This is a genomic window from Pantoea sp. Morm (assembly GCF_016643525.1).
GTDB lineage: Bacteria > Pseudomonadota > Gammaproteobacteria > Enterobacterales > Enterobacteriaceae > Pantoea > Pantoea dispersa.
The window spans coordinates 57,672-114,093 of the sequence record NZ_VOQX01000006.1 but is presented as its reverse complement, the minus strand read 5'-3'; the positions used below and the strand labels follow the sequence as shown (position 1 = coordinate 114,093).

The following is a 56,422-nucleotide window of genomic DNA, read 5'->3' as shown; positions in this document are numbered from 1 at the left end:
AGCGGCGTTGCCACATAGCCGGCAAACACGGTGCAGCGCTGGATGCTGGGACGCTGCGGATAGTCGCGCGCCATCCAGTGAATGACGCGGCCCATTACCGCCACACCGCCTAAGATGATCAGGTAAAACAGAATGCCGAGACCAATACCGGTCAGCATGTTGAGTTGCACGAACTGCCCTTCGCCCAGGTTCCAGCCCAATTGCGTGGTGCCGATAAAGGCGCAGATCACCGGGATCGCCGCCATCAGCAGAACGTGATGGGTGTAGTGGTGCGAAACGCTCTCGTTTTCCTGCTTGATATCACGCATCTCCTGATTGGGATGCGCCAGAAGACCCCAGACATGATTCATACAATCACTCCTCTGATGCGACGGGCTGCCCCAGCGATCAGGCTGTCCAATGCAGGCAGCTTCAGTTCAAGTATAATCGGCGCGGCTGTTTTTGCGGCCAGCGGCACAAAAAAAGCCGCAGCCAGCTAGACTGTTAGCTGTATCGCTTACCCAGGGAGGAGCAATTGCATATCGATATCAATGGATTAATCACCCAGTACGGTTACCTGGCGCTGCTGATTGGCTGCATTGCCGAAGGGGAAACCTTTACCCTGCTGGGCGGCGTCGCGGCGCACGAGGGCCTGCTGCATTTCAGCGGCGTGGTGCTGGCGGCGATGGGCGGCGGCATTATTGGCGATCAGCTGCTGTTCTGGCTTGGCCGCCGCTATGGCACGCGCATTCTGCGGCGCTTCCGCAAACATCAGGACACCATTAAAAAAGCTAACCGGCTGATTCAGAAGCACCCCAGCCTGTTTGTGATTGGCGTGCGCTTCATGTACGGCTTTCGCCTGATTGGACCGATTATTATTGGCACCAGCCGTCTTAAGCCGCTGCGCTTTTTCGTGCTTAACGTCATTGGCGCCGCGCTGTGGGCGCTGATTTTTGTCACCCTCGGCTACTTCGCCGGTGAAATTATTACGCCGTGGCTGCACAAGCTTGATCAGCACCTCAAGCACTTCATCTGGCTGGCGGCGGCAATTGTGTTCGGCATCGTGCTGCGCTTTGTGATTCGCCGCTGGAACCGCCGCCGCGCCGGTTAACTGTGATAACCCTTGAACTGCGGGTTGGCCAGCATGAAGCCGCCGTCGACCACGAATGACTGCCCGGTGGTGTAAGTGGCCCATTCCGAGCACAGCCACGCCACCAGACTGGCGATTTCGCGCGTATCGCCAGGGCGGCCAATCGGGATTTCCGGCATGCGCCGGCTGTGCGCCTCGCTGTTGCTCATGTCATTCATCGGCGTGGCGATGGCGCCCGGCGCCACGGCATTCACCAGAATGTGATGCGGCAGCAGGCTCAGCGCCATCGATTTGGTCAGCCCGCCAAGCGCATGTTTGGCTGCGGTATAGGCAGCGGCGTCCGGCAGCGGCGTATGCTCATGCACCGAAGTGATGTTGATGATGCGCCCGCCGTCGCCCTGATCCACCATATGACGCGCGGCAATCTGCCCGCAGACAAAGGCGCCGTCTACGTCAACGGTAAAGACTTTGCGCCAGTCCTCAAAGGTCACATCGAGAAAATCGGCTTTGGTCATCACGCCGGCATTGTTCACCAGCACATCGATGCGGCCCAGCGAGTTGATCAGCTGCGCCAGCTGCTGCCCGCCAGCCTGCGGATCGGACAGATCGAGCTGCCGCACCTGGGCCAGCTGGCCTTTGCTCTCCACCAGCCGCGCGGTCTCCTGCGCGCCCTCTTCATCCGAGCGCCAGGTAATGCCGACGGTGTAGCCGGCCTCAGCCAGCATCACGGCGCAGCTGCGTCCAATCCCCGAATCTGAAGCGGTCACTACGGCGACTTTCTGTTTGCCCAGTGTCATAACGTTCTCCTGCCTGATGGGTGTCTTCACAGTATAGAAGTTATCGTTCTGTGCCACGTCGCAGCCGATTCTGCCGTTTCGTCTATAGTTAACAATCGGATAGCGTTCAGGAGGCAGGATGAGCAAGATTAAACGCAGAATTGACGATCACGGCGTCATCGGTGATTTACGCACCTGTGCCCTGATCGCGAACGACGGCACCATTGATTATCTTTGCTGGCCCGAACTCGACAGCCCCTCCGTGTTTGCCGCCCTGCTCGACAGCGACGAAGCCGGCCTGTTTTCGCTGGCACCGCAGTGGCAAAACGCGCGCCAGCAGCAGCTCTACCTGCCCGATACCAACATTCTGCAAACCCGCTGGCTTGATGAGGCCGGCGTGGCGGAAATTACCGATTACATGCCGATCTGCGATGAGCGCAGCAAAGTGCCGCGCCTGGTGCGGCGGGTAAAAATGATCCGCGGCACCGCCACCTTTGATCTGCGCTGCGCGCCGCGCCACGACTATGCCCGTGCCGAAACGCGCACGGAGACGCGCCCCGGCGGTATCGCCTTTGTCGCCGAAGGCCAGCCGTCGCTGCGCCTGAGCGCCACGGTGGTGATGACGCGCGAACCGGACAGCGCGGTGGCGCAGTTTACCCTGCAGGCCGGTGAGCACGCCGAATTTGTGTTTGGCAACGATGACGATCCGCAGGTGCAGCATATCGCGACCGAGCGCTGCTTTCGCGATACCGTGGATTACTGGCGGCGCTGGAGCAGCCACAGCTCTTATCGCGGTCGCTGGCGCGAGATGGTGACGCGCTCGGCGCTGGCGCTCAAGCTGCTCACCTCGCACCAGCACGGCTCGATTGCGGCTGCCGCCACCTTTGGCCTGCCGGAAGAGCTGGGCGGCGAGCGTAACTGGGATTACCGCGCCTCGTGGATCCGCGATGCCTCGTTCAGCATGTACGCGCTGATGCGGCTCGGCTATGTGGAAGAAGCGCGTGACTTCACCCATTGGGTCGGCCGCTGCGTTGAGCACAGCCACGACGATACGCCGCATTTGCAGGTGATGTACCGCCTCGACAGCGGCACCGAGCTGCACGAGACCGAACTGCTCAACCTCTCCGGTTACGCCAACTCGCGCCCGGTGCGCATCGGCAATGATGCCTGGCGCCAGACGCAGCTGGATATTTATGGCGAGCTGATGGATGCGGTCTACCTTGCGAACAAATACGGCGAAGCTATCTCGCAGCGCGGCTGGCGCCATGTGTCCAGCATGATTGACTACGTCTGCGTTAACTGGAACCAGCCGGACGCCGGTATCTGGGAGATGCGCGGCGAGCCGGAGCACTTTCTGCATTCGCGCCTGATGTGCTGGGTGGCGCTGGACCGCGCACTGCGGCTGGGTATGAAGCGTTCGCTGCCGATGCCGTACGATCGCTGGGATCGGGTGCGCAGTGAGATCCGCGACGACATCTGGCAGAACTTCTGGAACGATGAACTCGGCCACTTCACCGCCACGCGCGGCGGTAAATACCTGGATGCGTCGATGCTGCTGATGCCGCTGGTGCGCTTTGTCAGCTCGACCGATCCGGAGTGGATCGCCACGCTGGATGCCATTAAAACCCATCTGGTGAGCGACGGTTTAGTGCGGCGTTATAACATCAGTGAGACGCCCGCCGATGCGCTGACCGGTGGCGAGGGCGCGTTTGCCGCCTGTTCGTTCTGGTATGTGGAGTGTCTGGCGCGCGCCGGGCGGGTGCATGAGGCGCACTTCGAGTTTGAAAAGCTGCTGAGCTACGCCAATCCGCTGGGATTGTACGCCGAGGAGTTTACCTCGCACGGCAACGCGCTGGGCAACATGCCGCAGGCGCTGACCCATCTGGCGTTGATCAGTGCCGCGTTTTTCCTCAACCGTAAACTGAGCGGCGAAGTGACGCTGTGGCAACCGTAAGAAAATTCACATTTTGGGCGGCGTGGCAAAGAGAATAGTCTGTGAAACGCCGCGTTTTGCGTAAAGTATCTTCAACCAGCGAAAATCCTGATTCCCATCATTGCGCCTATGCACATATAATGCGCAGCGGGTTATTCTGACCCTGATGGGTTCGACACACTGACAAGCCATGAAAATGGCCATAACGACTTGTAAAAACATGAAAAAAAGCATTCGCGCGTTCGCTTCACTCGCCCTCGTACTGGCGGCGTTCAGCCAGTCGGCCTTTGCAGTCGTCTATCCGCTGCCTCCAGCGAATAGCCGCCTGATTGGCGAAAATATTGAAATCACCGTGCCAGACGACAGCAAACTGCCGCTGGAAGCGTTTGCGGCGCAGTACCAGATGGGCCTCAGCAACATGCTGGAAGCCAATCCGGGCGTGGACGTTTACCTGCCGAAAGCAGGCACTAAAATGGTGATCCCGCAGCAGCTGATTCTGCCTGACGCACCGCGTGAAGGCATCGTGATCAACAGCGCCGAGATGCGTCTGTATTACTACCCGAAAGGCACCAAAACTGTCGTGGTGCTGCCGATCGGTATCGGCGAGCTGGGTAAAGATACGCCGGTTAACTGGACCACCGCGGTTGAGCGCAAGAAGAATGGTCCAACCTGGACGCCAACCAAAGCGATGCACGCAGAGTACGCGGCGCGCGGCGAGAGCATCCCGGCTGTGTTCCCGGCAGGTCCGGATAACCCGATGGGCCTGTACGCGCTGTACATTGGCCGTCTGTATGCGATTCACGGCACCAACGCCAACTTTGGTATCGGCCTGCGCGTGAGCCACGGCTGCGTGCGTCTGCGTGCGGACGACATCAAATGGCTGTTCGACAACGTGCCGGTCGGTACGCGCGTGCAGTTCATTGACCAGCCGGTAAAAGCCACCGTTGAGCCAGACGGTTCGCGCTACATCGAGGTTCACAACCCGCTGTCGACCACCGAAGAGCAGTTCAACTCACGTGAACTGGTGCCAATCAGCCTGACGTCCGCTGTGACCAAAGTGGTGGCCGATGCCAGCACCAATCAGGATGCCGTGAACAATGCTATCCAGGCACGTACCGGTATGCCGACCAAAATCAACGGTCAGCCGGGCGAAGCCCAGCCTGCGCCGGTGATGGTACAGGAGTCTTCTGACGCGATGCCGAAAGAAGAGCCGATGACGCCGCAGGGTGCCACCGCCGTCGCGCCGCAGGCCGATGTGCAGCAGCCCGCTGAAGCCGCTCCGGTTGAGCAGGCCGCGCCGGCACAGCCTGCCAGCAACGGCAACAGCCTGTAAGGGTTCGCTGTCGATGATCAAGCCAGCCGCAGGGCTGGCTTTTTTATTGCCCGATCGCCGGGATCATTACCATTGTGCGATTGTGTCGCGGCGCAGTTGCGCACTCAATCGTGCGGTCGGCGTAACGCCAGCCAGCCCGCCACCAGAGTAAACACCAGCACCACCAGCACCAACAGCAGAAAGCCGTGCGGATTGTTCGCCAGCGGAATGCCGCCCACGTTCATGCCAAAAAAACCGGCTACGATATTGATGGGCAGCGCCAGCACGGTGATTGAGGTGAGCAAAAACAGCGTTCGGTTGCTCTGCTCCATCAGGCGGGCAGCGATCTCCTCCTGCAGCAGGCGAATGCGCTCCATCAGGCTGGCGAGATCGTTAAGCGCTACGCTGAACTCCTCGGTGAAAATCCGCAGCTCACTGAGCGGCTCCCGGTTGAGCCAGTTTGGCGGCCGGTTAAGCAGGCGAAACAGCGCGGCCGGCTCCGGCGCCAGCAGCCGCTGGACGCGCAGCAGCATGCGGCGCAGATGGCCCAGCTCGCTGCGGTTGGCTTTGATCGCCGCGCTCAGCAGCCGCTCTTCTATCGCATCCACCGCCTGGCTGGAGCGCCGCACCACCTGCTCCAGCTGCGCTTCCTGTTCGCCGAGCAGCCACAGCAGCATCGCATCCGGCGCGCTGAAGCACAGCCGATCAATCTGCTGATGCATACGTTCAATCATGCCAACCGGGCGATAGCGCGCGCTGACCATCACCTGCGGCCGGCACCAGATCCACAACGTCGCATTTTGTGTGTTGCGCTCCTCTTTACTAAAGGTGACGTCATTCAGCACCGCCAGCAGCGCATCGTTTTGCTGCGCCAGCCGGGTGCGCGGCGAGGCCGAATGAATCTCATCGAAAAAATCGTCATCTACGCTGAAGTGGTCCTGAACCCAGCGCTCGGCGCGGGCATGATTCAGGTTAATGTGCAGCCAGAGAAAGCAGCCGTCGTGTAAGGTGTGCCGCGCCAGCTGCGCGGCCTCGCGGGCGTTGAGCCGCTGTGGCGGCGCATCCGGGTTGAACAGGTAACCGTGAATCAGTCCGGCGACTTCGTTATTGAAGTCGGGCAGCGAGGCAAGCGGCAGGACAGGCTGGAGCATAGCGGCGTGAAGATCCCAGAGCGGTCAGATCCACAGCCTGCGACAGGCCTGTTACAGCATGATGACAGCCCGCGCTGGCATCATCATTCTGTCATACAAAACCCGTATCACACTGCAGTTAACGGGTGCCATTCGTGCATCGTTAATTCACCCCGGGGGGTGTGTTATGGCTGAAAACAGTTTCCCTGCATCATCGTCCGACCGCGGACGGCCCAATCTGCACCCGCGCAGCGGTCGCGCGTCGCGCGTGCTCTTTCTGCTGCTGCTGGTGGCCGGGCTGCTCTTTACCGGCATCAACCTGTTTAACGACGTAGAAGAGACCGGCGCGGTCGTCACCAGTTATACGCCGTTCCTGCTGCTCGGCGTGGCGCTGCTGATTGCGCTCGGCTTCGAGTTTGTTAACGGCTTCCACGATACCGCCAACGCCGTCGCCACGGTGATCTACACTCACTCACTGTCGCCGGGCGTGGCGGTGGTGTGGTCCGGCTTGTGTAATTTCCTTGGCGTACTGCTCTCCAGCGGCGTGGTGGCGTTTGGCATTATTTCGCTGCTGCCGGTGGAGCTGATTCTGCAGGCGGGCAGCGGTCACGGTTTCGCCATGGTGTATGCGCTGCTGTGCTCGGCGATTGTCTGGAACCTTGGCACCTGGTATTTCGGCCTGCCCTCTTCCTCTTCGCACACGCTGATCGGCTCGATTATTGGCGTGGGCGTGGCGAATGCGCTGCTGCACGGCCGCAGCGGCACCAGCGGCGTCGACTGGGATCAGGCGGTTAAAGTCGGTTACGCCCTGCTGCTGTCGCCGGTGATAGGCTTCATCTGCGCCGCCGTGCTGCTGCTGGCCATGAAGGCATTGGTGCGCAATCGCCAGCTGTATCAGGCGCCGGAAGGCAATCAGCCGCCGCCAGCGTGGATTCGTGGCCTGCTGATCCTCACCTGTACCGGCGTTTCGTTTGCCCACGGCTCGAACGACGGTCAGAAAGGCATGGGGCTGATTATGCTGATCCTGGTTGGCACCATGCCGATCGCCTATGCGCTCAACCGCTCGCTGCCGCCGGAGCAAATTCCGCGCGTGGCGGCGTTAACCCAGGTGACCGAACAGCAGTTGCTGACGCTGCAGCCACCGCCCGCCGCAATGCCGGCAGCGCGTGAGGTGCTGACGGAATATGTACGCACCAGCCAGAACCGGCCGCAGGTGCTGCCGGCGCTCGGTATGATGCTCGGCGATATCGGCGAACAGATTCGCCAGTACGGTTCGGTAGAAAATATTCCGGCGCAGGCGGTCACCAATACGCGAAACGATATGTATCTCGCCTCGGAGACCATCAAGCATCTGCAATCGGCCAACGTCGCGCTGCCGGAAGAGACGGCGCGCAACCTGACGGCGGTGAAGCACGAGCTGGACGCGGCCACGCGCTTTATCCCGATGTGGGTCAAAGTGGTGGTGGCGATTGCGCTGGGTCTCGGCACCATGGTCGGCTGGCGCCGGATTGTGGTTACGGTGGGTGAGCGCATCGGCAAAACCCATCTCACCTATGCGCAGGGTGCCAGTGCGGAGCTGGTGGCGATGGCTACTATCGGTGCGGCCGATGCCTTTGGTTTACCGGTGTCGACCACCCATGTGCTGTCGTCCGGCGTGGCCGGTACCATGGTGGCCAACCGATCCGGCCTGCAGCTCGCCACCCTGCGTAATCTGGCGCTGGCGTGGGTGCTGACGCTGCCGGTATCGGTGCTGCTGTCAGGGCTGCTGTATGCGCTGTTTATTCATCTGGCCTGATAGGCTCTGAAGACTGCTGGTGCAGGCGCAGCGTAATCAGGAACGCGCCCAGCACCATCAGTGCTGCCGCCAGATACACCGACTGCATCCCCCAGTGGCCGATTAACAGCCCCGCCACGGGTCCGGTCAACCCCAGCCCCAAATCGAGAAACGCCGAATAGGTACCGAGCGCCGATCCCTGATCCTGCTGCTGTACCCGCTTCACCGCTTCCACGCCCAGCGCCGGGAACACCAGCGAGAAACCGCCGCCGGTGAGGAAGGCGCCAATATCCACCAGCCAGCTGCTGTCCGCCTGCCAGATCAGCAGCAGACCGGCGCCCTCCAGCACGAACGAGATCAGCGAGACCTGCAGCCCGCCGAAGCGCGTGATATAGCGCCCGCACGCCAGCCGCACCAGCACGAAGCCGAGGCTGAACAGCGTCAGCGCGAACGCCGCGCCGCTCCAGTCGCGACTGGCGAAATAAAGGGTAATGAAGGTGGAGATCACGCCAAAGCCGATGGTGCCAAATCCCAGCGCCAGGCCAAACAGCCAGACGCGGCTGACCACGCGATGAAACGGAATGCGCACGCCGGCGCTGACGCTGACTGCCGGTTTGCCCGAGGCCATCCAGAAGCCGATCGCCCCCATCAGCGCGACCAGACCGGCAAAGCCGCTGATGCCAAAAATCTGATTCAGCAGCACGCCCAGCGGCGCACCAATCGCCATGGCAAAGTAAGTCGCCACGCCGTTCCACGAAATGACCCGCGCAGTTTGTCGCGGGCCGACAATATTCATGCCCCACAGCGTCGAGCCGGTACTGCTGAAGCTTTCCCCGACGCCGAGAAACAGCCGCCCCAGCGCCAGCAGCGTCAGGCTCAGCAGCGGCGCACCGCTGCACAGCGCGGCAATGATCGACAGCACGCCGCTCATGCCGCAGCACACCAGCCCCATCATCACCACGCGTTTCGGGCCGTAGCGATCGGCCAGCCGGCCAGAGTGCGGTCGACTGAGCAGCGTAGCGAAATATTGCAGACTGATGATCAGCCCGGCGATAAACGAGCTGAAGCCCAGCTGGTTATGCACAAACCCCGGCAGCACCGCCAGCGGCAACCCGACGGACAGGTAGCAAAAGAAGGTGAAAACGATGACGGAGAGGATGCGTTTATTTAACTGAGCATTACTCAGTACAGCGGCGTCAGACATGGAAGATGGCGTCAGAAACGTGGTGAAAGCGAAGGTTCACTATACCGGTTAGCAGACTAAGGATCGCGGCTTTTTTTGTTATAAAACATGGCGGCAGCGCACGCTTTCACCGGGTGATCGCTGGCTTGCCCGTTAACGCGGCGGACCTGACGGTTCAGGTACCACCGCTCAGGTTCAGATGCAGGACACCTGGGCCATGCGTGCGGCATGGCGTTCGATGGCGCTGGCGATCTCGGCGGAGACACGCAGCGTGCGGATCTCGCTGAACAGGCCGTCGGCCTCATGGTAGGCTTTGCGCAGATAGCCCAGCCATTGCTTGATGCGCGCAACGTGGTAGTTGCCGGTATCACCCTGCTTTTCCAGCTGGGTGTAGCGCAGCAGCAGCTCAACCACCTGCGACCACGGCATCGGGGCTTCGTTGTACTTCACCACGCGCCCCAGGTTAGGCACATTGAGCGCGCCGCGCCCGAGCATGACCGCGTCGCAGCCGGTAATGCGCAGGCAATCCTGCGCATCCTGCCAGTTCCAGATTTCGCCGTTGGCGATCACCGGGATCGTCAGACGCTGGCGAATCTCACCAATCGCCTGCCAGTTGATGCTCTCTGCACGATAGCCGTCCTCTTTGGTCCGGCCATGCACCACCAGCTCGCTGGCACCGGCCTGCTGCACCGCATCGGCGATCTCGAAACGCCGCGCACCCGAATCCCAGCCGAGCCGCACTTTCACCGTGACCGGCAGATGAGCGGGCACCGCCTCGCGCATCGCTCTGGCACCGCGATAGATCAGCTCCGGATCTTTCAGCAGCGTCGCACCGCCGCCGCTGCCGTTCACCAGCTTCGACGGGCAGCCGCAGTTAAGGTCAACGCCCCACGAACCCAGCTCCACCGCGCGTGCGGCGTTTTCTGCCAGCCACTCTGGATACTGGCCCAGCAGCTGCATGCGCACGCGCGTGCCGGAGGGCGTCCGGCTGTGATGGTGCAGCTCCGGACACAAACGGTAGAAGGATTTTACCGGCAGCAGCTGATCGACCACGCGTAAAAACTCAGTGACGCACAGGTCATAGTCATTCACGCCGGAGAGCAGTTCACGTACCAGCGAATCCAGTACGCCTTCCATGGGCGCCAGTAAAACCCGCATACCGTTACGCGTTCCCGTTGCTCTTCGCTGCCGGACGACGTGAGCGCGCCGGTTTACCCGCGTTGCCTGCCGCCGGGCCGTTATTGCCCGGACGACGCGGTGCACGCGCCTCGCCCTGTGGACGCGCGCCGCCGTTACCGGCGCTGGCACGCTGACCATTGCCGCCGCTGCGGCTGCGCGGTGCGTCAGCACCCTGCCCCGGCGCGCGGCCCTGGCCACGTCCACGCGGCTGCTGCTGACGGCCATTCTGAATCGGCTCCGCCTTGATGCTCGGATCCGGCTCAAAGCCCGGCAGCGCAATGCGCGGAATTTCCCGCTTCAGCAGGCGCTCGATATCACGCAGCAGCTTGTGCTCGTCAACGCACACCAGCGACAGCGCAGCACCGGTGGCCGCGGCACGACCGGTACGGCCAATGCGGTGCACGTAATCTTCCGCCACGTTCGGCAGCTCGTAGTTGACCACGTGCGGCAGCTCTTCGATATCCAGACCGCGCGCGGCAATATCCGTCGCCACCAGCACGCGAATGCCGCCGGTTTTGAAGTCGGCCAGCGCACGGGTACGCGCACCCTGGCTCTTGTTGCCGTGGATCGCGGCGGCCGTGATGCCATCTTTATTGAGCTGCTCAGCGAGGTGGTTAGCACCGTGCTTGGTGCGGGTGAACACCAGCACCTGCTGCCAGTTGTCGCGACCAATCATCAGCGACAGCAGTTCCCGTTTGCGCTTCTTATCGACAAAATGCACCTGCTGCGACACCTGCTCGGAAGCGGTGTTGCGGCGTGCCACTTCTACCTGTTCCGGGTTGGTGAGCAGTTTTTCCGCCAGCGCTTTGATCTCGTCCGAGAAGGTGGCAGAGAACAGCAGGTTCTGCCGTTTGGCCGGCAGTTTTGCCAGCACGCGGCGAATGTCGTGGATGAAGCCCATGTCGAGCATGCGATCCGCTTCGTCCAGCACCAGGATTTCCACTTGTGACAGATCGACCGCGTTCTGGTGCGCCAGATCGAGCAGACGCCCCGGCGTGGCGATCAGTACATCGACGCCGCCGCGCAGTTTCATCATCTGCGGATTAATGCTAACGCCGCCGAACACCACCAGCGAACGCATGTTGAGGTACTGGCTGTATTCACGTACGTTTTCACCAACCTGCGCCGCCAGTTCACGGGTTGGCGTGAGGATCAGCGCACGTACCGGACGGCGACCGCGCGCCGCTGCCGGTTTTTCTGACAGACGCTGCAGCAGCGGCAGCGTGAAACCGGCAGTTTTACCCGTGCCGGTCTGGGCGCTCGCCAGCAGGTCACGACCGGCCAGCACCACGGGAATCGCCTGACGCTGGATTGGCGTCGGTTCACGGTAGCCCTGTTCTGCTACCGCACGCAAAATATCGGCATTCAAGCCGAGAGAGTCAAAAGACATGCAGGTGTATTACTCCGAACCGCCCTGATCGCGCTGCGCGATGTAGTTTTCAGGGGGGATATGACGCAGCCTCGAGGCCTGCGTGTGAAAAGGGCACAAACTACCATGCGTAAGAGCGGCAGTGTAGCAGCTTTCCGCAAGAACCGCGACCAGCAAAACGTGAGGGCGATGGGCCGCTGCGCGGTAGCGCATAAAAAAGGAGCCGCAGTGGGCTCCTCTTTTCTTGCTGGCACGTCCGCTTAGCTGCGTTTTTTCTGCACGCGCTGCGGTGGCTCTTTGGCCAGCAGCGACACCAGCGCCGGGCCAACCAGCATTACCACGCCCAGACAACCAATCAGCAGATTGTTGTGGATGAAGCGTGAAATCAGGAACAGCGTCAGCATCGCCGCGCCGAAGTAGTATGTCGTCGTCACTTCTTCCAGAGAGTCACCAAAGCGGCGCAAACGGGCACTACGCTGCAGGGCCAGCATGGTGATGAACACCAGCGCATAAGCTGCCACCAGGGTACTGCTCACTTCGACCAGTGCCTTATGTTTCCAGCCCCACACCAGCGCCGCGATCACCAGCAGGTGGGTCGCAATATGCAGGCAGGTTTGACCGGTAACAATCTGAACACGATTAGACCATTTCATTCTCTTCTCCTGGCAGACCCAACAGGTCGCCCAAGTGTATCTGACCGCAGCCAGACGGATTTCCTCAATGTAAAGCAAATTTCGGATAACACCCTAATTTTCTGTCTCCAGCACCACCCATTTGTGACAAAGACTACACTTTGTTCTGTTGATGATGAAAAGGAGCGCGTCGCAGTATGCCACAAAACACGCAAGGATCTTCATTTAAAGTCCTGACGATCAATACCCATAAGGGGTTCACCAGCTTTAACCGTCGCTTTATCCTGCCGGAACTGCGCGACGCAGTGCGCGCGACCTCGGCGGATATCGTCTTTTTACAGGAGGTGATGGGCACGCACGCCATCCACTCCGCTCACATTGAAAACTGGCCGGAAAATTCGCACTACGAATATCTTGCCGACACCATGTGGCACGATTTCGCTTACGGCCGCAACGCGGTCTATCCCGAGGGCCATCACGGCAATGCGATATTGTCACGCTTTCCGATCACCGAATACCAAAACCGCGATATTTCTGTCGCCGGCAGTGAGAAACGCGGCATGTTGCACTGCCAGATCAGCCTGCCGGATCGGCCGGAACCGATTCACACCTTGTGTGTGCACCTCGGCCTGAAAGAGAAGCACCGTCTGGCGCAGATGCGCATGATGTGTGAACTGATTGAGTCGCTGCCACCGGATGCGCCCCTGGTGGTGGCCGGCGATTTTAATGACTGGCAGGTACGCGCTAATCGATTCTTACAGCGCGGAGCCGGTCTGCAGGAGGTGTTTAGCATGAAAAACGGTCGCCCGGCGCGCACCTTCCCGGCGCGCTTTCCGCTGCTGCGTCTCGATCGCATCTATATCCGAAATGCGTCGGTGAGCCAGCCGTGGGCGCTACCGGTGAAACCCTGGTCACATCTGTCCGATCATGCCCCGCTGGCCGTGGAGATCTTTCTATGAATTTCAGCTGGCGCGAAGGTAACCAGCTGCGGCTGCTGGAAAATGGCGATCAATTCTTTCCGCGCGTCTCCGGTGCGATCCAGCGTGCCCAGCGTACGCTGCTGCTGGAGACGTTTATCCTGTTTGAAGATGAGGTCGGTAAGGCGCTGCACCGCAATCTGCTGGCCGCCGCGCAGCGCGGTGTTAAGGTGGAAGTGATGGTGGATGGCTACGGCTCGCCGGATCTTTCCACCCAGTACATTAACAGCCTGACCGAAGCAGGCGTGCGCTTTATCTATTACGATCCGCGCCCGCTGGTGATGGGCATGCGCACCAACGTGTTCCGCCGTCTGCATCGCAAAATTGTGGTGATTGATGAGGAGATTGCGTTTGTCGGCGGTATCAATTTCTCCGCCGAGCACAACACCGATTACGGGCCGGAAGCCAAGCAGGATTACGCCGTGGAGGTGAAAGGGCCGGTGGTGCTGGACATCGCACGCTATGTACAGCAGGCGATCGGCAGCGAACAGGTGACGCGCCGCTGGTGGGGCGCGCGCTCCCAGCGCCTGGCGGTGAACGCCCTGCCCGGTGATGCGCAGGTGCTGTTTGTCTACCGCGATAACGATGAGCACCGCGATGACATCGAACAGCACTATCTCGATATGCTGCGCAAGGCGAAGCAGGATGTGATTATCGCCAACGCCTACTTCTTCCCCGGCTATCGCCTGTTGCGGGAAATGCGCAGCGCGGCCCAGCGCGGTGTGCGCGTGCGGCTGATTGTGCAGGGTGAACCGGACATGCCGATTGTCAAAGTCGGCGCCGAGCTGCTGTACAACTATCTGGTGGATGCTGGCGTTGAAGTGTACGAATACTGCCGTCGCCCGCTGCATGGCAAAGTGGCGGTGCAGGATCAGCAGTGGTCAACGGTCGGTTCCAGCAACCTCGACCCGCTCAGCCTGTCGCTGAATCTCGAAGCCAACCTGATCATTCACGACCACGCCTTCAACCAGACGCTGCGCGATAACCTTGAGCAGCTGCTGGCTGCGGACTGCGTGCGCGTCGATGAAGACAAGCTGCCGCCGCGCACCTGGTGGCAGCTGACCAAGAGCGTCATCGTGTTCCATTTCCTGCGCCATTTCCCGGCCATCGCCGGCTGGCTGCCTGCCCATACGCCCCATTTGTCTCAGGTCGATCCGCCGGTGCAGCCGGAAATGGAAACCCAGGACCGGGTTGAAGCCGATAACGAAGGAGCGAAACCCTGATGAGCAAAAAGAACCCGCGCTGGCAGTTAGCGAAAAAAATCCTTACCTGGCTGTTCTTCATTGCGGTGATCGTGCTGCTGGTGGTTTACGCACGCAAGGTGAACTGGGAGGACGTGTACAAGGTCATCGTCGGCTATAACCGCTACGTGGTGCTGAGCGCCGCCGCGTTAGTGGTGGTGAGCTACCTCACCTACGGTCTGTACGATTTGATTGGCCGCGCCTACTGCGGGCATAAGCTGGCGAAACGTCAGGTGATGCTGGTGTCATTCATCTGTTACGCCTTTAACCTGACGCTGAGCACCTGGGTGGGCGGTGTGGCGATGCGCTATCGCCTCTATTCGCGCCTCGGCCTGCCCGGCGGCACCATCACGCGCATCTTTTCACTGAGTATTGCCACCAACTGGCTGGGCTACATTTTGCTTGGCGGCGTAGTGTTTGTCGCCGGCATGGTGCCGATTCCGCCCGGCTGGTTCATCGGCGAAGGCACACTACGGGTGATTGGTGCGGTCCTGCTGGCGATGGTGGCGGTTTATCTGTGGGCCTGTGCTTTCGCGAAGAAGCGCCGCTGGACGGTGAAGGGCCAGCATCTGCAACTGCCCTCGCTGCGCATGGCGCTGTTTCAGTTTGCCGTTTCCTGCGCCAACTGGATGGTGATGGGCACCATTATCTGGCTGCTGCTGGCGCGTGAAGTGGATTATCCCATCGTGCTGGGCGTGCTGTTAATCAGCAGTATTGCCGGGGTGATTATTCATATTCCGGCGGGCATTGGCGTGCTGGAAGCGGTGTTCCTCGCGCTGCTCAGCGGCCAGCATGCTTCGCACGGTGAGATTATCGCCGCGCTGCTGGCTTATCGCGTGCTCTATTTTATTCTGCCGCTGCTGCTGGCACTGGTGCTGTATCTGTGGCTGGAGAGCCGCGCGAAGCATTTACGGCAGAAGAATGAGCGCAAGATGGCGGCGCGATAAGGCGTGCCAGGTGGAGGATGAAGAACGCGTAATACATTGCGCCGCTGCGGAGAAGGTGAAACGGGCTGATAAGTACAAACCGTTCACCTGGCCGTAGCGGCGCGATTATTTTCACAGCCTTAATGGCTGGTTACTCTTAGCGACGGTTACCGAAAATCCGCAGCAGCATCAGGAACAGGTTGATGAAATCGAGATACAGCGTCAGCGCGCCCATGATGGAGAAGCGGCGCAGATTCTCTTTATCGTTAACATCAATGCCCTCACCGATGGCTTTCAGCTTCTGCGTGTCATAAGCCGTCAGGCCCACAAACACCACCACGCCGATATAGGTAATCGCCCACATCAGCGCCGGGCTTTTCAGCCAGAAGTTCACCAGCGACGCCAGCAGAATGCCGATCAGCGCCATAAACAGCAGGCTGCCGAAGCGGCTCAGGTCGCGTTTGGTGGTGTAGCCGTAAAAGCTCATGGCACCAAACATGCCCGCGGTAACGAAGAAGGTACTGGCGATCGACGAGTAGGTATAAACAAGGAAAATACTCGCCATTGTCAGCCCGGTCAGCGCGGAATAGAGCATAAACAGCCCGGTCGCCACGGCGCCGCTCATGCGCTGCACCATGCCGGAAAGCACGAACACCAGCGCCAGCTGCGCGATAATCAGGCCGAAGAAGGTGATGCGATTGGCAAACACCAGTTCCATGACGGCAGGCGTGCGCGCGGCAAACCACGACACAAACGCCGTCAGCAGTAAGCCGCAGGTCATCCAGCCATACACCTGCGCCATATAGGTTTGCAGCCCGGTCGACGCCTGCTGCACGATTGAACCATTACGTGGATATCGATCCATGATGCACCTCTTTAAAAGTTACTGATAACGTCAGTGTGAAGTGTACACCACGGATCGTCAACGGCGCGTCATACACTGCTGATATCGCCCGTCAACCCGCTGGGCAAACCACGCGGTGGTGAGATTACGGGTAATTTTCGGGCTCTCCAGCTTAATGCCCGGCAGCACTTCGCGCGGCAGACGTTTTCCCGCCATCTTATCGGCGAGGATAAAGGTCTGTTTCCACAGCGTGCTGTCGCTGAAGCTTTCGCTGTCGCCCTTCTCCAGATCGCGGCGAATCTCACGTGTGCTCATGTCCAGCTGCTTCGCCAGCGTGCGCACCGCCAGTTCGGTGGCGCTCGCCTGTTCGCTGCCGTAGCGGATCAGGTCGCCGTCCAGCGCCAGTTTGATGCCGCTGGCACGCGCCACCGCAGCCTGGAACGCGGCGTTGCGGCTGGCGTACCAGCCGGCGTTGAAGTCAGCAAAGCGATACAGCGGCTGGCTGTACTCCACCGGATAGCCCAGCAGGTGCAGCGTGCCGAAGTAGATACCGCCGCGCCGGCTAAACACTTCGCGCCGGATCGAACCGTCAATCGGGTATGGATAGCCCTGCGCATGCGCTTCGGCAAAGGCAATGCTGACCTGCATCGGCCCGCCGGTGTGGATTGGGTTGAGATTACCGAACAGCTTCTGCCCCATCGGCACCATATCGATAAAGTCATCGAAAATGGCGCTCAGCTCTTTCTCGCTGTGCACCTTATCGAGACGTGCCGCGTAGCTCTCGCCGTTGGAGGATTTGATCAGTAATGCGGTGCGCACCAGAAACGCCGGCACGTGCACGCTGGCGGCGCGGCGGTCAATTTCCGCCCAGGCGATTTTTGGCAGACCCGGCACGGTGGCATCAGCGCTGAAGTTAGATTCCTGATCGGTCACGGCGATCACCGCGCAAATGTTGCTGGCGCTGGCGTCGATGTGCTGCACGCGCAGCGCGGTGTAGATGTCGTCGGCCCAGGCCGATTTTTGCGTCACATGGGCGGGCAGCAATTGCTGAATTTGCGCTTTCACGTCAGCGGGCTGGCGGGCCGGCAGCTGCGGCTCCTTTTTGGTGCTGCATCCGGCCAGCACCAGCGCAGCCAGCAGCGCTGCGCCGCGTAATATCGTGGTGGTGTTCATCCTGCTCCCTGATAAGCCAGCAAAAACCGTACCTTACCGTTTTCGTGGTCTGGCGGCTATCAGCGCGGGCGGATTTTGCGCGCTAGTTCCAGCGTTCAGCGGCCTGGTGGTCGCTGTCGCGGGCATCGACCCAGCGATCGCCCTGCGCGGTGGCTTCGCGCTTCCAGAACGGCGCGCGGGTTTTCAGGTAATCCATGATGAATTCACTGGCGGCAAAGGCGCTGCCGCGATGGGCGCTGCTGACGCCAACGAACACGATCTCATCACCAGGGAACAGTTCGCCTACGCGATGAATCACCGTCACCTGCTGCAGCGCCCAGCGCTGACGCGCATCCGCCACAATCTCCGCCAGCGCTTTTTCCGTCATGCCGGGATAGTGCTCCAGCGTCAGCGCGGCCACGCTGTCGCCGAGATTGTGGTTGCGGACTTTGCCGGTGAAGGTGACGACCGCGCCGTCGCTGTCATGTGCCGCCAGCAGCGCATACTCGTCGCCAACGTTAAACGGCGCGCTGCCGACGCGAATTCGGGTTGTCATGCTCAGCCTCCGGTAACCGGCGGGAAGAACGCCACTTCATCGCCGGCGCGCAGCGGATGGTTCATCGGCACCAGCGTCTGATTCACCGCCGCCAGCAGCTTGCCGGACTCCAGCGCCAGCGCCCAGCGATCGCTTTTCTGCGCCAGCGCAGCGCGCAGCGTGGCGACGTCAGCGTACTCTGCCGCCAGATCCAGCGCGGCGGTGCCGGTCAGTTCCCGCACCTGGGCAAAAAACAGCACCTTAATCATGGCGCACCGCCCGGAAATCACCGGATTTACCACCGCTTTTGCTCAGCAGTCGCAGCTGGTCGATGACGATATCTTTCTGCACCGCTTTGCACATGTCGTAGATGGTCAGCGCCGCGACCGAGGCGGCGGTCAGCGCTTCCATTTCCACGCCGGTTTTGCCGCTCAGGCGACAGCGCGAGGTAATGCGTACGCGGCTGTGCTCCGGCTCAGCCACCAGCGTCACCTCGACTTTGCTCAGCATCAGCGGATGGCACAGCGGAATCAGTTCCCAGGTGCGCTTCGCCGCCTGAATACCGGCAATGCGTGCGGTGGCGAAAACATCGCCTTTGTCATGGCTGCCGTCGAGGATCATTTGCAGCGTGGCCGGCTGCATTAACACCAGGGCTTCCGCCTGCGCTTCTCGCACGGTGTCAGTTTTGCCGGAGACGTCCACCATGTGGGCTTCGCCGGCCGCGTTGATATGGGTTAACGAGGACATGCTTATAACTTCTTCAAATGTGAGACAAAATTACACGGACGCGTACGCGCATCCAGCTGGGCTTCAATGATCCGCTCCCATGCGCTGTGGCAGGCACCGGTTGAGCCCGGCACGGCAAACAGCAGCGTCTGGTTGGCCAGACCGGCCACCGCGCGTGATTGCAGCGTCGCGCTGCCGATCTCCTCGTAGGAGATCATGCGAAACAGTTCGCCAAAGCCGTCAATTTCCCGATCCAGCAGCGGCAGCAGCGCTTCCGGCGTACTGTTTTTACTGTTAAAGCCGGTACCGCCGTTAATCAGCACCACCTGCACATCTTCACTGGCGATCCAGCGCGACACCGTGGCGCGGATGCGATAACGGTTGTCCGGGACGATGGCATGATCGACCACCTGATGCCCGGCTTCGGTCAGCGCCTCACGCAGATAGTCGCCGGAGCTGTCACTGCTGGCGTCGCGGCTGTCAGAGACGGTCATCACCGCCGCATTTAAGGCGACAAAATCGCCGGAAGGTTTACCCATGGCCGTAACTCCTGTGTTTAGCCACCAATGAAGGAGAGGTTCTGCGTGATGCCGGTATTGCCCTGATGCAGGAAATGCGTCTGCTTTTTCTGCCCGAGGCTGTGAGCGATGCGCGCCTGCAGCTCGGCCTGCTGATCGTCGGAGGCCAGCAGATCGCGCAGCGGCACGCCGCCGTCGCCAAACAGGCACAGATGCAGGTTACCGATCGCCGATACGCGCAGGCGATTACAGCTGGCGCAGAAATCTTTTTCATACGGCATGATCAGGCCAACTTCACCCTGATAATCCGGATGGCGGAACACCTGGGCCGGGCCATCGCTGCGGCCGCGCGGCTGGCGCTGCCAGCCCTGCATGATCAGCTGATCGCGAATCAACTCGCCGGACACATGATGACGGCGGAACAGATCGCCGCCCTCGCCGGTTTCCATCAGCTCGATAAAGCGCAGCTGAATCGGCCGGGTGCGGATCCACGCCAGAAAGGTCTCCAGACTGTGGCTGTTGACGTCGCGCATCAGCACGCTGTTGACTTTGACGGTGCTGAAACCGGCATCAAAGGCCGCATCAATCCCCGCCATGACTTCGTGAAATTTGTTCTGCCCGGTAATGGCGTGAAACTGCCGTGCGTCGAGGCTGTCGACGCTGACATTGATATGGGTGAGGCCTGCCGCACGCCAGGCGCCGACATCGCGCGCCATGCGGTAGCCATTGGTGGTCATAGCGATCTGGCGGATCGCCGCGTTGTCGCGCACGGCGGCAATGATATCGGTGAAGTCGCGCCGCATCGAGGGTTCGCCGCCGGTCAGGCGCACTTTTTCGGTGCCCGCCGCCGCAAAGGCACGCGTCACGCGACGAATCTCATCCAGCGAGAGAAAACTTTTGTTGTGCACGCCGTTCGGCCGGTAGCCGTCGGGCAGGCAGTAGGTACAACGGAAGTTACACACATCCGTGACCGACAGGCGCAGATAATAAAAGCTGCGCGCATAGGCATCTGTAAATTGTGGCACCTGAACACCTTTCCAAAGTACGGGAGATGCAGTCATTTCTTTCTGCACCCTGGCAGCTCGCGGCTGCGGCCAGGCATCCATATCACACGACTTAGGAACGCAAGGCTTGGGAGTCTGTTGTCATTGTGGACAACACGGTTAAAGCAAATGGTAGCGCGATTTGACGCTCGCATCCATCGGCATTTATCGCTATATATATTGATACATAACGTTATTTCACCGCATTTTCGCGACAGGATACGGTAAAATGCGCGACAGATATTGATACACATCAGTTGAACGCCGTCTGCACCTCACGTGCGGCGTTTTAAGGAGCAGCATGAATCGTACCCTGGCAGATTTGGATCGCGTGGTGGCACTCGGCGGCGGCCACGGCCTTGGCCGCGTGATGTCGGCGCTGGCGCCGCTGGGCTCACGCCTGACCGGCATCGTCACCACCACCGACAACGGCGGATCCACCGGCCGCATACGCCGTTCAGAAGGCGGCATTGCCTGGGGCGACATGCGCAACTGCATTAATCAGCTGATCACCGAACCCAGCGTGGCCTCTGCCATGTTCGAGTATCGCTTTACCGGCAACGGCGAACTGGCCGGGCATAATCTGGGCAATCTGATCCTGAAAGCGCTCGATCATCTCAGCGTGCGTCCGCTGGAAGCCATCAACATTATCCGCAACCTGCTGAAGGTGGATGCGTTTCTGATTCCGATGTCAGAGCAGCCGGTGGACCTGGTCGCGCAGGATAGCGAAGGCAATATGGTGTACGGTGAAACGGCGATTGACGAAATGAAGCAGGCGCCGGAAGAGCTGATGCTGCACCCCAATGTGGTGCCGACGCGTGAAGCGCTGGACGCCGTCGCCGAGGCCGATTTGATCCTGATTGGTCCCGGCAGCTTTTACACCAGCCTGATGCCGATTCTGCTGATGGAGGAGATGGCACGCGCGCTGCGCCGGACGCCCGCCACCATGGTGTTCATCGGAAATCTCGGTCGCGAACTGAGCCCGGCGGCGGCCAGCCTGACGGTCGCCGACAAGCTGGCGATGATGGAAAAAGCCATTGGCAAACGGGTGATTGACGCTGTAGTGGTCGGCCCGTCAGCAGACACGCGCGGCGTCACTGAGCGGTTAATCGTGCGCGAACCGCTGGAAGCCGCCGATATCCGCTATCGTCACGACCGCCAGCTGCTGCGCCGCGCGCTGGAACATGCCATTCAGGCGGTTTAGCCGGCGCGCAACGCGAGCGTCGGCTTCACATTAAGAGGCGGCGATAAACAGTTCACGCAGCTCGTGCAGCTGGTCGCGCACCCGCGCGGCCTCTTCGAACTCCAGGTTCTGCGCGTGCTGCTGCATCTGACCTTCCAGCTCGTGGATCTTCTTCTGCATGGCCTGTGGCGTGAGCGCCAGATAGCTGGCCTCAGCCTCGGCGGCAGTGCGTGAAGCCGTTTTACCTTTACCGCGCGTTTTCACCACGTTTTTGCCCAGCTCAAGAATATCGGTGATTTTCTTGTTCAGGCCCTGCGGCACAATGCCCCGCTCTTCGTTATAACGCTGCTGCTTCTCGCGGCGGCGCTCGGTCTCTTCCATCGCCCGCGCCATCGACGGCGTGATCTTATCCGCGTAGAGAATCGCTCTGCCGTTGACGTTACGCGCCGCGCGTCCGATGGTCTGAATCAGCGAGCGCTCGGAGCGCAGGAAGCCCTCTTTATCGGCGTCCAGAATCGCCACCAGCGACACTTCCGGCATATCCAGCCCTTCGCGCAGCAGGTTGATCCCCACCAGCACGTCAAATTCCCCGAGACGCAGATCGCGAATGATCTCCATACGTTCAACGGTATCAATGTCGGAGTGCAGATAACGCACCTTCTCACCGTGCTCCTCAAGATACTCGGTGAGGTCTTCGGCCATGCGCTTGGTCAGCGTGGTGACCAGCACGCGCTCGTTGATTTCGACGCGCTTGCGGATCTCCGACAGCAGATCGTCAACCTGGGTCGCCACCGGACGCACCTCAAGAATCGGATCGAGCAGACCGGTAGGCCGCACCACCTGATCGATGACGTCGCCGCCCGATTTCTCCAGCTCGTAGTTACCTGGCGTGGCCGAGACGTAAATGGTCTGCGGTGCCAGCGCTTCAAACTCTTCAAAGCGCAGCGGACGGTTGTCCAGCGCCGACGGCAGGCGGAAACCGTACTCCACCAGCGTCTCCTTACGCGCGCGGTCACCGCGATACATGCCGCCAATCTGCGGAATAGTCACGTGGGATTCATCGACCACCAGCAGGCCATCCGCCGGCAGGTAATCAAACAGCGTCGGCGGCGGCTCACCCGGTCCGCGTCCGGAGAGATAGCGCGAATAGTTTTCAATGCCCGAGCAGTAGCCGAGTTCGTTCATCATTTCGAGGTCAAACTGGGTGCGCTGGGTGATGCGCTGCTCTTCCAGCAGTTTGTTGTTCTCCAGCAGCACTTTGCGCCGCACCGCCAGCTCATCCTTGATCTCTTCCATCGCCTGCAGAATACGCTCGCGCGGCGTCACATAGTGCGTCTTCGGGTAGATGGTGAAACGCGGAATCACCGAGATCACCTGGCCGGTCAGCGGGTCGAACAGCGACAGGCGCTCAACCTCTTCATCAAACAGTTCAACGCGCAGACCAATGTCATCGGATTCCGCCGGGAAGATATCGATTACTTCGCCGCGCACGCGGAAGGTGCCGCGCTGGAAAACCTGGTCGTTGCGGGTGTACTGCAGTTCGGCGAGGCGGCGCAGGATGCTGCGCTGGTCGATGATCATGCCGCGCGTCAGATGCAGCATCATTTTCAGGTAGAGATCGGGATCGCCCAGGCCGTAGATGGCAGAAACCGACGCCACCACAATCACGTCGCGGCGCTCCAGCATCGCTTTAGTGGCAGAGAGACGCATCTGCTCGATGTGCTCGTTTACCGCCGCATCTTTCTCGATGAAGGTATCCGAACTGGGCACGTAGGCTTCCGGCTGATAGTAGTCGTAGTAGGAGACGAAGAACTCGACCGCGTTATCCGGGAAGAACTCTTTCATCTCACCATACAGCTGTGCCGCCAGCGTTTTATTCGGTGCCATTACCATGGTCGGCCGGTTGAGATCGGCAATGACGTTGGCGATGGTAAAAGTTTTTCCTGAACCGGTAACCCCCAGCAGCGTCTGGTGCGCCAGTCCATCCTCCAGCCCTTCTTCAAGGCGACGAATCGCCTCAGGCTGATCGCCTGAAGGTTTGAAAGCGGAGTTGAGTTTAAAGGCTTTACTCATGGTATTACGGTTCCTGCTGAAGAAGTCGGCGGGCAGGCTGGTAATTCTACTCTGCTATGGCGATTTTGCCAGAAAAAAATACTGGATATAATCACAGATATGCTGCACGATGATGGGGAGATGTCGCGATTCGCTTCAGCGTAATTTATGCGGTAATCCGGAAGCGTTTGTTGCGCAAGGTTATCCCCAGACGAGCAACGCTTTTAACAATTGTCAATAGAGCGTCATTAAATTGCAGTCTGATGACAAGCCAGACAATTCTCAGGCTTGCTTTTAAATAACCTGCTGATTTAAAAGAGATTGACTCAAAAGCCCAGTTTCGCAGCATTATGTATGCAACCCGCGTATTTCCTCGCTTGCGCCCGGTTTTCAGTCGCTAATGCACAAGGTTATCCACAGGAATAGTGGATAACTGAATCCAGCCCCACGTCCATCGGCTGTGTATAATTTTCCCCTCGCTTATCCTGCCGTGCGAAAAAATTTTTTTTGCGATTATTTTTCCATCATCCCGTGCGGCTTTAACTATTCTTTTGGCGTACCCCATCGTGCCGTAACGGGAAAAAGCCCAGCGTTAAGGCCACTTATTTCTTCAGCCCCTGCCTTATGACAGCACAGATGCACCAGAAACGTTAAGCAGTCAGCACCGTCAAAGTGCAGGCGAGTTATTACTGCGGGCAATTGTTAAGATTTCCTCATCAATTATGGCGAGTTTCGCTGCCTTTTACCCCGGTTGAGGCTGCTTTGGCGGATCTGGCCTGAGAATTGCAGTGAATTAACGGTGGAGTGACGAGTCCATGCCGGCAGGATGAACAAGCGCCGCCGGCGACAGCAGTGTCCCAATAGCCATTGTGCATGACTGTATGCCAGACGACACAGAGCGGGAGCATTCAGGCGAATAATCTGGAAGGAGAATGTCAGATGCTGAGTTTACGTTCGGTGAATCAATTTTACGGTCAGAACCATATTTTATGGGATGTGGATCTCGATCTGCCGCCAGGCACCTGCACCGGCGTGCTGGGCAGCCCGGGGATGGGCAAAACCACGCTGGTGAACTGTATTATGGGTCGCCTGCCCATTAATAGTGGATCGATGACCTGGCAGGAAGACGGCGCGCCGCCGGAAAACCTGCTGCTGCAGCCTGCTGAGCAACGCGCGCGCATGGGCATCGGCTACGTACCACAGGGACGCCACATCTTTTCCCAGATGAGCGTGGAAGATAACCTGCTGATTGCGCTGATGGCGGCACAGGACGATCGCAGCCGCGCCATTCCCGAGATGGTGTTTGATCTGTTTCCGGCGCTCTACTCGCTGCGTCATCAGCGCAGCGGCGAACTGCCGATGGATCAGCAGCAGCAGCTGGCCCTGGCGCGCGCGCTGGTGCTGCAGCCGAAACTGCTGATCCTGGATGAACCCACCGAAGGCATGTCGCCGTGGCTGGAGGAGGAGATGGGGAATCTGATTCGCCGCCTGAACCGCGACTATGGCCTGACGATTCTGCTGCTCGAACAGCATGTGTCGTTCATTCGCCGCGTGGCGGACTATTTTCTGCTGCTGCATCGTGGCCGCAACGTGGCGCAGGGCAGCGTGGCACAACTGGATGATGTCACGGTGAATAAGTGGTTAACGGCCACCTAGCGTCGGTAGCGTGCGGCGCAGAGTGCTGCGCCGCCGCGCCATTTACTGTGGCAGGGTAAGGTAACGGCCACAGTCGGCCTGCTGCGCCGCGCTGCTCAGCCACGGAATCTCACCGAGGAACGGGGCCGCAATGCGCTGTTGCAGCGTCGCCAGATATTCCGCATGTCGCTTACCCGGCGGCTGGATGTCATTGGCAATCCAGCCGGCGAGGCGCAACCCCCGCGCCTTCACCGCTTCCGCCGTCAGCATGGCGTGGTTGATGCAGCCGAGCTTCACGCCGACCACCAGAATCACCGGCAGCTGCTCGGTGGCGACCCAGTCGGCGTAAGTTTGTGTCGCGGACAGCGGCGTGAACCAGCCGCCCGCGCCTTCCACCAGCACCCATTCAGCCTGCTGTTCCAGCGCGCGTAAGCCAGCGGAGAGCTGCGCAAATTCAATCGGTCTGCCCTCTTCCGCGCTGACGATATGCGGCGACGTCGGTTCGATGAACGCCAGCGGGTTTACCTGCTCATAGCTCAGCGCCAGGCTGCTGTAGCGCTGCAGCGCCAGCGCGTCGCTGTTGCGCACGCCGTCGGGCGTAATCTCGCAGCCGGAGGCCACCGGTTTGTAGCCAGCAGTGCGTAATCCCGCAGCGCTGGCCGCCTGCAACAGAGCGCCGCTGGCGACTGTTTTGCCCACTTCGGTGTCAGTTCCGGTAATAAACCAGCGTGTCATTTTTGTAAAACTCCATACATCAGGTGATAACTGAGACGATAGCCGTGCGCATCCTGCGGCCAGTGCTGCTCCAGCTGCGCCAGCTGCGGGCGCGTCAGCAGAGCCGCGTGTCGCCCATCGTGCAGGTGCGTTGCGCCGATGCCTTTCAGCGAGCGCATGGCGCTGAGCGCACTGGGGAAGTGCAGCGTGACGATCTGCGTCTGGCTGCGCAGCGGCAGGCCCGCGGTCGCCAGGGCAAAGGCATCGCCGCTGAGGAAGCGATTGGCGTGACGCCGACCATCGATCTGCGCCCACGCCTGGTGCACCTCCTGCAGCGAGCCGTCGAGCAGCGTCGAGAACAGCACGCTGCCGCCCGGGCGCGTCACGCGCAGAAACTGCAGCAGCGCGGTGCGCAGATCGCTGCTCCACTGCACCGCCAGGTTGCTCCAGACGCCGTCGACGCTGTTATCCGCCAGCGGTAACTGGTCGATATCGCCCTGTAAATAGTCGTGCGCCGAGTGCTGTTCGCGTGCCGCCTGCAGCATCGCCGGTGACAGATCCAGCGCGCAGACCTGGCGACCGCGATCGCGCCAGTAGCGGCTGAACCAGCCGGTGCCGCAGCCGGCATCCAGCAGCTGCGGGCCAAATCCGGCCGGCGCCAGCGCCAGCAGCGCCTCGCCGCTCTGGCGCTGCAGCTGAGCATGCTGTTCGTAATGCGCGGCCGCCCGGCCAAATGCCTGCGCCACCGCCTGTTTATTCACCTGCAGCGTCATACAGTGCCTCCAGCAACGCGTCGATATCTTCGGGATGATGCGCCGCGGTGAGCGTAATACGCAGCCGCGCGGTACCCGGCGGCACCGTTGGTGGCCGGATCGCGCTCACCCAGCAACCGGCCTGCGCCAGCCGCTGTGACAGCGCCAGCGCGGTACGGTTTTCGCCAACGATCAGCGGCTGAATGGCGCTGTCAGAAGCCATCAGCTGCCACGGCAACTGCGCCGCGCCCGCGCGAAAGCGGGCAATATTTTGCTGCAACCGCGCGCGCAGCGCGTCGCCCTGCTGGATCTGCGCCAGCGCCGCCAGCAGCGCACAGCACTGCGCCGGCGGCATGGCGGTGGAATAGATTAAATGGCGCGAGAATTGCTCGACGTAATCTGCGGTAGCGTCATCACACAGCAGCGCGGCGCCGCTGACGCCAAAGCCTTTACCAAAAGTCACCACCAGCAGTTCCGGTTTCACCTGCTGCTGCCAGCAGCTGCCGCGCCCCTGCTCACCGGTGACGCCAATGCCGTGCGCATCGTCCACCAGCAGCCAGCCGCCCGCGCGCCGGGTTTCGGCGGCAAGTTCAGCCAGCGGCGCACTGTCGCCATCCATGCTGAATACGCCCTCGGTCACCACCAGCGTGCCGCCTTCCGCGCGCGTCGCCAGCAGCTTCGCCAGGCTGGCCGGCTGGTTGTGGGCAAAACGGCGCAGCGTTGCCGGACTGTGGCTGGCGGCATCCAGCAGCGAGGCGTGCGCCAGTTTGTCAGCGATAATGCGATCCGACTTTTGCGCCAGCAGATGGATCACTGCCTGGTTGGCGGCAAAGCCGGAGATAAACAGCAGCGCGCGCGGGTAGCCGAGCCAGGACGCCAGCTGCTGCTCCAGCTGCGCATGGTGACGGCTGTAGCCGGTGACGTGGCCGGAAGCCCCGGCACCGACGCCCGCCTCGCACACACCCTGCTGCCAGGCGGCCATCACCGCCGGATGCTGGCTCAGGCCGAGGTAATCATTGCTGGAGAAGTGGCGATAGCGCTGCCCGTCGAGGGTAATTTCACGCACGCTGTTGTGCTCAATGCGCCGCCGCTGCCGCCAGCCGTCGGCGGCACGCTGCGCCGTCAGCGCCTGCGCAATACGTTCAGACCACATTTACACGGCCGCGTTATAGAACTGCGCGCTGTCGGCGTGCAGCAACTGCTCGCTGAGCTGATGCTGCTGTTCGTTATCGCCTGCAGTCGTGGCGGTGTGCTCCGGATTCAGGCCCAGCTTGCGGAACAGGATCAGATCTTTGTCCTCTTCCGGGTTCGGCGTGGTCAGCAGCTTGCAGCCGTAGAAAATCGAGTTGGCACCCGCCATGAAGCACATCGCCTGGGTCTGTTCGCTCATCTGTTCGCGACCGGCCGACAGGCGCACGTGCGAGGTTGGCATCATGATGCGCGCCACGGCAATGGTGCGGATAAAGTCGAACGGCTCGACGTCATCGTTATCCGCCAGCGGCGTGCCTTTGACTTTCACCAGCATGTTAATCGGCACGCTCTCCGGCGGCGTGGGCAGGTTGGCCAGCTGCACCAGCAAACCGGCGCGGTCGTTGACCGTTTCGCCCAGCCCGACAATGCCGCCTGAGCACACTTTGATGCCGGCGTTGCGCACTTTATCCAGCGTATCAAGACGCTCCTGATAGGTACGGGTGGTGATGATGCTGCCGTAAAACTCCGGCGAGGTGTCGAGGTTATGGTTGTAAAAATCGAGCCCGGCGCTGGCCAGCCGCTGCGCCTGATCGTGGTCGAGCGTGCCCAGCGTCATGCAGGTTTCCATGCCCATGGCTTTCACGCCCTGCACCATCTGCTCAAGGTACGGCATGTCGCGCTCGTGCGGGTTTTTCCACGCTGCGCCCATGCAGAAGCGGCTGGAGCCGGCTGCTTTGGCCTTGCGCGCCGATTCCAGCACCGCTTCCACCTCCATCAGGCGCTCGGTTTCCAGCCCGGTTTTGTAACGCGCGCTCTGCGGACAGTATTTACAGTCTTCCGGACAGGCGCCGGTTTTGATCGACAGCAGCGTGCTGACCTGCACCTGACGCGGGTCGAAGTGCTGGCGGTGCACCTGCTGTGCTTCAAACATCAGCTCGAGAAAAGGTTTATCAAATAGCGCCTGAGCCTGAGCCAGTGTCCAGCGATTAGCCATTGCTTACTCCAAAAAAGGGGGTTCATCCTGACGATTAACGTGGTTATACTTGTAAACTAAATCTTTTCAAAATGGTTTACAAGACAGATGTTCACACAGGACGACCTCCGCTTTGACCGCCAGCATATCTGGCATCCTTACACCTCAATGCGCGATCCGCTGCCGTGCTACCCGGTGGTGGCCGCGCACGGCTGCACGCTGCAGCTGGCCGATGGACGTGAGCTGGTCGACGGCATGTCGTCGTGGTGGGCAGCGATCCACGGCTATAACCATCCGCGCCTCAATCAGGCGTTGCAGCAGCAGATGGCGCAGATGTCACACGTGATGTTCGGCGGCATCACCCATCCGCCAGCCGTGGAGCTGAGCCGCCAGCTGATCGCCATGACGCCCGAGGCGCTGGAGTGCGTGTTCCTCGCCGATTCCGGCTCGATCGCCGTCGAAGTGTCGATGAAAATGGCGCTGCAGTACTGGCTGGGACGCGGAGAGACGCGGCAGAAATTCCTCACGCTGCAGCGCGGTTATCACGGCGATACGTTTGCCGCCATGTCGGTCTGCGATCCGGAAAACTCCATGCACAGCCTGTGGCGCGGCTACCTGCCCGAGCATCTGTTCGCCCGCGCGCCGCAGTGTGGCTTTGACGATGACTGGGATGACAACGATATTGCCGATTTCGCCCGGCTAATCGAGCAGCACCATCGCAGTATCGCCGCGGTGATCCTCGAACCTATCGTGCAGGGTGCCGGCGGCATGCGTTTCTACCATCCACGCTATCTGCAACAGGTGCGGACGCTGTGCGATCGCTACGGTTTATTGCTGATTGCCGATGAGATCGCCACCGGCTTCGGCCGCAGCGGCAAGCTGTTTGCCTGCGAGCACGCCGGCATCACACCGGACATTTTGTGTCTCGGCAAGGCGCTGACCGGCGGCACCCTGACACTTTCCGCCACCCTGACCACGCGCGACGTCGCCGATACCATCAGCCGCAGCGCGGCGGGCTGCTTTATGCACGGGCCGACGTTTATGGGCAATCCGCTGGCCTGTGCGGTGGCGGTCGAAAGCCTGAAGCTGATCAACGAAGGGCACTGGCCGGCGCAGGTGGCGGCGATTGAGCAGCAGCTGCGAACGGAACTGCTGCCGCTGCGCGACCATCCGATGGTGGCGGATGCGCGCGTGCTGGGGGCGATTGGCGTAATTGAGACCCATCAGCCGGTGAACATGGCGGCGCTGCAGCAGTTCTTCGTGGAACGCGGCGTATGGATTCGCCCGTTCGGTAAGCTGATTTACCTGATGCCACCTTATCTGATTTCTGCCGCACAGCTGACGCAGCTGACGGCGGCGCTAAGCGCTGCACTGGCGGTGGACGGCCACTTTCAGCCCTGACACCGCTGGCACTCGCCGCCATTTTCCACCATCATGGAAAGCAGTACACAACAGGAAAGGAGAGATCATGCGCGTAGTGAGCCAGGATTTTAACGATGGCGATAAAATGCCCGAGCGCCACGTGTTTAACGGCATGGGTTACCAGGGCGATAATCTGTCGCCGCACCTGGCATGGGATGAAGTGCCGGCCGGCACCAAAAGCTTTGTGGTGACCTGCTACGATCCGGATGCCCCGACCGGCTCCGGCTGGTGGCACTGGGTGGTCGCCAATATTCCGGCTGAGGTGACCGTGCTGTCACAGGGCGCCGGTTCCGGCGTGGCGGAACTGCCGGAGGGTGCCATTCAGACGCGCACCGATTTCGGCCAGAACGGTTACGGTGGTGCAGCGCCGCCGCAGGGCGAATCGCATCGCTACATCTTTACGGTGCATGCGCTGGACGTGGAGAAAATTGAGGTGGACGAAGGTGCCAGCGGCGCGATGGTCGGCTTCAACGTGCACTTCCATGCGCTGGCCAGCGCGTCGATCACGGTGAAATACGCCTGATTGCATAAGGTGCGCATCGCTGCGCACCCTGGCAGAGGTCGCCGTAGATGGCGACCCTGCATGACCGAAGCGCGTTCCTCAGTCCAGCGCGTGAATCACTACCCACATCGGCCCCTGACCCACGGCGTAACGCGCCAGCGGTTGCAGCAGGCCACGATCGCCGATGCGATAGACTTCAATGTGATGCGATTTCTGCCCCGCCGCCACCAGATACTGACCGCTGCCATCAATGTTAAAGCCACGCGGCTGAGTTTCGGTCGGCTGATAACCTTCAATCGTCAGCACCGAGCCGTCCTCACTGATACTGAACACGGTCAGCGTGCTGCTGGTGCGGTCACAGGCATACAGGAAGCGACCGTCCGGGGTGATATGGATATCCGCTGCCCAGCGCGTATCGCTGAAGCCCGGTGGCATGATATCAAGACTCTGCACGCGCTCGACCTGGCCGTTAACATTGTTCAGCGCCCAGACGTCGACGGTGCTGTCCAGTTCGTTAACCACATAGCCATAGGCGCCGTTCGGGTGGAACGCCATATGACGCGGGCCGGCGCCTTCTACCGTGGTCACCTGCGGCTGCGCGCGCGGCGCCAGCGTGCCGTCCGCCTGCAGCTGATACAGGCAGATGCGATCCTGTTTCAGCGCCGGCACAAACAGGGTCTGGTTGCTGAGGTCGATATTCGCCGAATGGCAGCCATCCAGCCCGTTAATCACCTGCAGCGGCGCCTGCGGCAGGCCGTCGCTGCCAATCGGGCTGATGCTGACGCAGGCATCGTTATAGGAGCCGCAGAACAGATAGTTGCCCTGGCGGTCGGTAGAAATGTGAGTCGGGCTGCCCGGCAGCGGCGCTTCACCGGCCAGGCTCAACGTACCGTCGGCCGCAATGCGGTACGCCAGTACGCGAAAATTCGGACGCACGCCGACATAGAGAAAATCTTTCTTCGGGCTCACCACCATCGGCTGCACCTGGCCGGCCACATCCGTGACCTGCAATAACGTCAGTGCGCCATCTTCCTGCATCTGCCAGGCGTGGATCTGCTGGCTCTCGGGACTGGCGGTATACACGACTTGTTTCATGCGTTTTCCTTATTCGCTGCCTGATGAAAAACAGTAACTGTAGCGCGTTTCACCGCCGCGCGCTGGGCTGATTTGTGCCCTGCTTTTTGTCTCAGGGCCGCTGGCGGGTGTAGACTTAATGCTTTGCTAACTCCGGACGGAAAGTGTAATGAGCTACCGCGTAATCGCCCTTGACCTTGACGGCACCCTCCTGACCCCAAACAAAACCATCCTGCCAGAATCCCTTGAAGCCTTAGCCCGCGCGCAACAGGCTGGCGTTCAGGTGCTGATCGTCACCGGTCGCCATCACTGCGCGATTCACCCGTTTTATCAGGCGCTGCAGCTGACAACGCCCGCCATCTGCTGTAACGGCACGTACCTGTACGATTACCAGGCGCAACGGGTGCTGGCTGCCGATCCGCTGGAGAAAAGTCAGGCGGCGCGAGTGATTGAGATGCTCGATCAGGAGAATATTCACGGTCTGCTGTATGTCGATGATGCGATGCTGTACCAGGAAGCGACCGGCCATGTGACGCGCACCCTTAACTGGGCGCAGTCGCTGCCGGAAGCGCAGCGCCCGCTGTTTGTGCAGGTGCCGAGTCTGGCGCAGGCGGCGCACGACGCGCAGTCGATCTGGAAATTTGCCCTGTCGCATCCGGATACCCGCGCGCTGCAGCAGTTTGCCGAACGCACCGAACGCGAGCTGGGTCTGGCGTGTGAATGGTCGTGGCACGATCAGGTCGACATCGCCCAGGCCGGCAACAGCAAAGGCAAACGCCTGGCGCAGTGGGTGGCGAGTCAGGGTCTGAGCATGCAGGACGTGCTGGCGTTTGGCGACAATTACAACGATCTCAGCATGCTGGAGCAGGCCGGACTGGGCGTGGCGATGGGTAATGCCGATGACGCCATCAAAGCGCGCGCGCGCAAAGTGATCGGCACCAACCTTGAGCCGGGCATTGCGCAGGTGATCTACCAGGAAGTGCTGTAACGCCAGGCTGGTCGCGGCACAAGGCATCTGTAGGGTTGACCGGAAAAAAGCGCGAAAAAACGCGCTGATCCGCAGACCGGACGTACCGCGCTGTCGTCCGGTTTGTGTTACGCGGTAATCGACACGCTCTTGATCTGCGCATACAGCCACTGATCGGGCCGGATATTCAGCTCGTCGCGCGCCCACGGTGAAATGCGCGCCCACAGCTCGCTGACGCCGATGCGCAGCTTCACTTCGACCTGGTCGTCCAGCTCCAGCAGCTCCACCACCTGCGCCGGTAAAATATTGCGGATCGAGGTATTTTGCGGCGGCTGCAGCGCCAGCGACACGTCCGCCGAGGCGATACGGATGCGCAGTACGCTTTTCACCGGCTGATTCACCCGGCTGACCCAGATGTGCTGATCGCCAAGCGACAGCGCGGTCATCGGGTAATCCGGATGCTGCTCCAGCACCTGCACGCGCAGCACGCTGCTGCGCTCGGCCGCCGGCAGCCAGGGCCGCATCGCGCTGCTGCCCCACACTTTTTCCAGCGTGCCGAAGGCTTTGACGTTACCGTTATCCAGCACCAGCACCTGATTCGCCAGCTGGACAATCTCCTCCAGGCTGTGGCTCACGTACAGCAGCGGAATCTCCACCTGCTTCGCCAGCTTCTGCAAATAGGGCATCAGCTCGCGCTTGCGTGGCAGATCGAGCGACGCCAGCGGTTCGTCCATCAGCAGGATATCCGGCGCGCTCAGCAGCGCCCGGCCCATCGCCACGCGCTGCTTTTCACCCCCCGACAGCGAGGCCGGATAGCGATCCAGCAGCGCATCCAGTCCCAGCAGCGTCACCAGCGCCCCGAACTGCGCCTTCATTTTAGGCGCCATGCCATACTGCAGATTGCCGCGCACGCGATAATGGGGAAACAGGCGCGCATCCTGAAACACGTAGCCGATGCGGCGTTTTTCCGGCGGCAGATTGATGCCGCTGTCGCGGTCAAACAACAGACGATCGTTAAGCGCAATCTGGCCGCTCTGCGGCTGCGTCAGGCCGCTGATGGCATTGATTAATGAGGTTTTTCCTGCACCGGACACGCCAAAGATCGCGGTGATGCCGCTGGCCGGAATCTCCACATCGACGTTGAGCTGATGCTCACCGAGCTGTTGCGCAATGTTGATTTTCAGCATCAGACCGCTCCCAGCCGCTTGCGGCCCCAGCGCGCCAGCAGCTCCGAGGCCACCAGCGACAGCAGCGCCAGCGCAATCGCCACCGCGCACAGCCGCGCCGCAGTGCCTTCCGCGCCGGGCGTTTCAATCAGGGTAAACATGGCTGACGGGATGGTGCGGGTTTCGCCGGGAATATTGGAGACAAAAGTAATGGTGGCCCCAAACTCACCGAGCGAGCGGGCAAACGCCAGTACGGTGCCCACGATGATACCCGGAAAAGTCAGCGGCAGCGTGATGGTGAAAAACACCCGCCAGCGGCCCGCGCCTAAGGTCCGCGCCGCCTGCTCCAGCCGGCTGTCTACCGCTTCCAGTGCCAGACGAATGGCGCGCACCATCAGCGGAAACGCCATCACCGCGGAGGCCAGCACCGCACCGCGCCAGCTGAAGGCGAAGGTGATACCGAACCAGTCGTACAGCCAGCTGCCAATCAGGCCGCGCCGGCCCAGCGTCAGCAGCAACAAATAGCCCACCACCACCGGCGGCAGCACCAGCGGCAGGTGAATCAGGCTATCGAGCAGGGTTTTGCCGGGAAAGCGACAGCGCGCCAGAATCCAGGCCATCAGGATGCCAAACGGCAGGCTGCACAGCACCGCCACGCAGGAAACTTTCAGGCTGAGGAACACGGCCTGCCATTCGGGATCGCTCAGTATCATCTCTTCGGCGTAAATCCATACTGTTTAAACACGGCAGCGGCATCCGGCCCCTGCAGATAGTCATAGAAGGCCTGCACCGCTGCGTTCTGGTGATCGCTGACCACCGCCATCGGGTACTCTACGGGTTTGTGACTCGCTTCGGGGAAGCGTCCGACCACCTGCACCTTATCACTGGCTACCGCGTCGGAACCGTACACGATGCCATACGGCGTTTCGCGTCGCTCCACCAGCGCCAGCGCGGCACGCACGTTGTTAGCCGGTGCGAGCCGTGAAGCCAGCGTGTCCCACGCGCCCAGCTTTTGCAGCGCTTCTTTGGCATAAATGCCTGCCGGCACGTGATCCGGATCGCCCACCGCCAGGCGCTCGCCCTTAAGCAGGTTCTGCCATGGGGTCTGCGCATTGATGGTCACCGGCTGCGCGTTAGCGCTTTTTGCCGCCACCAGCACCAGATCATTGCCCAGCAGCGTGTAGCGCGTACTGCCGATCACGCTGTTTTTCGCCACCGCATCGTCCATCCACTGCTGATCGGCAGAGATAAACAGATCCGCCGGGGCGCCCTGCTCGATTTGCCGCGCAAGCGTCGACGAGGAAGCGAACGAGGATACCACTTCAACGCCGCTTTTTTGCTGATATTGCGTGGCAATCTGCTGCATCGCATTGGTCAGCGAGGCCGCAGCGAACACAGTAATTTTCTCCGCCGCCAGCGCCTGACCCGACAGCGACACGGTGACCACGGCTGCCGCCGCCCAGTGATAAAGCGTATTTTGCATAGAGAACTCCAGGTTACGTTATATAGTTGATAATACAACGCGAGCCTGAAAGCTGTCATGAGCTTTATATCGGCAAAAACGGCGGGAAGTTAAGGGCAAAACGCCCGCAGCGTGCGGGCGTTAAAAATCAGTGGTGTGAGCTATTGGCGGGACGATCGTCGCGGCGGCCAAATTTAGAGATGACGTTAAAGACTTCACCCAGGCCGTAAATCAGACCCAGCATAATCGCCATCACGATGGGCACCATGATGATGGCGACCGCCAGGCTTTTTAACAGTTCCAGCATGGAAACCTCGCGCAAAGAGTAAAAAAGTGATTGTAACGGCTGGAGAAAAAAAGGCACTGCCCTTTTCGTGCTTTTACTTTAGGCCTTACAATTGGCGCATTCACCTAAGGAGCTGACATGCAGGCAGAACTCTCTCTTCACATCCGTCTTCAGCAGAAACTGTTTGCCGATCCGCGCCGTATTGAGCTGCTCAGGCGCGTGCAGGAAACCGGCTCCATCAGCCAGGGCGCCAGACTGGCGGGCATCAGCTATAAAAGCGCCTGGGACGCCATCAATGAGATGAATCAGCTGGCGGATCAGACGCTGGTCGAACGCGCGACCGGCGGCAAAGGCGGCGGTGGTGCGCGGCTGACGCGCTACGGCGAGCGATTAATTCAGCTGTTTCAATTGATGGAGCAGATCCAGCAAAAAGCCTTTGACGTGCTGCAAAACGACAGCCTGCCGCTCGACAGCCTGCTGGCGGCGATCGCCCGCTTTTCCCTGCAAACCAGCGCGCGCAACCAGCTGTTTGGCACGGTGCAGGCGCGCGATCGTCAGCAGGTGCAGCAGCATGTTGAGGTACTGCTGAACGACGGCGTGATGCGCCTGCAGGTGGCCCTGACCGAACGCAGCGCGGAGCGGCTGCAGCTCGACAGCGGTAAAGAGGTGCTGGTGCTGATCAAAGCGCCGTGGATCCGCCTGACGCCTGACGCCGCAGAGGGCGATAATCAGCTGCCGGGCGTTGTCCACACCATCGAACCCGGCGAAACGCAGAGTGAAGTGCTGATTGCACTGGCAGGCGGTGAAATGCTGTGCGCCACCGTCCCCAGCCAGGCGCTTCGCCAGCATAATCTGCAGCCCGGCAGCGCCGTGACCGCCTGTTTTAATGCCGAACACGCCATCATCGCCACACTGCTCTGATCTGGCCGCCATGATTTGACTTCATTTCGCTGGCTCGCTACAACTGAGCGACTTGATGCAGAAAACGGAACAAATCATGGCCTCATTGCAAATTTCGCAAGGCATATTTCACCTGAGCGATAGCCTTACCCTGACCCTGCCGGACTTAACCCTGCACAGCGGCGAAAGCTGGGCCTTTGTCGGTGCCAACGGCAGCGGTAAATCTTCGCTGGCGCGCGCGCTGTCCGGCGAGCTGACGGCGGCCAAGGGCGAGCTGCGCCAGGATTTTCAGCGCCGCACCCGTCTGTCGCTGGAGCAGCTGCAACAGCTGGTGACGCAGGAGTGGGAGCGCAACAACACCGATCTGCTGAGTGAAGGCGAAGATGACACCGGCCGCACCGCGCTGGAGATCATTCAGGATGAAGTAAAGGATGAGGCGCGGGCGCAGGCGCTGGCCCAGCAGTTTGGCATCAGCGCTTTACTGACTCGCCGCTTCAAATACCTTTCTACCGGCGAAACGCGCAAAACGCTGCTGTGTCAGGCGCTGATGGCGCAGCCGGATTTGCTGATCCTCGACGAACCTTTTGATGGTCTGGATGTGGCATCGCGCGCCAGCCTTGCCGATACGCTGCATCAGCTGCATCGCGACGGCTACACCGTGGTACTGGTGCTGAACCGCTTTGACGATATCCCGGATTTTGTCCAGCAGGTCGGCGTGCTGGCGGAGTGCACGCTGACGCACGTGGGCGCGCGCCAGGCGATTCTCGCCGAAGCGCTGGTGGCGCAGCTGGCGCACAGCGAACGCCTGCAGGGCATGGCGCTGCCGGAGCCGGACCAGCCGGATCAGCTGCCGCAGCTGGCGGCAGATGCGCCGCGCGTTACCCTGCGCAACGGCGTGGTGTCGTATAACGATCACGCGGTGATCGACGGCCTGAACTGGCAGGTCAATCCCGGCGAGCACTGGCAGATCATCGGCCCCAACGGCGCGGGTAAATCGACCCTGCTTAGCCTGGTCACCGGCGATCATCCGCAGGGCTACAGCAATGATTTAACGTTGTTTGGTATTCGCCGCGGCAGCGGTGAAACCATCTGGGACATCAAGCAGCATATCGGTTACGTCAGCAGCAGCCTGCATCTGGATTACCGCGTCAGCTGTAACGTGCGTACGGTGATCCTCTCAGGCTTTTTTGATTCGATCGGTCTGTATCAGGCGGTATCGGATCGGCAGAAAGCGCTGGCGCGCCAGTGGCTGGCGCTGCTCGGCATGGACAATGCGCTGGCCGATGCGCCGTTTCATAGCCTGTCGTGGGGCCAGCAGCGGCTGGTGCTGATTGCGCGCGCGCTGGTGAAGCACCCGACGCTGTTAATCCTGGATGAGCCACTGCAGGGGCTCGATCCCATTAACCGCCAGCTGGTGCGCCGCTTTGTTGATGTGCTGATCGGCGAAGGCCGTACTCAGCTGATGTTTGTGTCCCACCACGCCGAAGACGCGCCGCAGTGCATCACCCACCGCCTGAGTTTTGTAAAACAGGGCGCGGGCTATGTCTATCAGCAGGAGGCGTTGCGTTAGTTTTCACTCATGAGCGGGTCGCCATCCATGGCGGCCCGGCGATAACAGTACGCACCTGACAGATTTCTTCCCCTAAAAATGTAACCGCTACCACTAGCCTGCCGCATTATTCAGCAAACGCTGCGCATAAACCCACAAAATGAGAATCGTCACCTTGTGTAAACGATACCATTTATCCAGACTGGATCACGCTTTCAGCGCCACCGTTATGCTACGTTGAAGGCAGTGATTTTCTTCTGTTTGCCGATTACCAGGACTTGTTATGCAAAAATTTAACCCGGTCGATCATCCGCATCGCCGCTATAACCCGTTGATCGATCAATGGGTGCTGGTGTCACCGCATCGCGCCAAACGTCCGTGGCAGGGTGCGCAGGAGACGCCGGCGCTGGAGCAACTGCCCGCACACGATCCGGACTGCTTCCTGTGCGCCGGTAATACCCGCATCACCGGCGACAAAAATCCCGACTACAAAAGCACTTACGTATTCACCAATGACTTCGCCGCGCTGATGACCGATACGCCGGACGCGCCGCAGAGCGATGATGTGCTGATGCGCTGTGAAGGCGCGCGCGGTACCAGCCGGGTGATCTGCTTCTCACCGGATCACAGCAAAACCCTGCCCGAACTGCCGCTGCACAACCTGCAGGATATCGTGCGCACCTGGCAGGAGCAGACCGCCGAACTCGGCCAGCACTATCCGTGGGTGCAGGTATTTGAGAACAAAGGCGCAGCCATGGGCTGCTCGAATCCGCATCCGCACGGTCAGGTGTGGGCCAACAGTTTTCTGCCGAATGAAGCGCAAAAAGAGGATGACAACCAGCGCCGCTACTTTGCTGATAAAGGTACGCCGCTGCTGGTGGATTACGTAGCGCGCGAACTGCAGGACGGCAGCCGTACCGTGGTCGAAACCGAACACTGGCTGGCGGTGGTGCCGTGGTGGGCGGCCTGGCCGTTTGAAACCCTGCTGCTGCCTAAAACGCACGTGAAACGTATTACCGATCTTAACGAGGCGCAGCGCACCGATCTGGCGCTGGCGCTCAAGCAGCTCACCAGCCGTTACGACAATCTGTTCCAGTGCTCGTTCCCCTATTCGATGGGCTGGCACGGCGCGCCGTTTAACGGCGAAGCCAACGATCACTGGCAGCTGCACGCGCACTTCTATCCCCCGCTGCTGCGCTCCGCGACGGTACGAAAATTTATGGTTGGCTACGAGATGCTGGCCGAGACCCAACGTGATTTAACGGCGGAACAGGCAGCAGAACGTCTGCGCTCTGTCAGCGCTATCCATTTCCGCGAGGAACAATAAATGTCTTTAAAATCGATCACTCAACAGGTTTTCGCTGACACCTTCGGCTACGCGCCGAGCCACAGCATTCAGGCACCGGGCCGGGTGAACCTGATCGGCGAGCATACCGATTACAACGACGGCTTCGTGCTGCCCTGCGCCATTGACTATCAGACCGTGATTGCCTGCGCCCGCCGCGACGATCGCCAGGTGCGCGTGGTGGCGGTGGATTACGACAATCAGCAGGATAGCTTCTCGCTGGATGCGCCGATTGAGCCGCTCAGCGAACCGATGTGGGCCAATTACGTGCGCGGCGTGGTGAAACATCTGCAGCAGCGCGACGCCAGCTTTGGCGGCGTGGATATGGTGATCAGCGGCAACGTGCCGCAGGGTGCCGGTCTCAGCTCGTCCGCCTCGCTGGAAGTGGCGGTGGGCACCGTGTTCCAGCAGCTGTATCAGCTGAAGCTCGACGGCGCAGCGATTGCCGTTAACGGGCAGGAAGCGGAAAACCAGTTTGTTGGCTGCAACTGCGGCATCATGGATCAGCTGATTTCAGCGCTCGGCCAGCAGGATCACGCCATGCTGCTGGACTGCCGCACGCTGGGTACGCGCGCCGTATCCATGCCGGAGGATGTCGCGGTGGTGATCATCAACTCGAACTTCCGTCGTAATCTGGTGGGCAGCGAATACAATACCCGCCGCGAGCAATGCGAAACCGGTGCGCGCTTCTTCAACAAAAAGGCGCTGCGCGACGTGACGCTGGAGGAGTTTGCGGCGGCAGAACAGCAGCTCGATCCGCTGGTGGCCAAACGCGTGCGTCACGTGATCACCGAAAATGCCCGGACGCTGGAAGCGGCGGACGCGCTGAGCAGCGGCGATCTGCAACGCATGGGTGAGCTGATGGCCGCCTCGCACGCCTCAATGCGCGACGATTTTGAGATCACCGTGCCGCCCATCGATCAGCTGGTGGAGATTGTTAAAGCGGAAATCGGCCCGCGCGGCGGCGTGCGTATGACCGGCGGCGGCTTCGGCGGCTGTATTGTCGCCCTGATGCCAACCGATCTGGTCGATCAGGTGAAAGCGGCGGTGGCGCAGCAGTACGAAGCGCAGACCGGCATCAAAGAGACCTTTTACGTGTGCAAAGCCTCAGCAGGAGCCGGCCAATGGTAAGCGACGTCAACTCTCATGCGCCGGACGGCCAGCCGTGGCGCATCACCGTGCTGCGCAACCGCAACGGCATGGTCGCCACCTTTATGGACTGGGGCGCCACCTGGCTGTCGGCGCGCGTGCCGATGCAGGACGGCAGCGTGCGCGAAGCGCTGCTCGGCTGCGCCACGCCGTCCGACTATCTGCATCAGGATGCTTATCTCGGTGCCACCATCGGGCGTTACGCGAACCGCATCGCCTTCGCTGAGCTGAAGCCGCTTAACCGGCTGCTGGCGGCCAATCAGGGTCCGCACCAGCTGCATGGCGGGCCGCAGGGTTTCGACAAGCGCCGCTGGCAGATCCTCAGCCAGAGCGACAGCGAAGTGCACTATCGTCTTGATTCGCCGGACGGCGACCAGGGCTACCCCGGCAATCTGATTGCCGATGTGATTTATCAGCTCGATGACGATAACTGCCTGTCGATTCGCTATGAAGCGCAGACCGATCAGGCCTGTCCGGTCAACCTGACCAACCATGCTTACTTCAACCTTGATGCGCATCATGGCGACGCGCGCCAGCATCGCTTACAACTGCAGGCCGATCGTTATCTGCCGGTGGACAGCGCAGGCATTCCCAATGCGCCGCTGAAAGTGGTAGACGGTACCAGCTTTGATTTCCGCCAGCCGAAACGCGTGGCGGACGAGTTCCTGGCCGACGACGATCAGCGCGCGGTGAAAGGTTACGATCACGCGTTTCTGCTCACCACCGCCGGTGACAGCAGCCAGCCTGCTGCGCAGCTGTGGTCAGCGGACGACAAACTTAGCGTGAGCGTGTTCACCGCCGCGCCGGCGCTGCAGTTCTACTCCGGCAACTATCTGGAGGGAACGCGCGCCCGTGAACAGGGCAGCTATACTGCTTTCCAGGGCATCGCTCTGGAGAGTGCGTTTTTACCGGATTCGCCCAACCATAGCGAGTGGCCGCAGCCTGATTGCTGGCTGCAGCCCGGCGACACATGGCACTCCGTGACGCGTTATCGCTTCACCCCGCACTAAGCGCCGGTTGAAAAACGCGCACTGCGGTGCCGACAGGCTTACGCCGTGCGCTGTTTTCCGCTATGGTATGGCGCTATCAGTGTGCCGCTAAAATCAGCGGCCGCAGCCGGTTTCTATCATCATCGAAACATTAAGCATTAAGGAGTAAAGCTATGGCCGTAACTAAGCTGGTTCTGGTGCGCCACGGCGAAAGCCAGTGGAATCAGGAAAACCGCTTCACCGGATGGTACGACGTGGATCTGTCCGACAAGGGTCGCACCGAAGCCAAAGCAGCCGGTCAGCTGCTGAAAAAAGAAGGTTTCGTGTTTGATTTTGCCTACACCTCAGTGCTGAAGCGTGCTATCCACACTCTGTGGAACGTGCTGGATGAGCTGGATCAGGCCTGGCTGCCGGTCGAAAAAACCTGGCGTCTGAACGAGCGTCACTACGGTGCGCTGCAGGGTCTGGACAAAGCGGAAACCGCCGCCAAATACGGCGACGATCAGGTGAAACAGTGGCGCCGCGGCTTCGCCGTTACGCCGCCAGAGCTGGATCGTAACGACGAGCGTTTCCCGGGCCACGACCCGCGCTACAAATCCCTGACCGACGCGCAACTGCCGACCACCGAAAGCCTGGCACTGACCATCGATCGCGTGATCCCATTCTGGAACGAAAGTATTCTGCCGCGCATTAAGAGCGGTGAGAAAGTGATCGTTGCCGCGCACGGTAACTCACTGCGCGCGCTGGTGAAATACCTCGATAACATGAGCGAAGATGAGATCCTCGAACTGAACATCCCAACCGGCGTACCGCTGGTGTATGAGTTCGACGAGAACTTCAAGCCAATCAAACATTACTATCTGGGTGATGCCGACGAGATCGCAGCGAAAGCCGCCGCCGTTGCTAACCAGGGTAAAGCGAAGTAAGTTCACGCTGAAACGCAAAAGGCCAGACGCGAGTCTGGCCTTTTTTTATGCCGTGCGCTGCCGTTAGCCGCGACGGGTTTTGATCGCCTGCGCCAGCTGACGCAGCGCTTTTTCCGTGTCGTCCCAGCCAATACAGGCGTCGGTGACGCTCTGGCCGTACACCAGCGGTTTGCCGCTGTCGAGGCTCTGGTTGCCTTCCACCAGGTGGCTCTCAATCATCACGCCGGTAATCGCCTGCTCGCCGCCGGCGATCTGCTGTGCCACGTCTGCGGCCACCACCATCTGACGCTGGAACTGCTTGCTGCTGTTGGCGTGGCTGAAGTCGATCATCACCTGTGGACGCAGGCCCGCTTTTTCCAGCCCGGTTTTCACCGCCGCAACGTGTTCCGCACTGTAGTTCGGCTCTTTGCCGCCGCGCAGAATGATGTGGCAATCTTCATTACCGCTGGTTTCGACAATCGCCGAATGACCATATTTGGTGACCGACAGGAAACAGTGCGGCGCGCTGGCAGCGCCGATGGCATCGATCGCCACTTTGATGGTGCCGTCAGTGCCGTTTTTGAAGCCGACCGGGCAGGAAAGCCCGGAGGAGAGCTCGCGGTGCACCTGCGACTCGGTGGTGCGCGCACCAATCGCGCCCCAGCTCATCAAATCCGCCATGTATTGCGGCGTGATCATGTCGAGGAACTCACCGGCAGCCGGCAGTCCGGTGTCGTTGATATCCACCAGCAGCTTACGCGCCAGGCGCAGGCCGTCGTTAATCTGGAAGCTACCGTCCATGTAAGGATCGTTGATCAGCCCTTTCCAGCCCACCGTGGTACGCGGTTTTTCAAAGTACACGCGCATCACCACTTCCAGCTCACCCTTCAGCTCCTCGCGCAACGTCAGCAGGCGAGCGGCATACTCTTTGGCTGCCTGCGTATCGTGGATGGAGCATGGCCCAATCACCACCAGCAGGCGGTCATCTTCACCGTGCAGAATGCGGTGAATGGCCTGGCGGGCCTGGGCAACGGTTTGAGCAGCGTTATCGGTGGCGGGGAATTTTTCCAGCAGCGCAACAGGGGGCAGTAACTCTTTGATCTCTCTGATGCGTAAATCGTCGTTCTGGTAATCCATACTTATTCCATTCAAATTTCTGGCCCTGCGTACGCCGGGCGCAACCCGTCCAATGTATCCCTTCAGGCACCAGGTGTAAATTATGTCCTGTGCGCCAATGGCTCGCTCAGATTTGCATTTATTCGTTTATGAACTAAGCTTTTTAAACGTAAGCACTGAGGAATGAGGTGCTTTCGCTATTTATATTCATGCCGAACACTCATGACGGAATTAAATTCCGTCGCGGCACGCTTTTTTCGTCAAACAGCACCAGCGGGTGTCACGCGGCAACTATCCATTTATTACAGGAGCATAATGATGAATAAGTTTGCATTGATTTTTCTGACGGCAGCGATGACTTTGGGCAGCGGCGCAGCACTGGCTGCGGATAACAACAACGGCCAGGCGAATGCGTCAGCAGAAGCCGGCGCAGCCGCGGGCGGCGCGAAAGAGAATCTGCCGCCAAATAATGTCGACAATAGCAACATTAATAATGGCAGCATGAACACCAACGGTGCCGCGACTTCTGGTACCACCTCTGGCAATATGTCGGCCAGCCAGGAACACAAAAATACCATGTGTAAAGATGGTCGCTGCCCGGATATGAACAAGAAAGTTGAAACTAAGGAAGGCGGTGGTCACGTTAAACATAAAACTGACGGCACCACGCAGTAAGCCACGCGGATCGTGATGCAGGGCGAGCTTAGGCTCGCCCTGTTGTTTTTCCCCTGCCCTATTTCCGCTATGCTAACGCTATGAAATTCACAGGAACTGTTTCATGGCCGCGCTGCTGCTTATCGATGATCACCCTTTAGTTGAAGTCGCGCTGGAAGCGGCCTGCCTCAACGCCCCTATTCCATTACAGCTCTACGCCGCCGGTGACGAAGCCCAGGCGCGCCAGCTGCTGCAACAGCATCATATTGACCTGATTGTACTGGATATCGGCCTGCCGGATAGCGATGGTCTGGAGCTGCTGCGCCGTCTGCGTGCGCGCCATCCGCAGTGTCCGGTGCTGATTTACTCGGCCCAGCAGAGCCGCCACACGCTGCTCAGCGCCGCCTCGCTCGGCGCGGCCGGCTATGTGGTGAAGAGTCAAAGCATGGCGCAGTTGCTGAGCGCGATTCTGGCGGTGCTGGGCGGCCAGCAGGCGTTTCCGCCGCTGCCGGAGCGCATTGCGCTACCGCTCACCGAGAAAGAGCAGCAGATTGTGGCGCTGCTGGTACGCGGGCTGTCGAATATCCAGATTGGCGAACAGCTGCACATCAGCAATAAAACCGTCAGCACCCACAAGAAAAATATCCTCGAGAAGACCGGCGTGCAGTCGGTGGTCGAGCTGGCAGAACTGTGGAAAGCGCAGCAGTGAAATGCTGGCTGCTGCTGTTCGCGCTGTTTTTCAGTCTGCTGGCGCGCGCCGGATTGCAGCCCGCCAGCAGCGTGATGCTGCCCGCCATGATGCCCGCGCCGCACGCCGAGCCGTGGCCGGGAGCGGTGCTGCGCGTGGCAGTGCCGGCGCAAAACAGCGCGCCCTGGGCGATGCGCATCGGCGATCGCATCTGGGGCATTGATGCCGACTATCTCAGCGCCCTCAGCCAGCTGAGCGGCAGCACATTCAGCCTGCACGGTTACCCTGACTTTGCCGCCCAGCTGGCGGCGCTGCAGCGTGGCGACGTGGATATGGTGCTGAGCACCCGCCAGCGCGATCTGCCCGCCGACGTACTGACCAGCGAGAGCTGGTTCACCAGTCCGATGCGCATCTACCGCAATCGTGACAATCAGCGCGCGGTGATGTTCAACAGTGATAACGCTCAGTTGACCATCGCCGCCGACACGCTGGCGCAGCTGCCGCAAACCTTTGCACATCGCCACCGCTGGCAGACGCTGCCCGGCAATTTACAGGCGCTGTATGCGCTGCTGAACCAGCAGAGTGACTATCTGGTGGCCGATGAAGCCAGCGCCGGTTTTCTGCTCAGCCAGCTGCAGCAGGGACAGATTTATCAAATCACCGCCGATCCCGGTGCCGGCGAGCTGTCGCTGCGCGCGCTGACGCGCGATCCGGCGCTGATTGCCTGGCTCAACCGCCAGCTGCGTTTGCTGCCAGCGGAGTTCAGCAATCGCGTGCAGCAGCGCTGGAGTCCGCCGCTGCTGCGCTATCAGGATACGCAGACCCTGATGCTGACGGGCGAAGAGAAACAGTGGCTGGCGCAGCAGGATGCCATCCCTTATGCCGCCGAGAGCGATAACGCACCATGGAGCTATCGCGATGCCAGCGGCAACGCGCGCGGCTTCGGTATTGACCTGCTTAACGCGCTGAGCCAGAGCACCGGCCTGCGTTTCACGCCGCGCTGGGTTAATAATCCGCAGCAGGCCGCCAGTCTGTTACAGCAGCAGCAGGTGATGCTCAACCTGTTACAGCCACTGTACGGGGACGATGCTAACCGCACCGCGCTGCCAGTGTGGCGCGCCATCTGGGGCATTTACACGCTGTCCGACAGGCAGCCGATGGGCTGGTCCGCGCTGCACGCTCAGCGCGTCGGCGTGCTGCGGGGCGATCTGGCGCAGCGTCTGCTTCCGGCTGAGATCGCGCCCCAGCTGTTCGACGATCGCGCCCAGCTGTGGCAGGCCCTCAACACTGGCCAGATTGATGCAGTGGTGGATAACGTGCTGTCGGCGCGCTGGCGCATGGCCAGCCATGAGGGCAACCGCGTGCATCTCGCGTTTGTGGCCAGCGATATCGCCTGGCCGCTGGCGCCGCAGGTGAGCGCACAGCAGCCACAGCTGAGCGCCCTGCTCGACCATGCGCTGCAGCAGATTCCGGCAGATACGCTGAACCAGATGCGCGTCAGCTGGTCGCAGCCGCCGCAGCCCGGCACCACCATGACGATGCGCAATGTGCCGCTGCTGATTTTGATTGCGGCCGCCGTAATCATCCTGCTGTTGCTGGTATTGCTGCTGCGCCGCTATCTGCAGCAGCGGCGTGAGCGGTTACAGCGCGAGCAGGCGGAGCGTGCCAACGCCGCTAAAAGCCAGTTTCTCGCCACCGCCAGCCACGAGCTGCGCACGCCGATGCAGGCGATTCTGGGTCTGCTGGAGCTGGAGCAGCAGCAGCATCCGAGCGCGCGGCTCGATCTGATGCACAGCAGCGCCCGGTCGCTGATGACGCTGCTGAACGACCTGCAGGATCATGCGCGCATCGAGAATCACAGCTTCCGCCTGACGCCGCGCCCGCTCGATCTCACGCTATGGCTACAGCAGCAACAGCAGTTTTATCACCCGCTGATGCGCGATGGCGGGCCACAGCTGCACGTGGCGGCGCTGACCCCGCTGCCGGCCAGCGTGATGCTCGACAGCGATCGCCTGCAGCAGGTGGTGAACAATCTGGTGGCCAATGCGCTGAAATTTACCCGCCACGGCGAAATCCGCCTGACGCTGGCGGTCACCGGGGATATCGCGCTGACGGTGAGCGACAGCGGCAGCGGCATTCCGCTCAGCGAGCAGGCGCAGCTGTTTGAACCGTGGTATCAGGCGCCGTCGGGCAAGCGCCATGCGGTGCAGGGCAGCGGCCTCGGGCTGTTTATCTGTCGCGAGATTGTACAGCGCATGGGCGGCACGCTGTCGCTGCACTCCGCACCGCAGCAGGGCACCACGGTGAGCGTGCGCCTGCCGCTGGAACCCTGTGCGGCGTCGGCGGCGGATGACGCCACGCACTGGCCGCACTATCCGCAGCTGCGCGTGGCGATTGTCGACGATCACCCGACCAATCTGCTGGTGATGCAGCAGCAGCTGGCGAGCTTTGGCATTGCTGCGGCGGTATTTGAGGATGGCCGCGAACTGCTGCGGGCCGATGCGCAGCAGCCGTTTGATGTGCTGTTTATCGACCAGATGATGCCACGCCCGGATGGCCTGACGCTGCTGCGCATCCTGCGCCGTCGTCAGCGCCAGCGCGTGCAGCCTGCGCTGCGCATACTGTGCTCCGCCGACGTACAGCTGCTGAAATTGCCGCTGCAGGCGCACGAAGCGCAGCTGGTCAAGCCGGTGACTCTGCGGGATATTGCCCCGCTGCTGGCGCAGGCGGTGCGCGATCCGCTGCAGGTGCTGCCGGACAGCCTGCAGATTCTGGCGCAGCACAATCCGGCTTTCATCCCGCGTATTTGCCACACCCTGCAGCGTACGCTGCAGCAGGATCGTGATGCGCTGCTACAGGCCAGCGCGGCCGCAGACTGGCCCCAGCTGGCGCGCGCGGCGCACCGCCTGAAAGGCAGCTGGCTGATGCTCGGCATTGACGACGTGGCCGCCCGCTGCCAGCAGCTGGCCGACGCGGCAAAACAGCATCAGCCTGACCCTGATAATCTCAATTTACTGATATCATTAACGAACAGGCTACTTAACCAACTGGAACGTTATGGCACACACTCATTCTCACAGTGAGCACGGCGGCAACCGCACGCGTCTCGCCGCCGCGTTTGGCGTCACCGCGCTGTTTATGGTTGCCGAGGTCATCGGCGGGCTGGTGTCCGGTTCGCTGGCGCTGCTGGCCGATGCCGGACATATGCTCACCGACGCCGCCGCGCTGCTGATGGCGCTGCTGGCCGTGCAGTTCGCCCGGCGCAAACCGAATGCGCGTCACACTTTTGGCTTACTGCGTCTGACCACGCTGGCAGCGTTTGTGAACGCCATCGCGCTGCTGGTGATTACCGTCCTGATCGTCTGGGAAGCGCTGCGCCGTTTTTACCAGCCCGAGCCGATTGAAGGCGGGCTGATGCTCGGCATCGCCATTGCCGGCCTGCTGGCGAATCTGCTGTCATTCTGGCTGCTGCACCGCGGCAGCGAAGAGAAGAATCTCAACGTGCGTGCTGCCGCGCTGCACGTGCTGGGCGATCTGCTGGGTTCGGTGGGCGCAATCGTGGCGGCGGTGATCATCATGCTGACCGGCTGGACGCCGATCGATCCGATTCTGTCGCTGCTGGTGGCGTTGCTGGTGGTGCGCAGCGGCTGGGCGCTGCTGCGTGAGAGCCTGCACGAGCTGCTGGAAGGCGCACCGACGCATATCGACGTGGGTAAGCTGGCGCGGGCGCTGACGCGTCACATTGATGAAGTGCGCAATGTGCATCATGTGCATGTGTGGCAGGTGGGCGAAAAGCCGGTGCTGACGCTGCACGTACAGGTGATTCCGCCGTACGATCACGACGGCCTGCTGCGACGCATTCATCAGTATCTGCACCAGCATTATCAGATTGCCCATGCCACGGTGCAGATGGAGTATCAGCCCTGCGTCGGCCCGGACTGCGAGTTATGCGAGGAGAGCGGCTCGCAGCACGAGCACGCAGCGCTGGAAGGCCACGCGCATCATCACCACTAATGGGACAGCGCGCGCGAACCCTGTTCCCGTGCGCTCTGCATCCACAGGCGCGTGCCGTTCAGCGCGATCAGCGTCAGGATGGCGTACTCCAGCGCCATGGCATACACGCCCTGACGCGCAAAGATCATCACGCTGATAACGTTGATCACCACCCACAGCAGCCAGTTCTCGACGTATTTGCGCGTCATCAGGATCATCGCCACAATCGACAGCACCATCATGCAGGAATCCCAGAACGGGAAGGCATCCGGCTGCAGTTGCGGCATCACCACGTTAAGGCCGAGCGACTGCATCAGACCCACCGCGGTGCGCGTGAGGAAAGCGAATACCGGGTCGATATAGCGCGTCATCAGCGCAATGGCGATCACGCAGGCGGCGCCCCAGCCGATGGCTTTCGGCAGCGGCAGCCAGCGGATTTTCAGCGCCGCTTCATGGCTGCTGGTCTGCCGGCTCCACGCGTACCAGCCGTACACATTGGCAACAAAGAAGAACAGCTGCAGCAGCAGGCTGGCATACAGCTGAATCTGAAAGAAAATCACCGCAAACAGCGTGACGTTAATCAGACCAAACAGGTAGTTGATAATTTTTTCCTGGCTGGCGAGCCAGATACACAGCAGGCCGGCCAGCGTACCGATCGCCTCAATCCATGACAGATCGTAGCCGCCGACGCCAATCGGAATATGAACCAGAATATTGTGTGTGCTAAAGAAGTCCATCATCTGCACCTGTATGAAAACCGCCTCAGGCGTTCCCTTTCAGCGTAAGTTTGAGTTGTGCTGCAAAGTCTAGCATGCGGTTGAGCGGCAGCAACGCTGCCTTGCGCAGTGCCGCATCGACGTGAATTTCATGCTGAGCGCCGCCGTGTGCCAGCCCTTCAGCGATAGCCTGCAGGCCATTCATCGCCATCCACGGGCAGTGCGCGCAGCTGCGGCAGGTCGCCCCTTCACCTGCGGTAGGCGCTTCCAGTAACTCTTTGTCCGGTACCGCCTGCTGCATTTTGTAAAAGATGCCGCGGTCGGTCGCCACAATCATCTGCGGATGCGGCAGCGTTTTGGCGGCCTGAATCAACTGGCTGGTGGAACCGACCGCATCGGCCAGGTCGACAATCGCCTGTGGTGACTCCGGGTGCACCAGCACCGCCGCGTCAGGATAGAGCGCTTTCATGCGCTGCAACGCCTGGGTTTTGAACTCATCATGCACGATGCAGGCCCCCTGCCAGCACAGCACATCAGCGCCGGTTTGCTGCGTAACGTAGCGGCCCAGATGGCGGTCCGGTGCCCAGATGATTTTTTCACCGCGACTGTCGAGATATTCAATCAGCTCAACCGCAATGCTGGACGTCACTACCCAATCGGCGCGTGCTTTTACCGCTGCCGACGTGTTGGCATACACCACCACGGTCCGATCCGGATGCGCATCGCAGAAGCGATTAAATTCGTCAATCGGGCAACCGAGGTCAAGCGAGCACTCCGCCTGCAGCGTGGGCATCAGCACGGTTTTTTCCGGGCTAAGGATTTTGGCGGTTTCGCCCATGAAACGCACGCCGGCCACCAGCAGCGTTTGCGCCGGATGCTGGCTGCCAAAGCGCGCCATCTCAAGGGAATCCGCCACGCAGCCGCCGGTCTCTTCGGCCAGCGCCTGGATTTCCGGATCGGTGTAGTAATGCGCCACCATCACCGCATCGCGTGCTTTGAGCAGGCGTTTAATTTCTTCGATGTAACCGGCTTTTTCCTGCGGGCTGAGGCGCGCCGGTTTCGGCGGGAAGGGATAAATGGCGCTTTCAGCATCAAACATTGCACTCATGACACGGCTCTCGTTTTATCGATTTAACAAAATCGCCCATCAGGACGATGATGCGGCATTAAATCCGCCATCGTGTTTTATATGCTAAACACAATAGCGGATTACACCGAGCCTGTCGTGTGATTTTTATGCGGGAAGTACCAGCTGCGCGCCGGCCTGCGCCTGTTGTGGGCTCTCCAGCTCAAGCAGAAACGCTTTTACCGCCAGGCCGCCAGCGAAGCCGGTGAGCTTACCGTTGCTGCCGATAACCCGATGACAGGGCGCCATGATCGACAACGGATTTTTACCGTTGGCAGCCCCGACGGCGCGTACCGCTTTCGGATTGCCGATCTGCTCCGCGATTTGCAGATAGCTGCGGGTTTCACCAAACGGAATGGTGAGCAGCGCCTGCCAGACCTTTTTCTGAAACGCAGTGCCAACGGTGTCGTACGGCATGTCAAACTGCTGGCGCTCGCCGGCAAAGTACTGGCGCAGCTGGCGCTCGGCCTCACAGAGAATCGGATGCTGGTCGTTACGCGCGATCGGTTTCAGCGGCACGCGCTGCGCGCCTTCGTTTTCCCATAAAATGGCTGACAGACCGCGATCCGTGGCAATGAGCGTCAGTTCTCCGACGGGCGTGGTAATGATTTTAGCGTGATACATGTTGCACCTCCGGCATGGGCTATGCGGATGATTATCGCACTTTTGCGCGGCGAAACTGGCTGTTTTCGGCCATGAGCATAAACTGGTTAGCTGTCCGAAAGCAGCCAGTTTTCCATCCGCACCTGCGCGACGATGGTGTTTATTTGCCGGAGACGATGATGTTTGATCCTGAAATTGCCTATCAGGCGCTGACGGCGCGCGACAGCCGTTTCGACGGGGTGTTTTTTGTCGGCGTGACCTCCACCGGTATTTACTGCCGTCCGATCTGTCCGGTGAAAGCGCCGATGCAGAAGAACTGCCTGTTTTTCACCAGTGCCGAAGCGGCTGAAAAGGCGCACTTTCGCCCCTGCCTGCGCTGTCGTCCCGAGCTGGCACCTGGTTCGGCGCCGGTCGATAGCCATCATCGCATCGCCGACCGGCTGATACGCCGTATCGAAGAAGGCTTACTGGAAGAACAGGAGACACTGGCTGAGATCGCCAGCGAGTTTGACCTGAGTGAACGCCAGCTAAGACGGGTGATTCAGCAGGAGCTGGGCGTGTCGCCGCTTGAACTGCGGCAAACCCGGCGCATGCTGCTGGCGAAGCAGCTACTGACTGAAACCGCATTGCCGGTGACCGAAATTGCCTATGCCAGCGGTTTTCGCAGCCTGCGCCGTTTTAACGACGTGTTTCAGGCGCGCTATCGCATGACGCCTTCGCGTCTGCGTAAGCAGATTCAGACGGAAGCCCTGAATGGTGAGCAGGAGAGCGCCGAACTGCGCCTCAGCTACCGGCCTCCTTATGACTGGGACGCCATCCTCGATTTCCTGCAACAGCGCGTGATGAAGCAAGTCGAGTGGGTCAGCGAGGGCGTTTATCATCGTACTGTGGCGCTCGGTCAGTGTCGTGGCTGGGTGCGCATTAGCCATTTGCCGGAAAAGCAGGCGCTGAAGGTGCAATTTACCACCACGCTGACGCCGGTGCTGCCTGCCCTGCTGCGCCGCTTGCGCGATCTGTTTGATCTGGATGCCCAGCCACAGCGCATCAGCGAGCAGCTCAGCCAGGATCCGCTATTAGCTGCGAGTCTGGCGCGCTATCCGGGTTTGCGCGTTCCTGGTGCGTTTGACGGCTTCGAGCTGGCGGTCCGCGCCATCCTCGGCCAGCAGGTGACGGTGAAAGCCGCGACGACGCTGAGCAGTCGCGTGGCGGAGCGTTTTGGCGCGCCCCTCACCACACCGTGGCCTGCGCTCTCCCGCTTACCGCCAGAGGCCGAATCACTGGCTACTGCCACCCTGGATGATATCGCCAGCCTCGGCATTGTGAGCGCCCGCGCGCAGGCGATCCAGGCACTGGCCGCGGCCTGCGCCTCAGGAGCGCTGCGCTTCAATGGTGCGGTTAATCCGGACGTGGTGCAGCAGCAGTTGCTGGCGCTGAAGGGTGTCGGACCGTGGACGGCGAGCTATATCGCCATGCGCGCCCTGCGCTGGCCGGATGCCTTTCCGAAAGAGGACATTGCGATCCGCAATAATCTCGGTGGCGTGAGCGCAAAGGTCGCAGAGCAGATGTCCCAAGTGTGGCGCCCGTGGCGCAGTTACGCGGTGCTGCATATCTGGAAGAGCCTGACGCCGGAAAAGCGGTAGTGAGATTTGGCATGATGTCGTTGCCAGAATAACTGTAATAGTGCCTTTCAGCCAAAGGGTACGGGGCGGTTGCGTAAAGTCGCCGTAAATACATCCCTGTAGGCTCTGCCGGCGCATCCATGCGCCGGAAGCTTTACTCCACCGCCCGGCCCTTCCGTCTTCTTTGAGCATGGGTGCGATTATCTAAAGCAATGACAAGGCTTGATGGCCAGTTAAGGCGGGAGCGGAAGGAGCGAAGCGTCCGAGCCATGGACAAAAATGCCGGGAGCATTTTTGAACAACACGCTGTGTTGCCCGCTTGCGGGTGAGCCTCAGGGATGAGGCGAATACTCGCGAGGCCGATCCACAGGGATGTGAGATTCCTTTGCGATCCGCCCCGCCTTATCTGGCCGGTGCACAATCTCAAAGCAACCCATCTAACACTGTATAAAACGTAAAAAAGCAAAAAGGCGCCTTTAGGGCGCCTTTCTACATAACTGGTGGGTCGTGCAGGATTCGAACCTGCGACCAATTGATTAAAAGTCAACTGCTCTACCAACTGAGCTAACGACCCGCTCGGGAAGTGGCTTACAACTTTCGACTTGATGGTGGGTCGTGCAGGATTCGAACCTGCGACCAATTGATTAAAAGTCAACTGCTCTACCAACTGAGCTAACGACCCATCAAGGTTGTGAAGCAAACTGAAGTGACATCAAAACTGAATGGTTGAGATGGTGGGTCGTGCAGGATTCGAACCTGCGACCAATTGATTAAAAGTCAACTGCTCTACCAACTGAGCTAACGACCCATCTTCAGTGCTGCCGATACTTGTTAAGATATGTCCCGGCAACGGCGGCATATATTACTGATTTAGCGGGAGGGCGCAACCCTTATTTTCCGCTAAATGTCTCAACTGCTTACCTTTCACGCGGCAAGACCAGAAATCAGACGAAATCCGGTCTTAACTGCAGCAATTACATTGCAGCGAGCCGTTTTTGTGCCTGCTTAGCAGACTCAGAGTTAGGGAACTGTTTGATCACCTGCTGGTAGACCGCTTTCGCTTTCGCTGTATCGTTCTTCTCCTGCATGATCACCCCAACCTTAAACAGCGCTTCCGCCGCTTTTGGCGATTTCGGGTAGTTTTTAACTACAGTGGCAAAATAGTAGGCCGCATCGTCCTTTTTGCCTTTGTTGTAAAACAACTGACCCAGCCAGTAATTGGCATTCGGCTGATAGGTGGAGTCCGGATACTTCTTCACCCACGCCTGCAGCGCAGTAATCGCCTGGTCGTACTGTTTCTTCTCAAGAATCAGCGCGACGGCAGCATTGTAATCGGTGTTGGCATCGCCGGTTTGTGCGGGTGCAGCGGCAGCCGTATTGCTGCTCCCCGCATCAGCGTTTCCCGCTGCGGCACCGGCTGCTGCATCCGCACCACCGCTGGCCTGCGCACCATTACTGCTGCTCAGACTGTCGATCTGCTGATAAAGCTGCTTCTGCCGCTCAATCACCTGATTAAGCTGATAACTGTTCTGCTGGATCTGCCCGCGCAGCGAATCGATATCGCTTTGGTTATCACTCATCTGCTGCTGCAACTGCTGCAGAAGCTGAGCCTGGGCATTGGAGATACGTTCAAGAGTGGTGACACGGTCTTCGACCGAGCCTGAGCCAACGCTACTGATTGACGCCTGGGCATTAGCGGCCCAGGGGGCCGCTACGCCAACCAGTAACGACAGACTCAACAGATGAAGTCTGAAGTTACTAATCATGTGATTCTCTTAGTAAACCAGTACGGCACGACGGTTTTTAGCGTAAGCCGCTTCGTCGTGGCCCAGTACAGCAGGTTTCTCTTTACCGTAAGATACGATAGACATCTGGTCAGCAGACACGCCTTTACCCTGCAGGTACATTTTAACGGCGTTAGCACGACGCTCGCCCAGGGCGATGTTGTACTCTGGGGTGCCGCGCTCATCCGCGTGACCTTCGATGGTCACTTTGTAAGATGGGTTGCTGCGCAGGAAAGCAGCGTGCTGATCCAGCATCTGAGCGTATTCAGACTGCACGTCATACTTGTCCAGACCGAAGTAAACGATGTTGTTCTGCTGCAGCTGCTGCATCTGCAGACGTGCCTGCTCGTCAGAAGACATGTTGCCGTTCTGGCCAGCGCCAGCGCCGTATGCACCGTCAGCACCCATACCGGTCTGATCGTTGTTGTTGTTTTTGTGAGAGCTACATGCAGCTACCGCGATAACCGGCAGAGCCAGCATCAAACCCTTCAGCACTTTGTTCAGTTGCATTTCTTTATCCTATTATTTTGTTTGCCATACATTTTACTCCCCCGCCAGGCGAGGGAGCGATGCATCACAGATACGGCGACCAGGCAGGGAATTTGACCTGTCCATCAGTTGCCGGAAGACGCGCTTTGAAACGCCCATCGGTTGAAACCAACTGCAACACGGAACCCATCCCCTGAGTAGAGCTATAGATTACCATCGTGCCGTTAGGAGCCAGACTTGGCGTCTCATCCAGGAACGTGTCCGTTATTGTCTGAACGGCTCCCGTTTCCAGATCCTGTTTGGCGACGTGCTGCGCGCCACCGGCGCTGCTGATCATCACCATCGTTTTACCGTCAGATGACACATCCGCATCCTGGTTCTGAGCCCCTTCCCAGGTAATGCGCTGTGGCGTTCCGCCGTTAACGTTAACTTTGTAAATCTGTGGCGCACCGGCCTGATCCGAAGTGTAAGCCAGCGTCTGGCTGTCCGGGAACCAGGTAGGTTCGGTGCTGTTGTAGCGGCCATCGGTCACCTGACGCGTCTGACCGGAGGCCAGATCCATCACGTACAGGTTCAGGCTACCGGTTTTCGACAGGGCGAAGGCCAGCTTAGAGCCGTCCGGCGAGAAGGCCGGTGCACCGTTGTGACGCGGATAAGAAGCTACCTGACGGATAGCGCCGTTGGCCAGCGTCTGCACCACCAGCGCCGATTTACCGCTTTCGAAGGTCACGTAAGCCACTTTGCTGCCGTCCGGCGACCAGGCCGGTGACATCAGCGGCTGTGGCGAACGGTGTACCACAAACTGGTTGTAACCATCGTAGTCAGACACGCGCAGTTCGTAAGGGAACTGACCGCCGTTGGTCTGCACCACATAGGCGATACGGGTACGGAACGCGCCTTTGATACCAGTCAGCTTCTCAAAAACTTCATCGCTGGCGGTATGCGCAGCATAGCGCAGCCACTGTTTGGTGACTTTATAGGAGTTCTGCGCCAGCACAGTACCCGGTGCGCCACCGGTATCCACCAGCTGATAAGCCACCTGGTAGCTGCCATCGGCGTTCGGCGTAACCTGCCCGACGACCACGGCATCAATACCCAG

54 protein-coding genes, 3 tRNA genes and 1 riboswitch (2 of these 58 only partly in view) are annotated in these 56,422 nt (G+C 60.2%); of the genes, 23 read left to right on the top strand and 34 right to left on the bottom strand.

What is annotated here, in order from left to right; all coding sequences use genetic code 11:
* Positions 1-350, bottom strand: the 5' portion of a protein-coding gene (locus FT726_RS04000; protein WP_021508475.1) for a Yip1 family protein. It extends 238 nt beyond the left edge of the window; the window shows 350 of its 588 coding nt (coding positions 1-350); its start codon is at positions 348-350; the stop codon falls past the left edge of the window.
* Between the two features lie 164 nt (positions 351-514).
* Between FT726_RS04000 and FT726_RS03995 the strand changes: the two genes are divergently transcribed.
* The gene (locus FT726_RS03995) at positions 515-1,090 is read left to right on the top strand and encodes a DedA family protein (protein WP_021508476.1); all 576 of its coding nucleotides are present in this window, start codon (positions 515-517) and stop codon (positions 1,088-1,090) included.
* Here FT726_RS03995 and FT726_RS03990 read toward each other — a convergent pair.
* Complete coding sequence (locus FT726_RS03990) at positions 1,087-1,866, bottom strand: SDR family oxidoreductase (protein ID WP_058757839.1); 780 nt, start codon at positions 1,864-1,866, stop codon at positions 1,087-1,089. The genes FT726_RS03995 and FT726_RS03990 overlap by 4 nt on opposite strands.
* Positions 1,867-1,984: 118 nt before the next feature.
* On the opposite strand from FT726_RS03990, the gene FT726_RS03985 reads away from it, so the two are divergent.
* Together FT726_RS03985 and FT726_RS03980 are read left to right on the top strand one after the other, a co-directional pair.
* The gene (locus tag FT726_RS03985) at positions 1,985-3,799 is read left to right on the top strand and encodes a glycoside hydrolase family 15 protein (RefSeq protein WP_021508478.1); all 1,815 of its coding nucleotides are present in this window, start codon (positions 1,985-1,987) and stop codon (positions 3,797-3,799) included.
* Between the two features lie 199 nt (positions 3,800-3,998).
* A complete protein-coding gene (locus FT726_RS03980; RefSeq protein ID WP_058757840.1) occupies positions 3,999-5,111 on the top strand; it encodes a L,D-transpeptidase family protein in 1,113 nt (370 codons plus the stop codon).
* Between the two features lie 104 nt (positions 5,112-5,215).
* Here FT726_RS03980 and FT726_RS03975 read toward each other — a convergent pair whose 3' ends face one another.
* Entirely contained in the window at positions 5,216-6,241 is a 1,026-nt protein-coding gene (locus tag FT726_RS03975; RefSeq protein ID WP_346302416.1) for a transporter, read from the bottom strand.
* A gap of 166 nt (positions 6,242-6,407) precedes the next feature.
* Here FT726_RS03975 and FT726_RS03970 point away from each other — a divergent pair, with 166 nt between their 5' ends.
* Entirely contained in the window at positions 6,408-8,015 is a 1,608-nt protein-coding gene (locus tag FT726_RS03970; RefSeq protein WP_264248970.1) for an inorganic phosphate transporter, read from the top strand.
* Here the strand turns inward: FT726_RS03970 and FT726_RS03965 are convergent.
* The 4 genes from FT726_RS03965 to FT726_RS03950 all read right to left on the bottom strand — a co-directional run bounded on the left by FT726_RS03965 (position 7,999) and on the right by FT726_RS03950 (position 12,378).
* Entirely contained in the window at positions 7,999-9,198 is a 1,200-nt protein-coding gene (locus FT726_RS03965; protein ID WP_021508482.1) for an MFS transporter, read from the bottom strand. The two genes, FT726_RS03970 and FT726_RS03965, sit on opposite strands and share 17 nt — an antisense overlap.
* Before the next feature lie 174 nt (positions 9,199-9,372).
* Complete coding sequence (gene dusC, locus FT726_RS03960; RefSeq protein ID WP_031279875.1) at positions 9,373-10,335, bottom strand: tRNA dihydrouridine(16) synthase DusC; 963 nt, start codon at positions 10,333-10,335, stop codon at positions 9,373-9,375.
* Positions 10,336-10,339: 4 nt separating this feature from the next.
* The gene (gene rhlE / locus FT726_RS03955; protein ID WP_021508484.1) at positions 10,340-11,746 is read right to left on the bottom strand and encodes an ATP-dependent RNA helicase RhlE; all 1,407 of its coding nucleotides are present in this window, start codon (positions 11,744-11,746) and stop codon (positions 10,340-10,342) included.
* Between the two features lie 239 nt (positions 11,747-11,985).
* Positions 11,986-12,378 (bottom strand): YbhQ family protein, encoded by a 393-nt coding sequence (locus FT726_RS03950; RefSeq protein WP_021508485.1) that lies wholly within the window; start codon positions 12,376-12,378, stop codon positions 11,986-11,988.
* 176 nt (positions 12,379-12,554) lie between these two features.
* On the opposite strand from FT726_RS03950, the gene FT726_RS03945 reads away from it, so the two are divergent.
* The 3 genes from FT726_RS03945 to FT726_RS03935 are packed head-to-tail and all read left to right on the top strand — an operon-like array spanning position 12,555 to position 15,522.
* Entirely contained in the window at positions 12,555-13,316 is a 762-nt protein-coding gene (locus tag FT726_RS03945; RefSeq protein ID WP_021508486.1) for an endonuclease/exonuclease/phosphatase family protein, read from the top strand.
* Positions 13,313-14,557, top strand: coding sequence for a cardiolipin synthase ClsB (gene clsB, locus FT726_RS03940; protein ID WP_150058422.1), 1,245 nt, complete (start codon positions 13,313-13,315; stop codon positions 14,555-14,557). The genes FT726_RS03945 and clsB overlap by 4 nt, the downstream gene beginning before the upstream one ends.
* Positions 14,557-15,522, top strand: coding sequence for a lysylphosphatidylglycerol synthase domain-containing protein (locus FT726_RS03935; protein ID WP_021508488.1), 966 nt, complete (start codon positions 14,557-14,559; stop codon positions 15,520-15,522). The genes clsB and FT726_RS03935 overlap by 1 nt, the downstream gene beginning before the upstream one ends.
* A gap of 136 nt (positions 15,523-15,658) precedes the next feature.
* On the opposite strand, the gene FT726_RS03930 is transcribed toward FT726_RS03935, so the two are convergent.
* The 7 genes from FT726_RS03930 to moaA form a co-directional block, all read right to left on the bottom strand.
* Positions 15,659-16,366 (bottom strand): Bax inhibitor-1/YccA family protein, encoded by a 708-nt coding sequence (locus FT726_RS03930; RefSeq protein ID WP_021508489.1) that lies wholly within the window; start codon positions 16,364-16,366, stop codon positions 15,659-15,661.
* A gap of 57 nt (positions 16,367-16,423) precedes the next feature.
* Positions 16,424-17,518: a DUF1615 domain-containing protein gene (locus FT726_RS03925; RefSeq protein ID WP_058757845.1), complete on the bottom strand. Its 1,095-nt coding sequence runs from the start codon at positions 17,516-17,518 to the stop codon at positions 16,424-16,426.
* 82 nt (positions 17,519-17,600) lie between these two features.
* Positions 17,601-18,053 carry a molybdopterin synthase catalytic subunit MoaE gene (gene moaE / locus FT726_RS03920; RefSeq protein ID WP_021508491.1) on the bottom strand — a complete coding sequence of 151 codons (453 nt, stop codon included), beginning with the start codon at positions 18,051-18,053 and terminating at the stop codon, positions 17,601-17,603.
* Between the two features lie 2 nt (positions 18,054-18,055).
* Positions 18,056-18,301, bottom strand: coding sequence for a molybdopterin synthase sulfur carrier subunit (gene moaD, locus FT726_RS03915; protein ID WP_021508492.1), 246 nt, complete (start codon positions 18,299-18,301; stop codon positions 18,056-18,058).
* Entirely contained in the window at positions 18,294-18,779 is a 486-nt protein-coding gene (moaC, locus tag FT726_RS03910) for a cyclic pyranopterin monophosphate synthase MoaC (protein WP_021508493.1), read from the bottom strand. The genes moaD and moaC overlap by 8 nt, the downstream gene beginning before the upstream one ends.
* A gap of 2 nt (positions 18,780-18,781) precedes the next feature.
* Positions 18,782-19,297: a molybdenum cofactor biosynthesis protein B gene (moaB, locus tag FT726_RS03905; protein ID WP_282995795.1), complete on the bottom strand. Its 516-nt coding sequence runs from the start codon at positions 19,295-19,297 to the stop codon at positions 18,782-18,784.
* A gap of 17 nt (positions 19,298-19,314) precedes the next feature.
* Complete coding sequence (moaA, locus tag FT726_RS03900; RefSeq protein WP_278706932.1) at positions 19,315-20,301, bottom strand: GTP 3',8-cyclase MoaA; 987 nt, start codon at positions 20,299-20,301, stop codon at positions 19,315-19,317.
* A riboswitch (molybdenum cofactor riboswitch) is annotated at positions 20,290-20,426 on the bottom strand. Its footprint overlaps the gene before it by 12 nt.
* A 194-nt stretch (positions 20,427-20,620) precedes the next feature.
* Between moaA and yvcK the strand changes: the two genes are divergently transcribed.
* Positions 20,621-21,523 (top strand): uridine diphosphate-N-acetylglucosamine-binding protein YvcK, encoded by a 903-nt coding sequence (yvcK, locus tag FT726_RS03895; protein WP_021508496.1) that lies wholly within the window; start codon positions 20,621-20,623, stop codon positions 21,521-21,523.
* Positions 21,524-21,553: 30 nt separating this feature from the next.
* On the opposite strand, the gene uvrB is transcribed toward yvcK, so the two are convergent.
* Positions 21,554-23,575, bottom strand: a complete 2,022-nt coding sequence (gene uvrB, locus FT726_RS03890; protein WP_021508497.1) for an excinuclease ABC subunit UvrB — start codon at positions 23,573-23,575, stop codon at positions 21,554-21,556.
* 918 nt (positions 23,576-24,493) lie between these two features.
* Between uvrB and FT726_RS03885 the strand changes: the two genes are divergently transcribed.
* Positions 24,494-25,210 carry an ABC transporter ATP-binding protein gene (locus FT726_RS03885; RefSeq protein WP_282996496.1) on the top strand — a complete coding sequence of 239 codons (717 nt, stop codon included), beginning with the start codon at positions 24,494-24,496 and terminating at the stop codon, positions 25,208-25,210.
* A gap of 42 nt (positions 25,211-25,252) precedes the next feature.
* On the opposite strand, the gene bioD is transcribed toward FT726_RS03885, so the two are convergent.
* From bioD to bioB, 4 genes are read right to left on the bottom strand one after another with little or no spacing between them, the layout of a single operon-like run.
* Entirely contained in the window at positions 25,253-25,924 is a 672-nt protein-coding gene (gene bioD, locus FT726_RS03880; RefSeq protein ID WP_282996497.1) for a dethiobiotin synthase, read from the bottom strand.
* Complete coding sequence (bioC, locus tag FT726_RS03875) at positions 25,921-26,676, bottom strand: malonyl-ACP O-methyltransferase BioC (protein WP_058757848.1); 756 nt, start codon at positions 26,674-26,676, stop codon at positions 25,921-25,923. The genes bioD and bioC overlap by 4 nt, the downstream gene beginning before the upstream one ends.
* Positions 26,657-27,808 carry an 8-amino-7-oxononanoate synthase gene (gene bioF, locus FT726_RS03870; protein ID WP_346302415.1) on the bottom strand — a complete coding sequence of 384 codons (1,152 nt, stop codon included), beginning with the start codon at positions 27,806-27,808 and terminating at the stop codon, positions 26,657-26,659. Before bioF ends, bioC begins: the two co-directional genes overlap by 20 nt.
* Entirely contained in the window at positions 27,809-28,840 is a 1,032-nt protein-coding gene (gene bioB, locus FT726_RS03865; RefSeq protein ID WP_058757850.1) for a biotin synthase BioB, read from the bottom strand. It lies immediately after the preceding gene.
* Between the two features lie 87 nt (positions 28,841-28,927).
* Here bioB and bioA point away from each other — a divergent pair, with 87 nt between their 5' ends.
* The gene (bioA, locus tag FT726_RS03860; protein WP_346302414.1) at positions 28,928-30,220 is read left to right on the top strand and encodes an adenosylmethionine--8-amino-7-oxononanoate transaminase; all 1,293 of its coding nucleotides are present in this window, start codon (positions 28,928-28,930) and stop codon (positions 30,218-30,220) included.
* Positions 30,221-30,287: 67 nt separating this feature from the next.
* A complete protein-coding gene (locus FT726_RS03855; protein WP_021508505.1) occupies positions 30,288-30,764 on the top strand; it encodes a kinase inhibitor in 477 nt (158 codons plus the stop codon).
* Positions 30,765-30,842: 78 nt separating this feature from the next.
* On the opposite strand, the gene pgl is transcribed toward FT726_RS03855, so the two are convergent.
* Positions 30,843-31,838 (bottom strand): 6-phosphogluconolactonase, encoded by a 996-nt coding sequence (gene pgl, locus FT726_RS03850; protein ID WP_288422765.1) that lies wholly within the window; start codon positions 31,836-31,838, stop codon positions 30,843-30,845.
* Positions 31,839-31,986: 148 nt separating this feature from the next.
* Here pgl and FT726_RS03845 point away from each other — a divergent pair, with 148 nt between their 5' ends.
* Positions 31,987-32,805, top strand: a complete 819-nt coding sequence (locus FT726_RS03845; RefSeq protein WP_058757854.1) for a pyridoxal phosphatase — start codon at positions 31,987-31,989, stop codon at positions 32,803-32,805.
* 107 nt (positions 32,806-32,912) lie between these two features.
* On the opposite strand, the gene modC is transcribed toward FT726_RS03845, so the two are convergent.
* The 4 genes from modC to FT726_RS03825 form a co-directional block, all read right to left on the bottom strand.
* Positions 32,913-33,971: a molybdenum ABC transporter ATP-binding protein ModC gene (modC, locus tag FT726_RS03840; RefSeq protein WP_150058428.1), complete on the bottom strand. Its 1,059-nt coding sequence runs from the start codon at positions 33,969-33,971 to the stop codon at positions 32,913-32,915.
* Complete coding sequence (gene modB / locus FT726_RS03835; RefSeq protein WP_288422766.1) at positions 33,971-34,663, bottom strand: molybdate ABC transporter permease subunit; 693 nt, start codon at positions 34,661-34,663, stop codon at positions 33,971-33,973. Before modB ends, modC begins: the two co-directional genes overlap by 1 nt.
* Positions 34,660-35,433 carry a molybdate ABC transporter substrate-binding protein gene (gene modA, locus FT726_RS03830; protein WP_021508510.1) on the bottom strand — a complete coding sequence of 258 codons (774 nt, stop codon included), beginning with the start codon at positions 35,431-35,433 and terminating at the stop codon, positions 34,660-34,662. The genes modB and modA overlap by 4 nt, the downstream gene beginning before the upstream one ends.
* A gap of 127 nt (positions 35,434-35,560) precedes the next feature.
* The gene (locus FT726_RS03825; RefSeq protein ID WP_021508511.1) at positions 35,561-35,719 is read right to left on the bottom strand and encodes an AcrZ family multidrug efflux pump-associated protein; all 159 of its coding nucleotides are present in this window, start codon (positions 35,717-35,719) and stop codon (positions 35,561-35,563) included.
* A gap of 117 nt (positions 35,720-35,836) precedes the next feature.
* On the opposite strand from FT726_RS03825, the gene modE reads away from it, so the two are divergent.
* The 6 genes from modE (at position 35,837) to gpmA (ending at position 42,556) form a co-directional block, all read left to right on the top strand.
* The gene (gene modE, locus FT726_RS03820) at positions 35,837-36,619 is read left to right on the top strand and encodes a molybdenum-dependent transcriptional regulator (RefSeq protein WP_282996504.1); all 783 of its coding nucleotides are present in this window, start codon (positions 35,837-35,839) and stop codon (positions 36,617-36,619) included.
* Between the two features lie 76 nt (positions 36,620-36,695).
* Positions 36,696-38,168 carry a molybdate ABC transporter ATP-binding protein ModF gene (gene modF, locus FT726_RS03815; RefSeq protein WP_346302413.1) on the top strand — a complete coding sequence of 491 codons (1,473 nt, stop codon included), beginning with the start codon at positions 36,696-36,698 and terminating at the stop codon, positions 38,166-38,168.
* 262 nt (positions 38,169-38,430) lie between these two features.
* Positions 38,431-39,474 carry a galactose-1-phosphate uridylyltransferase gene (gene galT, locus FT726_RS03810; RefSeq protein WP_058769460.1) on the top strand — a complete coding sequence of 348 codons (1,044 nt, stop codon included), beginning with the start codon at positions 38,431-38,433 and terminating at the stop codon, positions 39,472-39,474.
* Positions 39,475-40,623, top strand: a complete 1,149-nt coding sequence (gene galK, locus FT726_RS03805; RefSeq protein WP_058781271.1) for a galactokinase — start codon at positions 39,475-39,477, stop codon at positions 40,621-40,623.
* Positions 40,617-41,651: a galactose-1-epimerase gene (gene galM / locus FT726_RS03800; protein ID WP_346302412.1), complete on the top strand. Its 1,035-nt coding sequence runs from the start codon at positions 40,617-40,619 to the stop codon at positions 41,649-41,651. The genes galK and galM overlap by 7 nt, the downstream gene beginning before the upstream one ends.
* Positions 41,652-41,803: 152 nt before the next feature.
* Entirely contained in the window at positions 41,804-42,556 is a 753-nt protein-coding gene (gpmA, locus tag FT726_RS03795) for a 2,3-diphosphoglycerate-dependent phosphoglycerate mutase (protein ID WP_010616013.1), read from the top strand.
* Positions 42,557-42,619: 63 nt separating this feature from the next.
* Here gpmA and aroG read toward each other — a convergent pair whose 3' ends face one another.
* The gene (aroG, locus tag FT726_RS03790; RefSeq protein WP_021508517.1) at positions 42,620-43,672 is read right to left on the bottom strand and encodes a 3-deoxy-7-phosphoheptulonate synthase AroG; all 1,053 of its coding nucleotides are present in this window, start codon (positions 43,670-43,672) and stop codon (positions 42,620-42,622) included.
* 294 nt (positions 43,673-43,966) lie between these two features.
* On the opposite strand from aroG, the gene FT726_RS03785 reads away from it, so the two are divergent.
* The 4 genes from FT726_RS03785 to zitB all read left to right on the top strand — a co-directional run bounded on the left by FT726_RS03785 (position 43,967) and on the right by zitB (position 49,007).
* Positions 43,967-44,326 carry a YbgS-like family protein gene (locus tag FT726_RS03785; protein ID WP_058757861.1) on the top strand — a complete coding sequence of 120 codons (360 nt, stop codon included), beginning with the start codon at positions 43,967-43,969 and terminating at the stop codon, positions 44,324-44,326.
* A gap of 103 nt (positions 44,327-44,429) precedes the next feature.
* Positions 44,430-45,014 (top strand): response regulator transcription factor, encoded by a 585-nt coding sequence (locus FT726_RS03780; RefSeq protein ID WP_021508519.1) that lies wholly within the window; start codon positions 44,430-44,432, stop codon positions 45,012-45,014.
* Positions 44,996-48,076 (top strand): ATP-binding protein, encoded by a 3,081-nt coding sequence (locus FT726_RS03775; RefSeq protein WP_346302411.1) that lies wholly within the window; start codon positions 44,996-44,998, stop codon positions 48,074-48,076. Before FT726_RS03780 ends, FT726_RS03775 begins: the two co-directional genes overlap by 19 nt.
* The gene (gene zitB / locus FT726_RS03770; RefSeq protein ID WP_346302410.1) at positions 48,051-49,007 is read left to right on the top strand and encodes a CDF family zinc transporter ZitB; all 957 of its coding nucleotides are present in this window, start codon (positions 48,051-48,053) and stop codon (positions 49,005-49,007) included. The genes FT726_RS03775 and zitB overlap by 26 nt, the downstream gene beginning before the upstream one ends.
* Here zitB and pnuC read toward each other — a convergent pair.
* From pnuC to FT726_RS03755, 3 genes are all read right to left on the bottom strand, one after another.
* Positions 49,004-49,723, bottom strand: coding sequence for a nicotinamide riboside transporter PnuC (pnuC, locus tag FT726_RS03765; RefSeq protein ID WP_021508522.1), 720 nt, complete (start codon positions 49,721-49,723; stop codon positions 49,004-49,006). The two genes, zitB and pnuC, sit on opposite strands and share 4 nt — an antisense overlap.
* Positions 49,724-49,748: 25 nt before the next feature.
* Complete coding sequence (gene nadA, locus FT726_RS03760; RefSeq protein ID WP_346302409.1) at positions 49,749-50,810, bottom strand: quinolinate synthase NadA; 1,062 nt, start codon at positions 50,808-50,810, stop codon at positions 49,749-49,751.
* A 126-nt stretch (positions 50,811-50,936) separates the two neighbouring features.
* Positions 50,937-51,452 (bottom strand): methylated-DNA--[protein]-cysteine S-methyltransferase, encoded by a 516-nt coding sequence (locus FT726_RS03755; RefSeq protein WP_021508524.1) that lies wholly within the window; start codon positions 51,450-51,452, stop codon positions 50,937-50,939.
* A 158-nt stretch (positions 51,453-51,610) separates the two neighbouring features.
* On the opposite strand from FT726_RS03755, the gene FT726_RS03750 reads away from it, so the two are divergent.
* On the top strand, positions 51,611-53,071 hold the full coding sequence (locus FT726_RS03750; RefSeq protein ID WP_104187143.1) for an AlkA N-terminal domain-containing protein: 1,461 nt from the start codon (positions 51,611-51,613) through the stop codon (positions 53,069-53,071).
* A 477-nt stretch (positions 53,072-53,548) separates the two neighbouring features.
* On the opposite strand, the gene FT726_RS03745 is transcribed toward FT726_RS03750, so the two are convergent.
* The 6 genes from FT726_RS03745 to tolB all read right to left on the bottom strand — a co-directional run.
* A tRNA-Lys gene (locus tag FT726_RS03745) sits at positions 53,549-53,624 on the bottom strand.
* Positions 53,625-53,656: 32 nt separating this feature from the next.
* A tRNA-Lys gene (locus tag FT726_RS03740) sits at positions 53,657-53,732 on the bottom strand.
* A gap of 50 nt (positions 53,733-53,782) precedes the next feature.
* Positions 53,783-53,858: transfer RNA gene (locus tag FT726_RS03735), tRNA-Lys, on the bottom strand.
* Between the two features lie 166 nt (positions 53,859-54,024).
* Positions 54,025-54,816 (bottom strand): cell division protein CpoB, encoded by a 792-nt coding sequence (gene cpoB / locus FT726_RS03730; protein ID WP_058757869.1) that lies wholly within the window; start codon positions 54,814-54,816, stop codon positions 54,025-54,027.
* Between the two features lie 9 nt (positions 54,817-54,825).
* Entirely contained in the window at positions 54,826-55,344 is a 519-nt protein-coding gene (gene pal, locus FT726_RS03725) for a peptidoglycan-associated lipoprotein Pal (protein WP_021508527.1), read from the bottom strand.
* A gap of 64 nt (positions 55,345-55,408) precedes the next feature.
* Positions 55,409-56,422, bottom strand: partial view of a Tol-Pal system beta propeller repeat protein TolB gene (gene tolB / locus FT726_RS03720; RefSeq protein WP_021508528.1) — the 3' portion only. Its footprint extends 282 nt past the window's final position; the window shows 1,014 of its 1,296 coding nt (coding positions 283-1,296); its start codon lies off the right edge, out of view; it ends in the stop codon at positions 55,409-55,411.

Bases quoted from the DNA above. Each gene is read 5' to 3' on its own strand.
- FT726_RS03990 (WP_058757839.1), bottom strand. From the start codon at position 1,866: ATGACACTGGGCAAACAGAAAGTCGCCGTAGTGACCGCTTCAGATTCG.
- FT726_RS03985 (WP_021508478.1), top strand. From the start codon at position 1,985: ATGAGCAAGATTAAACGCAGAATTGACGATCACGGCGTCATCGGTGAT.
- FT726_RS03980 (WP_058757840.1), top strand. From the start codon at position 3,999: ATGAAAAAAAGCATTCGCGCGTTCGCTTCACTCGCCCTCGTACTGGCG.
- FT726_RS03975 (WP_346302416.1), bottom strand. From the start codon at position 6,241: ATGCTCCAGCCTGTCCTGCCGCTTGCCTCGCTGCCCGACTTCAATAAC.
- FT726_RS03970 (WP_264248970.1), top strand. From the start codon at position 6,408: ATGGCTGAAAACAGTTTCCCTGCATCATCGTCCGACCGCGGACGGCCC.
- FT726_RS03965 (WP_021508482.1), bottom strand. From the start codon at position 9,198: ATGTCTGACGCCGCTGTACTGAGTAATGCTCAGTTAAATAAACGCATC.
- dusC (WP_031279875.1), bottom strand. From the start codon at position 10,335: ATGCGGGTTTTACTGGCGCCCATGGAAGGCGTACTGGATTCGCTGGTA.
- rhlE (WP_021508484.1), bottom strand. From the start codon at position 11,746: ATGTCTTTTGACTCTCTCGGCTTGAATGCCGATATTTTGCGTGCGGTA.
- FT726_RS03950 (WP_021508485.1), bottom strand. From the start codon at position 12,378: ATGAAATGGTCTAATCGTGTTCAGATTGTTACCGGTCAAACCTGCCTG.
- FT726_RS03945 (WP_021508486.1), top strand. From the start codon at position 12,555: ATGCCACAAAACACGCAAGGATCTTCATTTAAAGTCCTGACGATCAAT.
- clsB (WP_150058422.1), top strand. From the start codon at position 13,313: ATGAATTTCAGCTGGCGCGAAGGTAACCAGCTGCGGCTGCTGGAAAAT.
- FT726_RS03935 (WP_021508488.1), top strand. From the start codon at position 14,557: ATGAGCAAAAAGAACCCGCGCTGGCAGTTAGCGAAAAAAATCCTTACC.
- FT726_RS03930 (WP_021508489.1), bottom strand. From the start codon at position 16,366: ATGGATCGATATCCACGTAATGGTTCAATCGTGCAGCAGGCGTCGACC.
- FT726_RS03925 (WP_058757845.1), bottom strand. From the start codon at position 17,518: ATGAACACCACCACGATATTACGCGGCGCAGCGCTGCTGGCTGCGCTG.
- moaE (WP_021508491.1), bottom strand. From the start codon at position 18,053: ATGACAACCCGAATTCGCGTCGGCAGCGCGCCGTTTAACGTTGGCGAC.
- moaD (WP_021508492.1), bottom strand. From the start codon at position 18,301: ATGATTAAGGTGCTGTTTTTTGCCCAGGTGCGGGAACTGACCGGCACC.
- moaC (WP_021508493.1), bottom strand. From the start codon at position 18,779: ATGTCCTCGTTAACCCATATCAACGCGGCCGGCGAAGCCCACATGGTG.
- moaB (WP_282995795.1), bottom strand. From the start codon at position 19,297: ATGGGTAAACCTTCCGGCGATTTTGTCGCCTTAAATGCGGCGGTGATG.
- yvcK (WP_021508496.1), top strand. From the start codon at position 20,621: ATGAATCGTACCCTGGCAGATTTGGATCGCGTGGTGGCACTCGGCGGC.
- uvrB (WP_021508497.1), bottom strand. From the start codon at position 23,575: ATGAGTAAAGCCTTTAAACTCAACTCCGCTTTCAAACCTTCAGGCGAT.
- FT726_RS03885 (WP_282996496.1), top strand. From the start codon at position 24,494: ATGCTGAGTTTACGTTCGGTGAATCAATTTTACGGTCAGAACCATATT.
- bioD (WP_282996497.1), bottom strand. From the start codon at position 25,924: ATGACACGCTGGTTTATTACCGGAACTGACACCGAAGTGGGCAAAACA.
- bioC (WP_058757848.1), bottom strand. From the start codon at position 26,676: ATGACGCTGCAGGTGAATAAACAGGCGGTGGCGCAGGCATTTGGCCGG.
- bioF (WP_346302415.1), bottom strand. From the start codon at position 27,808: ATGTGGTCTGAACGTATTGCGCAGGCGCTGACGGCGCAGCGTGCCGCC.
- bioB (WP_058757850.1), bottom strand. From the start codon at position 28,840: ATGGCTAATCGCTGGACACTGGCTCAGGCTCAGGCGCTATTTGATAAA.
- bioA (WP_346302414.1), top strand. From the start codon at position 28,928: ATGTTCACACAGGACGACCTCCGCTTTGACCGCCAGCATATCTGGCAT.
- FT726_RS03855 (WP_021508505.1), top strand. From the start codon at position 30,288: ATGCGCGTAGTGAGCCAGGATTTTAACGATGGCGATAAAATGCCCGAG.
- pgl (WP_288422765.1), bottom strand. From the start codon at position 31,838: ATGAAACAAGTCGTGTATACCGCCAGTCCCGAGAGCCAGCAGATCCAC.
- FT726_RS03845 (WP_058757854.1), top strand. From the start codon at position 31,987: ATGAGCTACCGCGTAATCGCCCTTGACCTTGACGGCACCCTCCTGACC.
- modC (WP_150058428.1), bottom strand. From the start codon at position 33,971: ATGCTGAAAATCAACATTGCGCAACAGCTCGGTGAGCATCAGCTCAAC.
- modB (WP_288422766.1), bottom strand. From the start codon at position 34,663: ATGATACTGAGCGATCCCGAATGGCAGGCCGTGTTCCTCAGCCTGAAA.
- modA (WP_021508510.1), bottom strand. From the start codon at position 35,433: ATGCAAAATACGCTTTATCACTGGGCGGCGGCAGCCGTGGTCACCGTG.
- FT726_RS03825 (WP_021508511.1), bottom strand. From the start codon at position 35,719: ATGCTGGAACTGTTAAAAAGCCTGGCGGTCGCCATCATCATGGTGCCC.
- modE (WP_282996504.1), top strand. From the start codon at position 35,837: ATGCAGGCAGAACTCTCTCTTCACATCCGTCTTCAGCAGAAACTGTTT.
- modF (WP_346302413.1), top strand. From the start codon at position 36,696: ATGGCCTCATTGCAAATTTCGCAAGGCATATTTCACCTGAGCGATAGC.
- galT (WP_058769460.1), top strand. From the start codon at position 38,431: ATGCAAAAATTTAACCCGGTCGATCATCCGCATCGCCGCTATAACCCG.
- galK (WP_058781271.1), top strand. From the start codon at position 39,475: ATGTCTTTAAAATCGATCACTCAACAGGTTTTCGCTGACACCTTCGGC.
- galM (WP_346302412.1), top strand. From the start codon at position 40,617: ATGGTAAGCGACGTCAACTCTCATGCGCCGGACGGCCAGCCGTGGCGC.
- gpmA (WP_010616013.1), top strand. From the start codon at position 41,804: ATGGCCGTAACTAAGCTGGTTCTGGTGCGCCACGGCGAAAGCCAGTGG.
- aroG (WP_021508517.1), bottom strand. From the start codon at position 43,672: ATGGATTACCAGAACGACGATTTACGCATCAGAGAGATCAAAGAGTTA.
- FT726_RS03785 (WP_058757861.1), top strand. From the start codon at position 43,967: ATGATGAATAAGTTTGCATTGATTTTTCTGACGGCAGCGATGACTTTG.
- FT726_RS03780 (WP_021508519.1), top strand. From the start codon at position 44,430: ATGGCCGCGCTGCTGCTTATCGATGATCACCCTTTAGTTGAAGTCGCG.
- zitB (WP_346302410.1), top strand. From the start codon at position 48,051: ATGGCACACACTCATTCTCACAGTGAGCACGGCGGCAACCGCACGCGT.
- pnuC (WP_021508522.1), bottom strand. From the start codon at position 49,723: ATGGACTTCTTTAGCACACACAATATTCTGGTTCATATTCCGATTGGC.
- nadA (WP_346302409.1), bottom strand. From the start codon at position 50,810: ATGAGTGCAATGTTTGATGCTGAAAGCGCCATTTATCCCTTCCCGCCG.
- FT726_RS03755 (WP_021508524.1), bottom strand. From the start codon at position 51,452: ATGTATCACGCTAAAATCATTACCACGCCCGTCGGAGAACTGACGCTC.
- FT726_RS03750 (WP_104187143.1), top strand. From the start codon at position 51,611: ATGTTTGATCCTGAAATTGCCTATCAGGCGCTGACGGCGCGCGACAGC.
- cpoB (WP_058757869.1), bottom strand. From the start codon at position 54,816: ATGATTAGTAACTTCAGACTTCATCTGTTGAGTCTGTCGTTACTGGTT.
- pal (WP_021508527.1), bottom strand. From the start codon at position 55,344: ATGCAACTGAACAAAGTGCTGAAGGGTTTGATGCTGGCTCTGCCGGTT.